Genomic DNA, 44,391 nt, shown 5'->3' on the forward strand with positions numbered 1-44,391 from the left:
TTGGACGTGCCCAAACAACTTCCTGAAACAACTTCTCTGCCCGTTTGTAATCAGACAGCCCAAGTAATACCTTGCCCAGCATGAATTGAGCCTTGATATTTTCCGGCTCCGCCTTGACCGCCAACTCGTATTCAATTAGCGCATTTGTATAATCGCCACGCTTTACAAAACGCTCGCCTAGTTCCAAATGTCCCTTATCGTCAGGAGCTTCGCCAATAGTTTCCGCGAAGACGCACCCGGTCGAAATAACCAGGGACGCTGCAACCAAATTAACCCATCTAATATGCATGCCAGCTAAATCTAGCATGCCCAGCGAAATTCATCATGATCTTCTGCAATCAGGACAATCCGCTCGGGCCGACAATTCACGTATTACTGACGTTTCCGGCGTCAGCGCATCAAACTGAATTAACGATGCTCCGCCAATTCCCCCCAGCCCGGCAATTAATCTAATAACCGCACTAGCCTGCATAGCCGCCGCAACTTCCACCGTCGGCGCAAAATCTGCACTCAACTTTTCCATCGGCACATCTTCCAGCCCAACTAGAGGCAACACACACCTCAAACACGCCGACCGCCCCGGCACCATCGTGTACACCTGACACGAAAAACCAAATAGTCCGCCATGCACCAACGCCTTTTCTAAGTGCATCGCCACATCAGAAGCAAGGATCTTGCTTTGCCAATCACTCAAACTATCAACTATAACGTCGTACTCACGAACAACACTTTCCGCATTGTGCGCATCAAAATCCACTGAATGTCCCACGACGTGCACGTCAGGATTAAGGTTGCCCAGTTCGTGCAGCGCCGAATCACACTTCCCCTTGCTGTCCACGAGCCCAATCCGTCCAACTCCCGCCTTCACCAAATGCCGGGACACTGACGAACCAGTTCCCTCAAGTCCAAGAATTAGTGCAGCTCCGTCTAACAACTTCAGCTGCGCTGCCTCGCTCATCGCGGGCAAAGCCAACTGACTTTTGTATCGTGCTAGTTGTTCAGGTTTTAAAGTCACCAGTTGTTCTCCTTTGGGCCAGTATACAGCGGCACCCGAGGAGACCAGCCGAAGGCGAAGTCGTATTTAAAGCAGGAGGTCTCTGGCTGGCGTTGAAGGGAAGGAGACGAGACTAAATGTCTCGTCGGATCTACCTTAGGTAATACCTTTGCCCCGCAGCCCGTGCAAGAAAGTCCATAAACACCAAAAACCCCCCTTGCGGGAGGTCTCTGGCTGGCGTTGGCGGGGGAAAGGTATTACCTTTGGCGCTTGGGCCTTTGGTGAACTTGTAACTTGGTCGTTAGCTGGTTAGCTGAACAAGTTGGCGTCACGGGCAGAAGCAACGAGCCAGTTGATGGCACCAGGTGTTGCTAAGCCACCGGTTACACCGGCTGCACCCTTAAGTACACGCTTGAGCGCATCTTGAGTACCAGCAGCCATGTGCATGAAGCCCCAGATCATTGTTGGTCCACCCCAGGCAATACCTAGGATTTCCAGACCGTTGGCAATGATGTTAAGCAAGGCTTCTAAGTTGGCCAAGTTGTTAACACGTACGGTACCTGCAGTGTTGACACCACGAATTTCAGTAGCATCTTGTCCTTGTGGACCGATTGTGCTGTTGCCGGCACCCTTTAGTTGTGGAGCGCCACCGACGGTGTTGCCGCCGGAGAATTCCGACTGGTAACCAGTACTTTGTGTGTCATGGCTTTGCGCGAATGCTGGTGAGGAGACGGAAAGTCCGACTACAAAAGCAGCAAGTACGCCAAGTCTTGCAATGGTGGTAAGGTTGGATCGCATGAAGAACCTCCTCAATAAAGTTCTAAAAGATGGTCTCGGTAGTAAGTGATTGTGTAGAGCGTCTGGAGAAAATTGTTGGGTTCCAAACGGTGAGGATAGATTAGCCGGATCTAAAACGGAAGTCAAGCGTGATTTTGTTGTGTGCAATACATTTGTCAAGATCAGGCTGGATTTAATCAACCGCCTAGCGGCAAATAACCCCGAAACCCTATAATAATCGCCGTTTTACTAGTACTGGGCCCTTCAGAAAAGTGCGTCGTACCATTTATATAGTAGCGGCTCTAGCTTCCCTGAGTGGGGTGATCTTAGGTGCGCCGGCATATTGCCTGACTGATCTTCGGGTGGCCCATCAGGCCAAGCAGGCTCCGGAATTCGTGTCCGATAACCTTAGTGCCTGGCCGTATCAACTGACCAACGATGCCCGGCTGATGGCTGAGCAGCTTGGGCTAATGCCTCTAATTAATGAGTACATCCAATTAAAGAATCAAATTCCAGCAACTGAGCGTTCGAAGAATGCGCAACTTCAGTCTTTGAGGCAGGATATTACCGACATTATTCTGACGACGATGTTGGAAGTGCAAAGCGTGACGTCCAAAATAAATTTAGAGATTTCCCAAGGAGATGACATACGCAACTACCTTAAGGATAAGCGCGATAGGGCTATGAAGTACAATGCAATTGCGAACATAGTTGCCGGCGCAGTTTCTAACGTAATAGGTGTATCTCTGCAGGTGCCGAATGGCTTGCCGGAAATGCCTGGTGAAATTGTTGAATTGACAGGCGGTGGCGGGCAAATGGCTTTCGGTACGCTGGCTCTTATGCAGCAAGACGGCGGCAAGCAACGATTGCAGGCTAGACCTAACATGTTGGCCAAACTTTTCGATCGGCCGATTGCACCAAATGCAGAATACCCACCTAATATATGGGCTTACGTCAACTCTCCGGTTGAAGGAAGCAAGCTGACCAAGCGTACGCAATTAATTGAAGGCTGGAAACAAGTTGGTCTTCTTCCTGACCCCAAAAAAGGCACTTACAACAATCAAGTTCTCATGCTTACCGGCACAGCTAGCGGACGATATCATCTAACTCTGGATCTAATTGAAGACAGAGCAATAATGCTGGCCGACTTGCGCGCTGTATTGTCGCAAATGGACAGTAATTTGCTCGAGCTTATGTTGTTCATGAAGAAAAGCTAGGTATTGCGTAGAACCCGGCGGATGCGTTGAGGGCTGAACATCAATAATTCATAGGCTGCCGCAGCATAGCCTGAGATATGGGTTTGTCCCAAATACTTCTCCAGCAATCTAATTGTTTCGGCGACATCATCCAAGCTGACACTCGTCGCTTCACGTTCACAGGCAATTGCCTTGGCGTGCAGCTTAATCAACGCGCATACAAGGATTAGGTGGTGATAGCCCGTGATTAGGGTTATTTGCGCAAAGCCGCCGCCAAAATAGAATTTGCCGAAAATACGTTGATATATGTAGCGGTAAAGCATGTCTTCAATTTCAGCATCATCCTCCGGCCACTTAATTGCCTGCAATTCACCAATTGTGAAAGTGCGCGGCTTCAGGCGAAGTATGGGTTGTTCAAACATATATTGATAGACGAAGCGGAAGGGATTGAAGTGAGCTTCCAGCCTTGTTGGTGGTTTATGTGGCAAATAGATCTTGTGCAAGGCAGACAATAAATGACGGTCCAGTTTTTTTAGAGGAGCGTCTTGTGCTTCGCTTGCCGGTTGTGGTTTCTCCAGTTTGGAGACCAGAAAATCTGAACCTTTGAGTAGCCTTTCGTTGAGAGGAAGTGACTTGTCTTTGAGAATTGATAGAAGTTCTTTTTCGTATCCTAAATACGTAGTCCACTCAAGTCTTTGTCCACCGACTAATTGAATATGCGACCAATCAGGTGCGTGCGCCGACATGACGCTTTCATATTCGGCGAGTTTCGTTCGCAAATAGTCTTGTTGGTCTTTAAGGGACGTACCAACATTGTACATTGCTGCCAGCGACACCATGCTAACCGTGGCATACGCCCCGCTTGGTGTTTGCGTAAATGTATAGGGAAAGAGTTGACACGTCTGTGGCTTGGCTTCAGCACCATGCTCGGCATGAATCATGCAGAGATGATCTTTGAGAAAAGGACAATAGCCTTCATCTGTCGCGACTATCACGTGAGTAAAGGGCAGTCCTTCTTTTTCATGGAGAGACAAAGACGAGAATAATTTCTTGCCGCGAAATTCTTCCTTGCTTGACCAGTCCATTTTCGAGATTCGCTCGTAGTCGGTTTCCGTCAGTGGAACAGACCACTCGCCGCAACACTTGCCGCATCCTGTGCAACTGTAATTTATACCTTCTGGAATATGTATTGGTGTTTGCTCTGCCATAAATACTTTCTAGGGGCAACAAATTGTGCCGAGGCTAACTTTGCGTGAGGCGCCCGTGCAGGACGGAACGTTGTTGGCAATGCCGAAGTGCGTTGTATAAGCAAGAATAGCAAATAAGAGAGCTTCTTTGAATTTGGTTGAGATGCCAAAGTCCTCGTGCTTATGCAATTCAATTTTATCGGGGAAGTATTTCAAAAGCATGCTTTTGAGAGTGGAATTCTCGGTGCCGCCGCCGCCGAGAATGAGTCGTTTGATGCGTACTTGCGGGGCGATGAAGTCTTGATACGACTGAGCTATGGATTTTGCCGTCAGCGCCGTCAGCGTTGCCAGTGCATCCTCAGGAGTTATCTTTTCTTTCTCGAGGCGGGATATAAGTGAATCAGTGTACGGTTTGCCAAAGTCCTCTCGACCAGTCGTTTTGGGTGGCAGCATTTTGAAGTACGGGTGCTGCATTAGTTCGTTCAAGAAAGCTTCGTTGACTTTGCCTTTTGCGGCAAAGGCGCCATTGTAGTCACACTCCGAGTCGAAGAAGACTTTTGCCGCCTGATCCATAATCATATTTCCAGGACCGGTATCAAACGCCATCGTTGCTTTGCCGGCTTCATTGATGATAGTGATGTTGGCAATGCCGCCAAGGTTTAAGATACCGCTGGCGATAGAGTCTTGTCCGAAGAGCACCTCGTCGGCAAAGGCAACTAGAGGTGCGCCTTGCCCACCGTAAGCCATATCCTTTACTCGGAAGTCGGATATAACAGGCAATCCGGTGCGGGCGGCAATCACTGAAGAATCACCCAATTGCATGGTGGCACGCGTCGGCACTCCCCAGAAATGTTTGTATTCGGGTGCATGCCAGATGGTTTGTCCGTGTGAACCTATTAGGTCTACATCTGCTGTTGAAAGCTTGGACTTCTTGAGCAACTGGTGAACCGCTTGCGCAAAGACTTCCGCAATTGCCACATTCAAACGGCATGTCTCATCGAGGGATGCTTGTCCTTTGGCTATGAGACTTTTGAGTCTTTTCTGAAATGCAGGCTCGAATTGATAGAGATCGCTTGCCAGCATTTCTGTCTTAAGGCGCGGCTTCGTTGCTGTGCAGCCATTGTCCGGACTGATGCGAAATAGGGCCGCGTCGATTCCGTCCATGGAAGTTCCGCTGTTCAATCCGATTACATTGAGGGCTTTTAGGCGCGATGGAGGCATTTGATACTCTGGAAAAACTGCAATTCAATCAATTATAGACAGTAGATAGACTGGCTGTTGAGGCTTGAAAGCCGCCCCAATTCGGGGCTAAATCCGCTTTATTAGACGCATGTTATGAAAAATATACAGAAATCCCCCTGAGGATATATGGAAATCCCCCAGGTGGGTGTTTGCAATTGTCAACAGGCATGAGAATTTGGTACTAGGCGTTTTTTATATTAGGGGCGGGGGTCATGACGGGTATTAACACGGGCGAATTAGAAAAGGAACTGACTACTAAGGAAAGGGAACTGGGTCGTAGTCATCCTGTTGTTGCCGATTTGGTTACGCAATTAGCCGATTTGTATTTTATAGACAATAAGGCTTCAGTTGCTGAACCTCTCTACTGGCGGGCGTTGGAAATCAGCTATCAGCAATATGGTGCGAAGCACGTAAAAATAGCCTCGATACTTCACAGCTTGGGAGAAGTATGCGAGGTACTAAGTCGTATGCCGGTTGCTGAGCAGCTCTATCGTGAATCCCTCGAGATGAAGAAAGACCTTTTAGGTGCTGATCATCCTGAAGTGAAAAATTCTCGTGCAAATCTTGAGCAGTTCATGAATCAACCAGAGGCGCCGGAACCGAAAAAGGCAGCAAAGCAGTACTTCTTATTCGGTAATGAGGAATTTCCAGTTACTGCCTAACTTGCATTAATTGCTTCGTCACATTTAGACAAGAAAGCCGACATTCCTTAGCGGTCTCATGTTTGTACTGGAAGTGGTGATACACTAAGGCGCAAACAGCCGTTAGCGATTGAAGGTTGAATGCATATATGATTGGACAACGCTCTCAAGAAGTAGTGGCGCAAGATTCGTTTATAGGTAAAGGTAAGCCAGCGCGCAGGGCTTACGGTTTTGATGAAGTGGCACTGGTTCCGGGTTCGGTAACAGTCGACCTCGACCTGTGTGACACGACTTTTGAATTGGGTGGGCACAGCTTTAAGGCACCTATCTTAGCTAGTGCGATGGACTCCGTCGTAGACGCTGGTGTTGCCGGTGTTTTAGGCAAAGCAGGTGGACTAGCAGTCATTAACTTGCAAGGATTGCAGACTCGTTATGAGAATGTCGATGATGCTTATAAGCAAGTGACTGGATGCGATGACTCGCAATTTATCGAGGTAATGCAAAAGCTTTATGCCAAGCCAATTGACGAAGCGCTAATCGCCAAACGCGTCAAGGAAATCAAAAAGCAGGGAGTAATTGCTGCAGCATCAGTAACTCCGAATATGGCCAAAAAATATGGGCCGGTTGCTGTTGAAGCTGGTCTCGATATATTAGTAGTTCAATCAACCGTGACTGGAATCGTGCATAAATCGAAAGATGCATCTGCACAGTTAGATCTAACTGAATTTTGCGCATCAATTGGTGTGCCTGTAATTGTGGGGAATTGCGTAGGTTATGAAACCGCCTTGCAGCTAATGGAGACTGGCGTTGCCGGAATTCTTGTTGGTGTCGGACCAGGTGCTGCTTGTACTTCACGCAGTGTTTTAGGAATTGGCGTGCCGATGGCGACAGCTATTGCTGATTGCTCGTATGCCAGAGACGAATATGCAAGAAGAACCGGCAAAACAGTAGCGATTATTGCCGATGGTGGCATGGTCGTGGGCGGCGACATCTGCAAAGCAATTGCGTGTGGCGCTGATGCAGTAATGATCGGCTCACCGTTTGCTCGTTCCAAGGAAGCTCCTGGACGTGGTTATCACTGGGGCATGGCTACACCTAGCCCGGTTCTCCCAAGAGGCACGCGCATCAAAGTTGGAAGTTCAGGCACTCTGGAGCAAATACTTTTCGGACCGGCTCATACTGATGACGGCTCGCAGAATCTAATGGGCGCATTAAAGACCAGCATGTCTACCTTGGGCGCTCAGACCATTAAAGAGATGCAGCAAGTAGAAGTCGTAATTGCGCCATCAATTCTTACCGAAGGTAAAGTGTTCCAAAAGGCCCAACGCCTAGGAATGGGACGCTGAGCAAGAGCGGCGATGAGCCGGTCGCCGCGAAGCGCCATCTGGCGCCGGAGGCAAGCGAAGGTGAAGTGAAACGAAACCGGAGCATAAATGTTAACTGGGCCGCTGAGTGGCAACTTGGTTTTTGGAGAACTAGGGTTAACCCTGTGGTTGGCGGACGTGGTGTGGGGTAATTTCGAGATCGTGGGGAGTGTAATTAAGTAGACATGTTGCGCTGCTTGGTATTGCAGCGAAAGGAGATATTTTTGACCATGCAAGTCAAAGACAAGTTCGTTTTCGGATCAACTTTAGTAGCTCTGGCGGTTGGAATATATGTGACAGGCTCAAGTGGCGATTCTGCTTTTGCCAAGGAATCTGAGCCGACTTCTGCCAAGTCCGCATATGGCGCGTTCTTCGGCGCTAACGCAGTTGCAGACATCGCTGAAAAGACAGCACCTTGTGTCGTCAACATTGAAGTTGATCAAGAGATTGCGGCAAGCCCGATGATCAACCTGCCCCAGGGATTCCAAATGCCCGGTATGGAGTTTTTCTTCAATGGTCAGCGTGTTAACCCTGGTCCGAACGGCAAGATGCAGGGTGGACCAAAGATGGAAGCCCACAACAGTGGCTCCGGTTTTGTCATTCGTCCCGATGGTTATATCCTGACTAACGCGCACGTTGTTCGTGATGCTAATACCATTAAGGTGACGATGAATGACAAGCGAACATTCATCGGCAAAGTAGTAGGCATGGATACATTTTCCGATGTGGCAGTTGTGAAAGTGGATGCCAAAGACTTACCTGCTGTAACTCTAGGGAAGTCTGACAATCTGCGCCCCGGCGAATTTGCAATCGCTATTGGTAATCCGGTTGGTTTAGATCACACCGTGACCTTGGGAATTATTTCTGGTGTCAATCGACAAAATATTGACGTAAACGGCAACATCAATTTTATTCAAACAGATGCTGCTATTAATCCGGGAAATTCCGGAGGACCGCTGCTCAATCTGGAGGGTGAAGTAATCGGTGTGAATACAGCGATGAAAGCCAATGCTCAAAATATTGGATTCTCCATTCCAATCAATGTGGCAGTTGGTGTTGCAAATGACTTGATTGCCCATAAGCCGATTGTTAGACCGTGGCTCGGTATTCAGATGAAAGAGATGGATGAGACTACAGCCAAGAGTCTCGGCATTACCGGCGAGACCAAGGGTGTTCTAATAGCCGGAGTTCTTGATGGTTCTCCTGCTCAAGCATCCGGCTTAGTCCGTGGGGATGTAATCCTCAAAATTGACGGTAAGGATATGCTTAAACCAGAGTTGGTGAGAGACTATGTGCGTGGGCATAAAGTTAGTGATACACTCAATTTCTTCGTCCTGCGCAATAACAATCCCATAGCTGTGGCAGTCAATATAGGGAAGTATCCTGACCAAATAGCTCAAGATACAAAGCCCAAGAAGTACGAACAAGATTCCGATAAAGTTGATTCTGATAAATCTAAGGAATAAGATGCATGCGTAAACAACCCCTCCACGATAGCGTCAACCTCGGCGCTTGGTTGGAGGGGTTGTTCTTTTTTGTGCTGGCGATAGTGCTTTTTAGTTGCTATCAATCCTTTTTCAACACCCCCAATCTAAGCCTCATTTTTGATTCGCAAGGCTATTTGGCCGTAGGCGATGCTTGCCGGAAATTGTTTTCTTGGGAATTTCTGTCGGCGGTTTTCAACTATGCAGGAAGTGGTTTTTCTGAGGCTTCTCGCCAGCAGATTTTGAATAAACTTGGCGGCGCATTTGATTTAGCGTTTTCCGGACCAATCGTGCCGTTTTTTTTGGCATTGGTGTACAACATCCTGGGCAAAGAAGCGACCACTCAAAACTGGCTTATTGGCGCAAATGCGTTTCTGGCAATATCGGCACTATTGGTTCCTCTAATTTGGATGTCTGCCAGGCAGTTCTGGGGAGCCGGACAAGCGCGGTTGGCCGCCATTATTGCCTTGACTTATCCTCCTCTGGCAATTAACTCATGGCGAATTCTTGGTGATATAACAACATGCGTTGCTGCAGCTTTGCTTATTGTGTTATTAGCCAAGCTCATCATGAATCGCAGCTTTGGAATTACTCCGTTTCTGTGGGGTTTGTTAACTGGAATAACAAATGTGCTACTGATGTTGGGCAAAGCTCCATTGATGCCATTGCCTTGGATTTTGTTGGCTGAAATCTTTGCCCTGGCACTTATTTTGAAAATTCGTGATGTCTTTAACATCCAATATTTGATAGGCATTTTACTTGGCTGTACGCTGGCGCTTGCTCCGTGGATGCTTGTAAAACAAATCATCACTGGACAGCCTTCAATTATTGTTGATAGAGGCGGCTCGTACAATTTGTGGGTCGGCTGCAGTTTGCCTGCTGACGGTTGGGATGTTTTGCCGTCTCGTTATGTCACTCATCCAAAGGAATTTACTAAGACAACCAATGAAGTTCGCTCCGAAATACTTGCAGCCTTTAAGGAAAAACCACTTAGCTTTGTAGATTTGATGGCACGCAAGCCTTCTCGATTGATGTGTGCGCCTTGGAATGATTTCCAAAATTGTTTCTTTGGTATCAATTGGGTTGTGCAGAAGTGGTGGCAACAAGTAATTCTATTGTTGGCGGCGACCGGTGCGCTTATGTCGTTGCGAGTAGCTGTTGTACGTCGGGATTTTAAGGAATTAGCACCGATTATCATCCTTTCTACTTTTGTGCTTTATTTCTTGGTTTACGCCCCAGTTATATCCATGAGCCGTTATTTCTACCCGGCAGTCCCAGCACTTTTGCTGCTTGCTTCGCAGGGAATGTGTTGGATTCTCAGTCACCTGCGTAAACCGGGTTTCCAAATGCTATTGGTTGTCACCCTTTTATTGCCCGTTATCTTCATGCTTCTGGATCCGTCTGTGGTTGTTAATTCGGTCTGGCTTGGTAAGCAGGTTGCACAATATGGTGTAGGCAATGTTGCTTTGTTTGGATCAACAATAATCGTGATTGGTCTGTCACTTTGGTTTTGGATGGCAACGCTTGCTGTTGGCAAATTAGCCAAGCTGGAGTCGTTGTCGGTAGTAATGGAAAGAAGAGAGCCGCGCTACTTGATCATTTGGTTGACGGCAAGACTAGCGCCGTTGATTGTATTGGTGGGAGTTCTTGTTTGCGCTTCGGCTTCATCCAGGAAAGAGTTATTTTGTCTTGAATGGTCAAAGCAACTTACCGGTAGAAAGTCCATTGAAAGCAAAATTTTTGTGCCTCGACAAGCGGTGCCTATTAGTTGGTATCTTGTCGTCGACGCTATTGGCACTGGTGAGAGTGCCAACGCAAACAGGCATCCTCAATTGAATGTTCAAGTCAACGGCAAGGATGTCGCTGGAGAAATAAGGCCGCTGTGGGCAGTGGACTGTTCGCAAAGAGACAATCTGGTCTATTTAAAAGCTTTTGCTTACGGACAAGGTAAAAATGTTGAAAACATTCGCCAGTGGTGGTGCCTGCCAATTCCGGCAAATCTAATCAGTGACAACGGCAACAATGTAATTAGCCTGATGTCCAGCGGTGACAGAGAGACACGGCCGATTGTATTTGGTGATTTCGTTACGCCACAAGGTGAGCCTGGTGGACATCGATTGTCGCTTAGGAATTTTTCTTGGTGCAAAGGTTTTTTTGCCGATTGTGTAGGCGAGATGCGTATGGGTTCAATTGTAAAACCTCGTGGGCTGACAAATATTTGGTTTCGTTCGCCCAAGATTCGTCCGCGTATTCGCTTGCTCGCTGTTGAAGAAAGTCCACTAAGTGTTCCAGTTACTCCAAGCACATTTTCGCTTGCCGGCGCCAGTATCGGTTCAAGTAAGGAATATGTAGTAGATGAGTCCGTGTCTCCAGCCATTTTGTCTGATTTGAACAGGCAGAGTCGCAATTTGCCGGGACCATCGGCGGCGTTAATTGAAGTCTCGGTTAACTACAAATCTACTAAAGGAAATGAAGCAAGTGTTTGTTTGGTGGAAAATCTTGAAGACGTAACAGGTGATACAAGCGCTATGCAATTCGCTCCTTGCGCTCCCACAGTACTAAAGCCTATTGCGCGGTGGCAGACTGTATCGTTTGAAGATGTTTTGCCGCTTTCCAGCAACCGTCGTGACCAGCCGGCAAAGCTGAGTAAGCTTCGCGTTTTGTTATCTGGAGTTCCCTGGTGGGATTTGCTCAGCTATGGTCGTTACAGGACGAAGAACATCGTAGATTTTGAAGATCTATCGATACGGCTGAAACCAATCAAGGTGATTAACCTCGATAGCCAGAAGTGGGATGAGTACCAGAGTCAGGTTCTTAATTAAGACGTAGCGCCGTTTTGCGGGGCAGGCAGTCTAACAAGCATCATAGCCTGGGTACTGTTTGGGCCATAGTGCACAAGCACAGGCGCGTCATCTTTGGTGATATCGGAAAGACTTGTGTCGAATACCGTTGAGTTATCCGTATTCTGCCCAATAGTGAATGAGATACGTTGTGTTTTCTTGTCTAATGATCCGTACACCTGTTCTGTTTCATTAGTCAGTTGATTCATGTAGTTGCCGCGTACGATGCCATCTTTGTTGATAGCTAGTTGGAACAACATGGAGGACTGAGTCTGTCCTTTTTGAGCTAATGAAAACACACCTAGCGGTTGCCACTGGCTATTGCCGCCTCCTGAAGAACCGGTATTAGGAGTTGTATCAACGTATTGTTGTCCGGCAGAAGCCAATTGTTCAGCTTGGTTGTAGTAGTCGACTTGTGTGCCGGCAGGATTGCCGTTGACATACACATTTGGACCTTCATAAGTAACGTTGCTTACTGAATTGCTGTTGTTGCCCGAATCGGCAAGAGCGGCAATACCGAGGAATGATGTAAGCGTCGTTAGACCCATGCATGTCCAAGCTGTTGCTGCGCCCCAACCGTAAGCACCCCAAGCTCCTGGATAGCCCCAGAATCCGCCGTAGCCATAAGGGTGTCCATAACCACCATAAGCGCCAAATGCGTTGTAGTGGTTGTAGTTATTTTGAGTGAATGTGTTCCCGGAGTTGCGGATACTGTTGTTGTGCCAGTCAGCATTTTGCGGATCAAACTTGTGGAAGTTGCCTTGACCATTTTTCCAGTTGCTGAATGCACCGCTTGCGTTCGGGTGATTGTTGCTGAAATTACCGGAATCTGGGCGATTAGCAAAGTTGCCGCGATTGAAATCGCCGCCTCTTGATTGAGCAATGTCTCCAAAGCCACCGCCAAAATTGCCGTTGCGGAAGCCATCGTCACCGCTTCGGAAGCCATTGTCGCCGCCGCGGAAACCTCCGTCACCGCCTCGGAAACCTCCGTCTCCACCAAAAGAACGTCCGCCACCACCAAAATCACCTCCACCAAATGAACGCCCACCGCCGCCAAAACCGCCACCACCAAAGGAGCGTCCGCCGCCGAAACCACCACCACCGAAGCCGCCTCCTCTGGCAAACGTCGGAGCGACAGTCGTCAAACTAATTGTTATAGCTAGAAATAGTGCAATTGACTTCATCGTTTTAATTCCTTTCTTGTTGGCGACTTATTGAATAACGCGTCCGACGCGTTCAACTATTAACGGTTCAGTATTCGGAACCGCTTTGCCGTCGAACACTCGGTCAATAGAGCGCCATGAAAATTTGTTGTCGCTATCTACGGCGATTATGTTTGTAGCTCCGGTTTGAGCGCCGACTTGTTCCATGCCGGTGGAACGAATTTGCCATTCTTTGCCTTGCTTATTCCAGACACCATTACCGAAGCCGCCGCTGGAATCAAAGTTCCAAGAAACGATGCTTTGCTTGCTTGGATCAAAGCCTATTATTTGAACATCTACTTTTGGTCTGAGTCCTGGACGTTCAATTACAAATTTGCAGAGAATGAAATTCTTATTGGCCACCCAATCTGCGGTCATGGTTACTTTGGCGTTACCGGCTGATGCCGACCATGTGCCGATTAACCAGCTCAGAGAAGCCAGACGATCAACTTTCTGTGGTGCATTTTGAGTGATAATCTCTGTTTCTGTAGCAGAGGCAATAAGCCATTCGTTGTTTTTCTTTTGCAGAAGCATCGTGAAGCGAGCGCATGCTTCCGGACCATTGGTGCTTTCCTTGCAGGTAGTACCTTCCAGAAAGGCCGTGTTTATGGCAACGCGCTTAATGCTTTGTACGGTGGCGGTTGTTCTTATTTTTCCTTGGCTAGCCAATCCGGCGGCAAAGCGTTGTTGAAGAGCTGCGCGACCAGTTGTTTGCACGCCATCTTCATCGATGTAGGTGCCATCCAATGTGAACAAGGTCGACATTCTGGTTGCATCTCCCGCACTAGCTGCTGCTGCTAGTGATTGGACAACAGCATGAAGCGGTGCGTCATAGACAGCGCTAAGCACCGTTTTGGCTGTGTTTACAGCAGAGGTCGTGGTCGGAGCTGATTGGGCTGCATTGCAAAAGAGCAAAGAGCTTAGACATAAAGTAACGGCAATAGATGTCGTCTTAGAGATTTTCATTTTAATCCTCATGACACATTGGGGCGTGATTCGAGTCTTAAATCTTAGCCTGTAGTGCCTTTTCGCGCTCTCCTTTGTGAAGATAGTAATCGGCGAAAGAGCCTAGAAGCACCCACCAACCCTTGACAGCCGCTGAGTGGCGGGATAAGCTCGTAAATACGCATTAGTAAAAGTTAAGAAAGGTCGTTTGAGATGTCACCGCCTCGGGCAGGTGACGATCGAGCACCTTTATCTTTTGTCGCTGTTTGTTTAATAAAGAGGTCATTTGTATGTCCGCCAGAAAATCATTAGGCAATACCTTGGTTTTAGTGATTGCCGCTTTAGGAGTACTTGTTTTTCTGGTAGCGTTTTTCATACTGAATTTTCAGCAGCTTATCGGCACCCATAAGCAAGCGCAAACAGCAATTGACGCGGCAGCCCTGCAAGCAGCAAAAGATCTTGGACGAGTCGTTATAACAGCCAAGGACGGTTGTCACTTCGGCGTTGTTGGTCTGGTTGACGGCGCTCCAAAAAATAACGATGTGAATAATCGTAGTCAAATTGGTATCAATACGGTTCTTGCGACAATTCGACTGGACGCTTTGATTGCCAGAGAACTCGGCAATAAGACGATGGCTGTATTAGCCGCTCATGATCTTGAGCTTGCCAAAAAAGACAGCGTTACGTTGAAAAACAAAATTCAGAGTGCTCTGTCCGCAGGTAGCGCTGAAGATGTTAACGGTAAGACTTTCAATATAAGGGAAAACGCTGAGGTTGCTTACGATGCCAATGCCGTTAGGTTGGGCAAGGGCCAGAGAATGGGTGATCTTGATCTGCGACTTGGCTATGTCAACTCTCCACAAGTTTCTTCAAATGTGCCGGTGCCGAACCCAAGCCAGTTGGCGCAGATAAATGGCACAAACACAATAGCGAGAAACAATACCACTTACTATCAATCATACGTACCTATCAATACCGATATATTCGGTAATCAACTGACATTCGGTTTTGTGGCCAGTGCTGACGAGCCGTCGCTGCTTCACGAAAATGAGTTCAGCGATAACTTGGGTCAAGCGCAGCTTGCTTTTCTTGCGCCATCAGCAGTACAAGTGTGGGCCAAAGAAGAAGTAAAACCTATAGCCGGTGATAACACGGCCAAGACAGAACAAATGCAAGTAAGTGCGACAGCTGTTGCTGGTGGTCGTCGTTTGCCGCACGCCAGTGGAAGTTTGCAAGTTGCTTTTCCTGGTGGACCGCCGCCGAAGGGACAAGGACCAGATACTACTAGTGTTCAATCAATCATGAACCATTCAATGATTGAGTTGAAAAATTACCAGAATGCTATCGAAACGCAAGGACCGACAATCGATGCAGCCGATTTAGGAACGGACAGCAAATACACAAGCTGGAATTCTTCCAGCAAGGGGAATTGGTTGACCGCTAAAGGTGGGTCAGTACCCGCCAGCGGCAGTGCATCATTGGAAGCCTCGAAATTTAGAGGACGCGAGAATGACGATCCAAGTGTAGTCTTGTCGTTTTTAGTGTATGACTGGTTGCACAACATGTATCTGAGACCAAACATCAATGGCGTTGTGACAGCCTTGTCGTCGGAATTATTTCCGACAGGCAACACCGCTAAATTGGACAAGAATAGCAATTTCGGCATGCAAGCAGCTTATGCTTCGGTTGAAGCCAGATACCCGGTCACATTTGGGTTGTTCCATGTTACTTCCAACGGTGAAGGTGATCCGCGAGACCTAACTAGATTCACCGAAGATCCTAATGCTTATAGGAGACAGTTTGCCAATGTGTTCGGCTATGTGGCTGCAGATATGACTTTGCCTGATGCCTCAATGGTCGTTGCTATGAATGACCAGGGGCAAGTAGTAACAACCAATGGAGAACCAGGCGAGATTCTATTCCACTTTTGGAATGCCATTTCCGAGATGAATGAGCTGAGCGGCGAAACTGTAAAAGCCGGCAAGGAAGTTTTTGATCTTAAGTACGAGAAAGTAAAAGCAATCGAAGCGAAACTGCAAAAAATGAGTGAGCAAATGGAAAAGGACCGCTCGCTTGCATCACAGATGGCGCCGGAGTTTTGCAAGTTGGAAGAAGAACGCGATCAAAATATGTTTGTTTTGGGTAGAGCCATGGCTGCCATGTTGAATGGCAGTTCGGGAGTGAATGTTTCTTTGGGCATGCTCAATGACAGAAAAGCGATTACTGCCTTGGGTGTGAAAAAGATTGATCCGTTGAATTATGAGCTTGCCGGCGGCAACTTTTGTCCGCCGAGTAAGGCCGCCACCAAAGAAGAAATTATGGGTACTAGCGTGGTCGGCACCGGTCAAGCTGCTGCCGCTCCGGTGCGTGATTGGTGTACACCGCCAGGTACGGAAGGCACTGCGCCGATTTTGTTTTTTGTGCGCTCTAAAACTGCTGAAAAGGCTGGTGCTCAAGTTGGCGACAGTCTTTTGCAGCCGGCATTTGCTGCAGGCAGCGTTCCGCAGCACAGCCTCAATTTGTTTGTATTCAGTGTTAATGGAGATGCTACTCAGGGTGGCGATGGTGGTTCTATTAATAAGATGAACCCGAACGTAGCCCCCTTTGGCGTCAATGTTTTAAATGGGCAGATGCTCTATCAGAATTTATCATCGCTAATAGTCAAATCACCGGGCTCTTCTCTTCAAGAAGTTTGGAATTGTATAGCCCGCGACAATACGGCCAATTACACTTCCGACGGAGCCTACTTTGCCAACCAAATTGCCGAGGGTAACAATAGCTCTCCTGCCGGGCAAGGCTATCCACCATTGGCAGCAGAGTGGACCTTGAGATGTCCGGCTCCCACAGAAACCACTAGTTGTGTGACAAAGCCGTTTATAAATCTCCATTCTTTTGCGACGTTTGATGCAAGCGCAGGGGCTGACATTCAACGAGTGAGTATGGCGACAGACGCAGCCGGCAATGTCAGCTATTCATTTGATGGTCAGCCGATGCATTTTTATACAGGCAATGAATGGATGGACAAGGTTCTCTATACAAACTCATTTGCTCCACCTGGGACATCCAGTGCTGCAAAAACTGATCCAGCTATGAAAGGTGGACTCTATCGAGGAATGGTTAGACGTAATACCGTCCAGATGAGTGCCAACACCGTCGATGTAGTATCCAACTACACAGCGGCCGATTGGGAAAAATACCGCTCTGAACATTTGATGATTACAAATACTAATCAATATGCATCGTACGCACATAAAGGGCGAACGGAAAAAGGTGACTATTTATATTCGGTATACAGCCAGGTCGTCTTTTATACGTTAGATCAAAACAGTTGTCCGCAGCTGTTTCGCTGGAGCAGTTAGAGCTAAAGAGAGGAGGAGCTGAGATGAAAGCTAGAAAGTCGCTAGGTAACACACTAGCCATATTGGCTGTCATTGTAGGCGTCATTGTCTTATTGGTTGCGTTTTTCATGATGAATTATGGACAGATGATTGGTACTCATAAGGAGGCTCAAACTGCTATTGATGCCACCGCCCTGCAAGTGGCCAAAGACATTTCGAGAGTCGTAATAGGTCCTGCCGATGGTGCGCAGATGGGTTATGTGGCATTAGTCGACCAGGTGCCCAAGAATAATGATCTCAATCAACCGCCAATTGCCGGTATCAATACCCTTATGGCTACGGCACGCCTTGATGCTCTTATTGCCGACAAAATGGAAAATACAACGATGCAGGTGCTTGCTATTCACGATTGGGAACGAGTGAAAAGAGATTCTAGGCTCCTGCGTTCAAAAATAATTGCAGCTGTAAAAAATGGTGAAACAGTCAAAGACAAGAATGGCGAAGCCATTAACATTCAAGCAAATGCTGTAATTGCCTATGACTCTAACGCCGTTAAGATGAGTCACGGTAAACGTGCAAGTGGTATTACCATTTTGCTTGGTAATTACAAAGACCGTTCCGGTATGACCAATATTCCTGTACCTGAGCCGGAAAGCATGGCGCAAGTAGATGCCTCTAACTCGATGAAAGTAGGCAATAGAGTTTGCTATAGGCCTTATGTTCCTGTACAGACGAAGGTTGGTAAAAACAACTTGACCTATATGTTTTCGGCGGTAGCTAGTGAACCGACACTTGTACACGATTCAGATTTTGCTGAAGACGGTGGTAGTAATGACTATTTGATACCGACACTTGTGCAGGTGTCTACTAATGAAACGGTTAACCGAGTTGCCGCTTCGGAACCATCTGCCAGTCAAGCAATTCATGCTGTATCTACAGCAATAGCTGGTTCTGTTCGTCAATCGTTTCCATCGGGAGCAATGCAAGTATCAATGCCTGGCGGACAACCGCCAAAAGGTTACGTTGATACAAGCTCTGTAAAGACCATAATGAATCATTCGCAGATTGTTGTTAAGTCAATTCCACAAGGCAAAAATGCAGACAAGGCTAATGCTGATACTATAGGCGGTGTCTCACCCTACGAAGGATGGAACGCCGCAAGTGTCGGCACGTATTTTAAGGCCACGGCTGATTTTCCTGGTTCAGGTGTTCTTGAGCCTACAAATTTCCGTGGACGCTCAAATGATGATCCTAGTGTGATTCTGAGTTTTTATGTGTACGACTGGTTGCATAACATGTATCTGCGACCCAATATCGAATCAACTGTAAATACGTTAAGCGCTAGCCTCTGGGATAGCGGTAAAGCGGCGGTCAGCTATCATGGTGATTTTTGTTTGCCGGCTATGGCCGACAGTGGAGAGCTCTTACCGGTTACTTTTGGAATTTTCAATGTCAGTACAACGGGCAAAGGCGATCCTCGCGATTTGAACCAGTTCAATCAAGATCCTGAAGCGTACAGGCGACAATTTGCCAATGTTTTTGGCTATGTGGCAGCTGATATGACACTGCCCAACCAATCACTGGTTGTGGCAATGGATAAGAATGCTCGTGTGGTTACAACCAACGGACAACCAGCCGAAATTCTGCTTGATTTGTGGCAAGCAATTGTCACCATGAATGACGTTTCGGCAAAAACATATCAGCTAGCTTATGAAACCCTCATTGATAAAGTTGGCGAAATTGATAAGCTGGAAAAGTCAGGACAGAAGAGCTCGCAGGAATATCAAAAAGCTCTCTCGCAAGCAAGGCGTGCATTTACAGCAATGACTAATGCAGGTTTTGCTGCTAATCTTTCCATTTCCATGATGAATGATAGGAAGGCTATCACCTCCTTGGGTGTAACAAAAAATTCCGCCAAGGACTACAGCATTGTCGGTGGACATTTCTATCCGCTTGATAGGGTTCCGACGAAAGCTGAAATTCTCGGTGATCAGCCGATAAGCAATGGTCAGTCTGCTGATTCCGGCACGTCCGATTGGTTAACACCTCTCAATTCCGAAGGCGGTTCTGCCTTGAAAATTGTGGTCGAAGGAAAGATAGTGGTCTCACATCGCATAGAGCATGGCACTGAACTATTGCAGCCTGCCATGGCTGCAACAACAGTACCGCAGTCAAGCAAAAACATTTTTGTATTTACCGTGAATGGCGATTCAAGCAAATTTGCCGATCAGGGACAAATCAGTATGACTAAGCCTTTGATTAATCCGGCTGATGTGATGCTGAAAAAAGATCAGATTATGTATCAGAACCTGTCCTCTCTTGTCACTACCACTGATGGTTCCAATCTGAAACTGGTTTGGAATTGTGTTGCCAGAGACAACGGCTCAAACTTTACCGGATCATATTTCTCTGACAAGCAGCCTCCGGCAGATCCAAGTACAAAAGCAATGCCGGCAACAATTTCTGATTGGTCGCTGCGCTGCCCCGCGCCTACAAGTAAGCCTCCTGGAGAAACACCACCTGGTGAGACACCACCAGGCGAAACTCCTCCGGAAACACCGACCTGCAAAGAAAAGCCTATTGTCGCCATTCATTCACAGGCCGATTTTGACAATAAAAAAGGTGCTACCGATATGGATTTCGTGACGGTGAAAGCTGATTCGGCAGGAAATTTGACTTATTACTTTAAGGGTCAGCCAATGCATTTTCTAACAGGGGATGCTTGGCTGTCTGCGGTGAAAAGATCACAGCCTGGAGCCTCGCGAAATGTGATTGGCAGCACCGGACCGCTTATCTATAATCGCACCCAGGGCGCCGAAGTTGTTGCGCGATTCAATGATTCTCAGTGGCGCAACTGGATAGTAAATCACGATTTGATAACCAACTCTTCGCAGAAAGCGAGATATACCGGGCCCACTGTTTTGGGTGACTGGAAATATTCAGCTTATTCTCAGGTGGTATTTGAATTGTTGGATGAGTATTCCTGCCCGCAGTTGTATCGCTGGAGCAGTTAAGAGTTTTGATGTTGCAATAGTGTGCCACCGACTAATGCCTGCAGTCCGGTGCGGATCTTTCCTTCGTCATCGCGAGCGGCAGCATCAGCGAGGCGAGAAAGTTCTGCCTCCAGCACATGAGCTTCAGGCGGCTGTGGCTTGCCAACGAAAATTTTCTTGTAACTGGTTTTTGTTAGCCCTTCTTCGGCGGTCAAAAGCTCTTCGTAGAGCTTCTCGCCAGGTCTTAGCCCAGTCACTTCAATTTTGATGTCTTCGTCTGGACGCAGGCCGGACAGCTTAATTAGATCATGGGCCAGATCCAACATTTTTACCGGTTTGCCCATATCCAGGACAAAAATTTCTCCGCCTGCACCGAGAGCGCCTGCTTGAATAATAAGTTGAACAGCTTCAGGTATAAGCATGAAGTAGCGGGTGATTTCCAGGTGCGTGACAGTGAGAGGACCACCTTGAGCAATCTGTTGTCTCCAAATAGGCAGAACGGAACCACGGCTATCAAGCACATTGCCAAAACGGACCGCTACATATTTGGTCTGAGAACGACGACTGAGATCTTGAACAATAAGTTCAGCGGCGCGTTTTGATGCTCCCATGAGCGAAGTGGGATTTACGGCTTTGTCTGATGATACCAGTACAAAAGTTGCCACCGTGTATTTGTCCGAAAGCTCAGCAAGGGTGCGCGTGCCGAGAATATTGTTGGTTACTGCTTCGCTTGAATTGTTTTCCATCAATGGAACGTGTTTGTGTGCGGCAGCATGAAAAACAACTTGCGGTTTGTGTTTTTCAAAAATGTTGGTCATGCGCGTGCGGTCGCGAATATCGGCAATTACTGGTATCAGTTTGACAGGCTCGGGTCTTGTTTTGAGTTCCTGCTCGATGTTGAAGACACTGTTTTCGCCTTTGCCCAAGAGCAAAAGTTCTTTTGGTTGGAACTTCATTATCTGGCGGCATAGTTCTGAGCCGATAGAACCGCCGGCTCCTGTGACGAGAACAGTTCGTCCTTCAATGTAGCCGGCGATTGATGCGTTGTCTAAATCGACGGGTTCTCTGCCCAAAAGATCTTCCAAAGAAACTTCGCGCAACTGATTTATGGAAACTCGTCCATCAATGAGTTCGAATAATCCAGGCAGAATGCGCGTTTCAACTTCAGCGTTACGACAGATATCAACAATGCGGCGAATTTCAGTAGCTGGTGCCGATGGCATGGCAATGATTACTTGATCGATGAAAAGCTCTTCGACAAGAGTTGGTAATTCTTGCGTGCTGCCGAAAATGGTGAGATTGCCTATGCGCAACTTTGCCTTTTGTGGATCATCGTCAACGAAACCTACCAGATCAACACCGACGTCTCTTCTTTGGGATAGCTCGCGCGCAACCATTTGTCCGGCGTCACCGGCACCAACAAGCAGTGCTCTTTTTTGCACCGGTTGTCTCCAGTGGCGACGCTGGCGATGTTCTGTTTCCAGACGACGTAATACTCTTGGGCCGACAAACAAGAGAAATGCCAGTCCGGCTTCAATGAAAATGATGCTGTACGAAAGTTGATTGCCATCAACTGCGGCGAGATTCAAGGCGCGCACGATCATGACTAAAGTTGTGGCGCAAATAATGGACAGACCAAGTTCGGTAACTTCTGTTAGACCGGTATAACGCCAAAGACGGCGATAAACCCCAAAGCACCAATTGGTTGCCAAGTGCAGACATAGGAATATTGGAGCCAGGATTAAGAGCTGGTGAAGGTAAAGGTTGCTTGGGCTGCCGTCAAAGCGAATCAGGTAGGCTCCGGCAAGCGCCACAATGGACAAAACCGCGTCAAGGACTACCTGAAAGACTCGCTTCCAGCGGACCGCAGGCTCTAGCTGCAGGGCATCGTCAGCCTGTGCTGAGACGGGTAATTCGGGTTTATCCGGCGTCAAAGTCAAAACCTATTACTTTAATTGGAATTTCCAAGAGCCGACCCATCTTAACATGGGTCAAGTTGCCCAGGAGTCCTAGGTTTTTGAATTCTTTGTAACGCTCCGGTTCCGCCTACGCGTTAGCGCCCGACGACACATTTAGTGTCGTCTCCTTGCCTCCACCTTCGCTTGCCTCCGGCAACCGGTGAGCGCTCCGCAGCGACCTGCTCATCGCAGCTCTTGCTTCGCTTCTCGTCAAAAATATAAATTAGAGCTTGGCGCCGGTGCCCAGCCATTCCTCGACTTTCTCTTTGGGAACGCCCAAAGCAAGGGCTGTACCCTGGACCGCCATTTCGTGGGTCATGTCAAGAATTCGCAATTCTTTGTAGCGGTTACGGGCTAGTGCACGCATGGGATTTGTTTCCACACTTTGCGTGATCATCATGACCAGAACTGATGTCACTACCAGACCGATTATCAAACTAACAAGGCAAGGTAGTAGCCGTAAAACATCAAATACGGAGCCGGTTTTTTCCAAGTACAAATGCATTAATACGAGGAAGGCGACTCCACCAATAATCAAAAACCAAGGGGAAATTCCAAAATGTTCCAGCGGATCCATTTTGGTTTCTCTTGCAAAAATTCTGTAGGTATAACGAGAGTTGCCGCCCATCGGATTTGTCTTTTTGCCGGGCATCAGCATTAAATAGCCGCCGAGCAACGCGCAAGTGAGAAATGCCGGGCCCACAAATACGGGCAATCCAATCGGTCCAAGTGTTTGCGCCAAACTCATCCATCCGGAAATCATTGTGATCATAACAATGACGGCCATCAATGCGTTGCCTACGCGCAATTCAATTTGCGAACCAAAAATCCAAATGAAATATGCGCTGCCTATCATATGGAGTATGTTTATTTGGCAGAAAGTCGGCAGAACACAATAGTTAATTTGCGCAATGATGTTGTCCTGCTGGAAATATTTTTCGCAATTAAAAGCATTATCTTTAAGCCAATGCTCACCTGACGCTTGTGACAGATAAAATCCAAAAATGCACATCAGAACGAGCATTAATGTTATCCACGGCGTCGGCGGCGTGATGACTACTATTTGATCTTCTCTTTGACTGATGTTGCTCATATGCGGCTTATATACCCAATTAAATTACATGAGAACAAGTGACTTATAACGTGCGTTAAAACGCCGGCGCGGTAAAGTGGAAATTAGAAGGCAATTTAGGAACCCCTGGTGAAATTTTTTGTCTCGACTTATGGACTTTATGTCAAAGTGGCAAGCTATCTGCAGCCATTGATCTTGCTTGCGTTCAGGCTCACCTGGGGCTGGCAGTTTTTCAAAACCGGCAAAGGTAAATTACTACATCATCAGGACATTGTTGGTTTTTTTACTACTTTAGGAATTCCATTTCCTGATATGAATGCCTGGCTTGTCGGCGGACTGGAATGTGTCGGTGGCCTATTGCTGATGATTGGATTGGCATCGAGGCTTGTTGCTTTTCCATTGGCAATAAATATGATCGTTGCCTATCTTGCAGTTGCCGAAGATCGCGTGAACCTTTTTCGTTTGTTTTCCGATCCGGATCCGTTTCTGCAAGCTGATCCGTTTTTCTTTTTGTTGACGTCAGTGATTATTTTGGCATTTGGACCAGGACCGATATCGGTTGATTATTTGCTTGGACGTGCGTTTAAAAAAGTCCGCCCGAAGAATAAATCAGTCTGACAAGACTACCGGAGTATAAGCTTCACTGGTCTCTACATGTGGAACCGGATAATCAGATGATGTGACGTCATTCGTGCTGGAAATTTCATCGATAGGCGCATGAATTGAACCAAGACTTGTGCCGTCATCAATAAATGTTGCCAACAAATTGTGTATAGGTTGCGGTTTCGATGCAGTCAACTCATAAGGCATCGGCTCGTAAGGTGTCGGTAATAGTGCCGACGGACGAGTAGTAGCTGGTGGCTCGGTTGGTGCAGTCGGCGGGGGCGGCTCGCCCTCGAGTTCTTCGAGTCGCTGTCTCATCAAGTTGATAGCAGCGGTAAGTGGTGGCTTACCGACAGCCATACGCAATCCCCAGAAAAGACGGAAGTCGAATCCGGCTAGTCCTGGTGTGTTGTGAGAGCCGAAGTTCCAAATTGGTTCAGCGCGTACAAAAGCTTGTAATCCGGGCACTTGCGGGAACATACGTCTTGCCAATTCAAAGTCGCAAATCCAAGATTGGTTATTAACCGGAATCGAAGCGTTTGCTCCAAACATTTGGCGCCAGTTTTGAACATAGGTGGCAGTGCCGGAGAAAGACCAGCCGCCTCGTTGATACAAACCACCAAAGGTGAAGAATGGATCGATTTCGCGGGTTGCCGGTTTGAAATATCCTCTGCCTCTTAACTGCAATAGTGCGTTGGCAAATAAGACCAAGCGCGGAGTGAGGATGTATGAAAAGGTTGACGCCGGCAATAAGTCGAACACGGGTGTGCCGTTTTGTTGTAGGAGTTCACGAGCTTGAACTTCAAGTTGCAAATTACCGCGCTTAGTTACCGGGATGTCTTGTTGTACACCATATGCCAGTGAGAATATTGTCGTATTAAGCCGCACATTGTGCATAAGCGAGTCGCGGATCATAAAGAAGTTGCCGAAGAGTCGTGTCTTAGGCGTTACGGTCCAACCGACAGTTACGTTGGGCAGCACACGGAAAACGACGTCAGTGGCATTGATAAAACTGAGTTGCCTGAAGTAATCATTTTGTGTAAACGGGTTAAGTGAAGCAAAAACAGGCGGGGGTGGAAAAAATTTCCTGATAAAGGTTCGCTTGCTGGGAAACTGAAATGGGTTGGTTTCTAAACGAAACGTGGTTTCACAAGAAGCGTTGAAATAAAGTCTTGCCGGTAGTCTCTGCAACATTTGCAATTGCAGGTTTTCGCCAAAAGATAGTCTTTCTTCAGCTGCCGGCAGTGGTACCACGTCGGTTGGAATAATACTGCCAGGTATAGCCCGAACATCAGTTCGAACTGCCGGTAAATCGGTAACACCAGGACCCCCACCACCAAAAGCAGGCTGAGCAACAGCGGCACAGTTGAGGGTTGGAAGGATGCCTATAGACAATCCCATCAGCGCTATAGCTGATTTCCCGGCGAAAGATTGTCGAACTTGAAACATGTTGTATATAGCTGCTTTCTTGCAGTTGTATATAGATTCAAAAGCGCAAAGTATATATCACGCACATGCATTTGGTGGCGCCGAAATTGTCTTAGCTTTCTAGTAAGGTCTCGGTCACCAAGTGCAAGACTCAAACATTATATAGAATAAAACTAATAATTGGCCACTTTCTTTGATAACAATTTTGATCGGCTTGAGATCGCTAGACGCCCTAAATTACTACGTTGACCAATTTGTTTGGCACGACAATTATCTTGCGAACGGCAGAGCCATTGAGCTTAGCCTTTACTTTGTCGTCCGCCAAAGCAAGCTCCTCAATTTTTTCTTTAGATATGCCGCGGGCAACCGAAACTTTGTTAACGATCTTGCCGTTAACCTGCAGCACGAGCTCTATCTCATCGGAAATCGTTAAGGCGTCAATGAATTTCGGCCAGGGATGGATATGAATTGAATCATCCTTGCCGTTAGCTGCTCCAATCTGATGCCAGAGTTCTTCTGAAATGTGTGGTGCCATTGGCGCCATGCACAAAAGCAAGTTTCTAACGGCAAACGATACGAGGTTAATTTCGTCGTCGCTCAACTTCATTGCGTCTTTGTTGGAACTGCCCTCGCCGACATAGGCATAGAGACCGTTGACTAATTCCATGCAGCGGGCAATGGCTGTATTGAAACTGAAGCGCTCTTGTGACAAATCTTCAGTCACAGCTTTTATTGTTCGATGCGTCAACTGCAACAGTGATTTGCCTTTTGCATCTAACTTGGCTGGGTCAACTGACTCCGCCTTTGGGTTGATTTCGCTACGTTCAATTAAGCCTTGCACCAAGCGCCAGATGCGACTGAGAAAACGGAATTGTCCAACTGCTCCTTCTTCCGACCACTCGAGCTCTTGCTCGGGTGGAGCGGCAAATAAGGTGAACAAACGAGCAGCGTCTGCACCGTAGCGTTTGAAGAAGTCAGTGGTGCCGACAACATTGCCACGTGATTTCGACATCTTCTCAATTCGTCCTGAGACTGGCGAATACATCGTCACCATGCCTTGCGAAAGAAGATTGGAAAATGGCTCATCACAATCAACCAATTTCAAATCACGCAATGCTTTAGTGAAAAATCTAGAGTAGAGCAAGTGCAAAATGGCATGCTCAATGCCGCCGACATATTGATCGACAGGCATCCAGTAATTAACTAACTCTTTGGCAAAAGCTTCTTTATCGTCTTTGGCATTTGCGTAGCGCAAGTAATACCAACTGGAATCAATGAATGTATCCATTGTGTCGGTTTCTCGACGCGCTGGTTTTTTACATTGAGGACAAGGCACGTTGAGCCAAGATTCTGTCTTGCTTAATGGCGAACCGCCTTCACCGGTGAATGTAATACCTTCAATAGGTAATTCAACAGGCAATTGATCATCTGGAACAGGTACTATGCCGCAAGCCTCGCAATGGATAAGCGGAATCGGAGCGCCCCAATAACGTTGACGGCTTATCAACCAATCACGCAAACGATAATTTGTTTTACCTTCGCCGCTGCCGTTTTCCTGTGCCCATTTGATAATCTTCGGCACAGCATCGGTATTTTTTAAGCCGGTAAAAATACCGGAATTGATCATCACGCCATCGTCGACATAGGCAGCCTTGAGATGCGACTCAGTTGCGTCTTTGGCAGAGATTACTTGTGTAATGGGAAGTGAGAAGGTTTGAGCAAACGCAAAATCGCGTTCATCGTGCGCCGGTACGCCCATCACAGCGCCTGTGCCGTAGCTCATTAATACATAGTCGGAAACCCAGACCGGTACTATGTCGCCGTTAAACGGATTTACGACATGGCTGCCTGTAGGAACGCCGGTTTTGGATTTTTCCGTCGCCATACGCTCAAGCTCAGTTTTGTGACTGGCTTGTTCGACGTACTCTTTAACCTTTGCTTGGTTTTCCGGTGTAGTTAATTCTTTTACAAGAGGATTCTCCGGAGCCAAAACTAAATAACTAACACCAAATACAGTGTCAGGGCGCGTTGTGAATACGCTGATGCGGACATTGGGTTTATTCTCAACCGTGAAATTGAGAATGGCGCCTTCTGATTTGCCGATCCAATTACGTTGCATGACTTTGACGCGCTCGGGCCAACCAGTCAATTTATCGAGATCGTTTAGCAACGGCTCTGTGTAAGCGGTAATCTTGAGAAACCACTGGTCCATTTGCTTTTGTACAACAGGGGTCTCTAAGTGACGCCAGCATGCGCCATTTTCCACTTGCTCATTGGCCAAAACTGTTGCGCAATCCGGACACCAATTTACAGGTGCGCTTTTTCTGTAGGCAAGACCAGCTTTGTAGAATTGGAGAAATATCCACTGAGTCCAGCGGTAGTAGTCGGGAGTTGAAGTCGTTACTTCACGATCCCAGTCGTAGCTCGTGCCCAATTTCTTCAATTGAGAATCACGCATAAACTTGATGTTTTGTTCTGTCCAGGCGCCTGGGTGCAACTTGCGTTTAATTGCAGCATTCTCTGCAGGCAATCCAAAAGCATCCCAGCCCATTGGATTCAATACGTTGTATCCCTGCATGCGCTTGATGCGGCTTATGACATCAGAGATTGTGTAAACCCGCATGTGTCCCATGTGCAAATCGCCCGATGGGTAGGGAAACATGACCAACGAATAAAACTTCGGACGCTTGTCGCCGTCAATTGCCTTATAGATCCCAAAGCCTTCCCACTTCTCTTGCCACTTCTCGTCTATTTCTTGCGGGTTATATTGCTGCGACATGACTTTTCCTATTGTTGACCCGAAAATTTTAACCCGCTTAATGAAGGCAGGCAAGGCAAAGCGGGCGTCATGATAAGATTCTTGTTCTATGAATAAGACAGAAGACATTGCCAAGCAAGCAATTCCTCAGGACATCCTTGAGGAAGCAGCTGAACTCGCCCGTGGCGCGGAGATTTTGCCGGATGGGGTAAATGCCCTGGCAGCCAAAATTTGGCAGGCTCGCAAAGAAGGTAGACCGCTTCGTGTGAAGTTAGGAATCGACCCAACATCAACGGATTTGCATGTGGGACATGCTGTTTGTTTTCGTAAGTTAAGTCGTTTTCAAAAATTCGGTCATCAGATTGTTGTGATTATTGGCGGATTTACCGCACAAATTGGCGATCCGACTGGACGCAATTCAACGCGCCCGCCTTTGACTGCAGATGACGTAGCCGTCAATGCTAAGACTTATCTAGATCAGATGGGTTCAATCATCGATCTTAATAAGGCAGAAGTCACAAACAATGGCGACTGGTTGGCTCCCCTAAATTTGAATGACCTCATCAAGTTAGCGAGCAAAGTAACTGTCAATCAAATGTTGGCAAAAGAAGCATTCGGCAGTCGTATTGAACAACAATTGCCGGTGCATTTGCACGAATTGTTTTATCCAATATTGCAAGGCTATGATTCTGTCGCAATTAAATCCGACATTGAATTAGGTGGTACTGATCAACGATTCAATATTCTTGCCGGACGTGAACTACAAGGACATTATGGACAATCACAGCAGCTAGCGATGTTGCTTCCATTATTGGAAGGCACTGACGGCGTGCAGAAAATGTCCAAGTCGTACAACAATTACATCGGGCTCAAAGAAATTCCTGATGATATGTTCGGCAAATGCATGCGCATACCGGACAATTTGATCATCAAATACTTTGAGATGACTACCGATTGGACTGGTGCTGAAATAGATAAGCTCAAGGCAGAATTGGCTGCCGGAGCCAATCCTAAGGATGCCAAAGAAAAGTTGGCTTGGCAAATAGTCTGCCAGTACCACAACAAGGATATTGCAGACAAGGCGCTTTTGGAATGGACTCGCGTGCACAGTGAAAGGCAAGTGCCTGAAGAAATACCTTCGCATGTTGTCACCGCTGATTGCCAGCTATTTCGAATTATGGTTGAATCCAAATTGACCTCCGGTACCGGTGAAGCGAAGCGCCTAATACAAGAAGGTGCGGTGCGCCTTGATGGCGAGCAAGTCCGCGAGCCCAATGCTCAAGTGACAATCAGCAAGCCGGAAGGGGTTGTGTTGCAGGTCGGTCGCCGTAAGTTTGTTCGTCTGGTTAACAAATAGCTCGATTCCAACGGGCGCATGCAATGCGCCCCTACGACGCACGGAAATAATTTCTTCATAATTGGCATGTATGGCGGCTTTGGGAACAAAGTCCAATAGGGTGTAGTCAAGAATTACAGTGGGACGGATTGGCTGGACTTCTAAGTAATGCATTAGGCAGCGCTCTGAGGTAGCTCGGCTGACTATCGGCATGGGTCATAAGAGGGTTGTGGGCATATTTTTGCCCATTCAGTTCTTTGCGCCCTTCTAGAGGAAACTACAATGGCAAGCGGCTTTGTATATCGTTGCTGGACCAATAACAATCGTGGGTCCAGCGGCAATTTTTTGGTTTTTGTGTCGACAACAATTGCGCTTATGGTGATGTTTATGGTCACTAAAGCGAGCGCCTTTGTTGCCACAGTGACAGCAGTTGAAGCAGGTAATCATAGATTTCTAGTTGAAGAAGAAGCTATGTCTCAGTCTGAATTGAAAAAGGTAATTAAGCCAAAATCAAAAGTGGCAAAAATCAAGACTAAACACAAAAGACATTTGGCACGAGCAAAATCTAAGAAAAGATGGAGACCATTTGCGATCGCTCATCATGGCGGACACAGCTTGGGCAGCCTGATGAGCACAGCCACTGCCGAAAGCGCCGGCATTGCTTCCTGGTATGGACCACGCTTTCACGGAAGAAGGACGGCATCCGGCACGCGTTATGACATGAACGAAATGACCGCCGCTCACAAGAGCCTTCCTTTCGGCACAAAGCTGCTTGTCACCAACAAAGCAACTAACAGAAGTGCTGTCGTTACCATTACTGACAGAGGTCCGTATGCGGGCAAGCGTGTCTTGGACTTATCCAAGGAAGCCGCACGCCAATTGCATATGATTCGCTCAGGTATCGGCGAGGTTGAGTGGAAGGTCCTCTAAGAATTTACTTATAATAGTGAAAATCATTGTTACAACTGACAACGCGTAGCCTGTTGGGGACTAAACTGTTCCTGTTCCCGACGGGAGATTTGCTCAATGAGTTCAACAACCATGCAACCGCAAGCAGATGCCGCTCAAAGGCAGCCGAAACTGCGCAGGCAATTTGTCAGCTTTTCCTTTTATCAAATAGATCCGCAGTGGCGGAAATTGCCTAAGCAAGAACGCGAGCAAGGCAAAAAAGAAATTGAGCAAGTAATTAAGCGTTTTGTCGATGAGAAGAAGTGCCAGATTCTTACCTATTCAACAGTTGGTATGCGTGGCGATGCAGACTTCTTGCTCTGGATAATTTCATTTGAGCTGGAGCCTATTCAAGAATTGACCACGGCTATCGCGGCAACCTCAATGGGCGCATATCTTACGCGTCCGCATTCGTTTTTGGCTATGACAAAGCGTTCTATGTATTTGGACAGAATTAACCCTGAGCATCAGGAAGACAGAGCTCATGTCATTCCAGGCAAGTTCAAGTACTTCTTCGTTTACCCGTTTTTGAAGAAGCGTGAATGGTATCTTTTGCCGATGGAAGAGCGCCAGTTGATGATGGATGAGCACATCCGAATTGGCAATAAGTACCCATCAGTGAAATTGAACACTACTTATTCTTTCGGCATCGATGATCAAGAATTTGTGGTGGCTTTTGAAACTGATGTCCCAGCTGATTTTTTGGATCTGGTGCAAGAGTTGCGTGAATCCAAAGGCAGTCTATACACCTTGCGCGATACGCCAATTATTACTTGTATCGCCATGAGCACCAAGGAAATGCTCGACAGCCTAGGTGGCTAAGGCACATGGAAGATTTAATCTTCGCTCGAATGCAAATGGGGGTCTCGCTGGTCTTCCATATTGTCTTCGCTTGCATTGGTGTTGCCATGCCCTTGTTGATGGTGATCGCCGAATGGCTGTGGCTTAAAACCGGTGACGATGTTTATTTGGACTTAGCTAAACGCTGGGCTAAGGGCACCGCAATTTTGTTTGCGGTGGGAGCTGTGTCGGGAACGGTAATATCTTTTGAGCTTGGTCTTTTGTGGCCGAAGTTTATGGAATTTGCCGGTGCTGTAATCGGTATGCCTTTCGCTCTTGAAGGATTTGCCTTCTTTACGGAAGCCATTTTCTTAGGCATCTATCTCTATGGATGGGAGAAAGTAAGTAAGGTGCAACACTTGCTTGCTGGTGTAGTTGTGGCTTTAAGCGGTGCTGCCTCAGCAACTTTTGTTGTGATTGCCAATGCTTGGATGAATACCCCAGCAGGATTTCGCCTGGAAAACGGCAAGCCCGTGGATATCGATCCTGTTGCAGCAATGTTTACGCCGGCTGCTTTACCTCAAATCTTGCATATGGATATTGCGGCTTACGCGGCAACCGGTTTCCTTGTTGCCGGTATTCACGCTTTTATGCTTCTTAAAGATAAAACCAATCGCTTTCATCGAGCCGCATTTGCTATTGCTCTTTCAATAGGCGTGGTTATGGGTATATTGGAGCCGTTAAGTGGGGACTTCCTTGCTAAAACAGTAGCGCATTTTCAGCCGGTAAAACTAGCTGCGTTTGAAGCGCATTTTCAAACTGAGGCAGGAGCGCCATTGCAAATTGGCGGAATTCCGGATTTGGAAGCGCGTGAGAACAAGTACGCAATATCTATACCGTATTTGCTAAGCATTCTTGCATTTAGTGATCCCAAGGCTGTTGTTAAAGGTTTGAATGACTACCCAAGAGATCTTTGGCCGAATATCTACATCATTCGCAATGCCTTTCAAATAATGCTTGGCTGCGGCATGGTAATGATGCTGGTTTCGCTATGGGCTGCATTTATATACTGGCGTAAAAGAGTATTGCCGGATTCCACGACATTTTTGAAGACAATGGTTTTTTCGGCACCGCTGGGATTCCTTGCTGTGGAATGTGGTTGGTTGGTCACAGAAGTGGGGCGTCAACCCTGGGTAATACAAAGCGTTCTTAAAACAGCCGATGTAGTGACACCTATGCCGGGGCTTATCGTGCCCTTTGCATTTTTTAGTTTGCTCTATGTTTTTTTGTTTGTGATCGTAGTTTGGCTTATTCGCCGTCAGGTAATTGAAAGTTCGCCGTAAGGTGCATGCATGCTGCCTATAGAAGTTCTTTTAGCAATCATTATGGTTATCTCGCTGAACTTCTATGTTCTTTTAGGTGGTGCTGATTACGGTGGTGGCGTGTGGGATCTTCTTTCATTTGGTCCACGCAGAGATAAGCAAAGAGAATTGATCGCGGAAGCAATCGGACCAATTTGGGAAGCGAACCACGTTTGGTTGATATTAGTAATTGTCATTCTGTTTACAGGCTTTCCTCTGGCTTTCGGGCAGATAAGCACTTACTTGAATATTCCCTTGACCTTAATGCTTGTTGGAATTGTCTTGCGTGGGTCTGCTTTTACATTCAGAAGCTATGACACCAAAGATGACTCGGTGCAGCGGCGCTGGGGGCGTATGTTTGCCATTGCCAGCACTATTACGCCCATCCTAATAGGTATTCTTGTCGGCGCAATATCCTCAGATAAATTCCCTTTGTTGACCTCGGATTTTGTTTCCAGTTTTGTCTGGACGTGGTTGCGACCGTTTCCTGTTTGTGTGGGGTTTTTTGCTCTAATTTTGTTTGCATTTCTAGCTTCTGTTTATTTGACCCTAGAGGCTGAGGATGCAGATGTAAAAGAAGACTTTCGCAAGCGTGCACTGGTATCAAGCATCCTTGTATTTCTAATGGCTGTGTTGGTATTTCTTTTAGCTGGTGATGATGCTCCTCACATAAGGCATGTGTTAACAAACAGCATCTGGACTATTCCACTACATCTGGCGACCGGATTTTTTGCAATCGGAGCGATTATCACGCTCTGGATGCGCAAGTATGATTTGGCGAGACTTTTTACGGTCCTTCAGGTCTCATTAATATTGTGGGGCTGGGCGCTCGCACAATTCCCGTTTCTGGTGAGACCTGCCATAACCATATACGCCGCCGCTGCACCTAAGATCACGTTGGAACTTTTGCTGGGAGCCTTAATTGCAGGCGCATTGCTTCTTTTCCCGTCCTTTTATTATCTCTTTGTTGTATTTAAGACAAAGAAAGCGGATTAATTGAAAAACCGGAACAATCGGTCATAGCCTCCATCATTGCCTACTTTAAACAATCGGCAACGGCACAATATAACTCGACTAGTCGAAATAGAGCAGCTCGAAGTTTTTTGGATCTGCAGCTTGCTGCAGGAATTTACCGTTGGTGCTGTCTTTTGAATAGGCCCTGTGCAGCAATTCTGTTGACAGTTGATCAAAACCTCGACGTTTAGCTATTCTGGCAAGCGCTGCAAAATTCTCTGCTTTGCGCTGGTCTTTGGGTACGTCATCAAGAACTTCTTCAATCCACTCAAGCTGTTTGATGCTTTTGCGTAGAGGCATAGCAAATTCCATCAGGCGTTCTTGTTTTTCTTGTTGTGTTTCTTGAGTGCCTTTTCGATAGTGCTCTTCTGCTTCGTCTAATTTACCCTGGCGCTCTTCTGTAACGGCAAGGTGAAATAAATGCTCTGCTGCTATTCCTTCAAAGCACTTTGAGTTATTGTCAAATATAACCAGCTTTTCTAATGCCTTTTCTGCGTCAGCAATTTGGTAGTTTCTTTCCATGCACCTGCTTGCACGGAATAAGTCATTACTGTACTTCGCCTTTGCTGCTTGAGCCTCAGGTCCGTTTCGTTGTGCCAATTCGAGCTCTTCGTCAGAAGTGAGAGGGCTGAAGTCAACGCCTTTACTAATTTCGATGGATAGACGGCAGACGCTATCCAGCGGATTGCGCGGTTCTTCGGCAGGCGTCAAATTGAGCAGCCTGTCCAGCTCTTTGCCAATATCTTTCTCGGACATGGCTCCATGATAGGGACGCATTAAATCAATGTCTGTGGTGGGAATCCCATGGCTGTGTTAATTCATAGCGGGATTTTTAGGCTGATTGTGGGAAGTCCACCATTGAGCCGGACTGCATTTACCCCTAGACTGACCGCAGGTAAAAGGCACAAAAGGAAACCCATAATGGCACCTCTGAACCCGTTAATTCCCAATTCCAGCGAACTGGAATCCACCCTCAAGCTTGAACAGAACGATATCAGGACACAGGCTGCGACGCGGCTTCTAGAAGACGTGCGCGGATCAGTTGTGAAAGTGATGGCGGGGACAGATACCAAATTTTGTTGCGATGGATTTTTCATCAATGATGGTACGGAAATTGTCACAAGCAATAATCTCTTTCAGTCGGAAGACGCGATTAAGAATATTCAGATAGTTACAAATACTGGTGAAACAATTGCTGCGGAAATTGAGAAACGCCAAGATGGTCACGACGAAGTAGTACTCAAATTGCCTGGTGTTAAGCCGGGCAGTCATAAGGGTTTGAAACTAGGCTCAAGTGATGAACTTGTTGAACGTGAAAGTGTTTATGTCTATGGACATAAAGAATGGAATGCTCCGCCTGTATTAGCAGCTGGACGCGTGCAATCGCATTATTTTGTTGAGGGCGAAGATGTACCGAGACAGCAATTTATCGACTGTGTAATGCCACCAGAAGTGGGCATGTCCGGCAGTCCGCTTATTAACGAAGATGGCGAAGTCGTCGGTATGTATCGTACGCAGAGAGAAACCAAGCCAAGCGCATCCCAAAATGTCTTGGTCAAATTTGATGATGTCTATGAAATCCAGAGTGTTCTGGATGGTAAAAGAGAGACTGCGTCTGCTGATGCCGCAGAGACTGTTGAAAAACCAACCGAAGCGCAACTGAAAGCCATTACCGACAAGGTTGGTAAGTTGACCAAGCCAACAGTTATTGAAATTGGTGCGGATTGGTGTCCGGCTTGCCAGAAAATGCAATCAACACTCGATAAAACTGAGAAGAAATATGGCGAAAGTTTGCAAGTCGTAAGAGTCAATTTTGACAAGGACAAGGACTTCGCGCGGGCTTTCAACGTAAGGGCTTTGCCGACGGTAATTTATATAGGCGTTGGGCCGGATGGTGAGATATTGAGCCAGGAAGACAGCGTTGGTTTTTCGGAGTCAGCCTTCCAGCAGCATATCGACAAGTTACTTAAGGACAAGAAGCCTGAGACTAGTCCCTAGCCCTAACTCCAGCCTTAATTAGATCGTCTGGACAGGCGAGCCGCCTGGACCGTATCATGTCATCTTTGGAACCGGGCTCCGTTGCCCAGAACGTAAGGCCAGTCAGCCATGCAGGGATTTGAACCCGCAAAATTAAGCCGGCAAGTTATTACAAGCTGCTTTGTAGTGGCGGCTCTTGCCTTTCTGGTTGTTAATCTGGTCGTAGGCAAGACAGTAGGCGCCTCTGACGGACGCATTTGCCGGGAAATGTTCAGTGAGAAGGAATATCACCAGCCGGGCTATGGTAGTTGGGCTTGGTGGTTGACCAAAGAATATGTCGATGCGAAGAATCCTGCTGATGTTGTTGTCTTAGGAAGCTCGCAGATTAACACTGCTGTTCTGGCAACTGACGCGCATGAATCACAACAAGTAATTGACACGCTGACACACAGAGAAATCACTTCACTAGAGCACAGGCTCAACAAAACTGTCGGTGATGGCAATCTAAGAGTATTCAACGCGGCAATAGCAGGTGCAGTGGCTTCCGACTATTACATGGTGGCTAAAGCGTTGTTTGGTGGTTATTCCAAACCGAAGTTAGTGATTATTGGAGTTTCGCCACGTGACTTTATTGATAATGAATTGCCTGTCGCTAGTGCCACAGCTCCGTTTAATTACTTCAGTCGATTTGTTGATACCGGTAGGATGACTCAGCTAGCTTATCCGGATCCGATTGCCAGATTGAATGCGCAATTAGGTATGACTTTTGATAAATTGCCATTGCGTCAAGTTCATTCTATTCTCGATACTTATTTGCTTGGACAGAAGAAGGAAGAACCCAAGAAACATTCCGGCAATGCTTTGTTGGCTGCTGTGTCTAATGCTGCGCAGGTCGTAAAACCTGGTGAGTGGATGATTCCGGCAAACATGCCGCCTATTTATGTCGATAATTCCTATGAATACGTAAAACGCTATAAAGACCCCAACCCGCCGAATTACCCTATTCAGTTGGCATTCTTCGATGAATTACTTTCGTGGCTGGCAAAAGAAAATGTCAAAGTTTTAGTAGTGGGCATGCCGACGCGTCCGGAAAATCGTCAACTTTTGTCGCCGGCATTCTGGAGCACTTATAGACTGACGCTCAACACCCTTTGCCAAAGAAACGGTGCCTATTTTGTAGACGTGTCACATTGCAATGATTTTGAAAAATGCGACTTTGTCGATACAGTTCACATGAATGCATCCGGCGGAGCAAAAATCCTAGATGTGTTTGCCGAAGGAATTGCAAAACGTCAGGACTTGCTTGCAGCTATCAAACAAGACGCCAGTATCGCTTCAAGACCCTGATTTAACAGGCTTATTAATGACGACGCCGTCTGCAGTAATTTGTTTGACTGTGCCATCTTCAAAAATCTGTAAGAGCGAATCCTGATTTTCAGTAAGCTTGATGGCGAATTGCTTTGTTGTCGGCTGTTCTAGATAGACATCTTTGTTGTCTGTGTTTTGTTTGTATAATACCCAAGTGTGCTGTGTGCCCCAGAAAGAGTCCGCAGGCATTGGTTCTTTAGAGTCTTTGCACAACCATAATCCGTCTTGATCGCGGAATGTCTTCTGACCGCTTTCGGTTTGCTTATAGCGATAAAGAGTGCCGTCTTCTAAGGTAACACCGAGCATAAAGTAGTTGTCGCCGCCGCCGAGTCCTTTTTCGATTTGACCACCGTAGTATGGACTTGTGTTGTCTTGTGCTTCTTTCTCTTTTACCGCAAGCTCTATGTCGAAGAAGATTGGCACCGGTTTTTCTTTGACACCAAATCCATAGTAATCAGCAATAGCAGCAAATTCATTGAGCGATTTCTTGTTGACTGGAGTGCGCGCGCAGCATTGTGCTTGAAAGTAGAATTTCTCTGATGGGTATTCATCCATGCGCACTTCTGTCTGGCGCTTGAAACGACGGCACCGATAATAATTTGGTTCTTCTTCGCCTTTATTGTTTGTATAGTCTTCGCGACAAAGAGTAATTTGACGAGCGAGGTAGTCCCAGGGTTCGCCCAACTTGACCTTGATAGCATGCTCGAAGCGTTCTTGACGCTCTTCGCGAGATAATTGCAGTATGGCGGCATTGTCTATTGGCTTGGCTAATTCCACATCTGACTCGTGGACTCTGTGCAGTTTTTGTCTCTTTTCCACTTGGAGGTTAAATGTCTCGTAGGCTTCTTTGTGGAAGTTGTCGGAAACAGAATCTTCCGCCTTTGAGGGAAGCGGCTGTTCGTTGTTGTCTCGGTGAGCTACAAGCCCGAATAAGGCTTTCATAGGATTTGCCATAGTTCAAATTCTATAGGCAGATAGGCGAAATTGGTTTGGGGAAAACCCCCATGTGGGCGCTTACTAGAACGGATATTCGGGTTAATTGGCGAGGTTGGATACTGGTTTTAAGTCAGGGGCGATAGAAACAGAGCCAAGCGCCTATCGTTGAAGCGGTGCTTAATCCAATTATTAGCCACGTTATTGCATTTCCGACTCGAGGCGTTAGGCGTGAAAAACCCGCCAGCAGCAAGGCAAAGACAGGAATCACCGAAGGGAATAGATAACGCCCGTGTGGACCGGAGACATTGGTTATAGTAACGTATAGCATTGAACCCAAGTGCAAGAGAATGCATACGGCAAAGAGAATCCAAATGGCAGTCTCGGTACGATCCTTTTTCGGTAGTGTCGGCTTTGGCAGCCAACCGTAAATAGAAGCTGCTGTGATGCCCATGTAAATGAAGTAAATCGGTCTCCACAAGTAGCGATTCATGTATCCAAAGAGACCCCAGAAATCAAACCAGACATAACGCCACCAAGCGTAACTGGTGATCAATGGCCAAGGATGAACAATGACACCATCTTTGCGAGGCAATATTGTCGACCATGTTTGATACATAGTCTTGGAACCAAAGACATCGCCACCGAATTCGTAGAAGTTGCGCACAAACCACCAGAGGCTGATGCCGGTCATGCTTCCGAATGCAAATGACAGGCAAGCTGCAGAAGTTGAAAGTGATGCCGAATGGAGCCAGAGTGCTGCAGCCATACCGCCGAAAATTGCCGGAATTAGAACAAGTCCTGTTTGTTTAGCCAAGGCTACCCAACCAAGCAGAAGTCCGATGAGTAATGATTTCTTTGTCGTTAGACCTCGTTTGATTGCGACGACCAAGAGGTAGAAGATGATGCTTGTGAGAGTTATTGTTGTGCTATCCGGATTGATGTAACTATTTACGAATACCAATTGCGGATGTACGACGATCAACAAAGGCAACGCCATTCTGTACAGCGGTTTGTCGGCGAATAATTCTTTGCCGATTTGAATTGCAGCCCAAAGCGTGCCTACTCCAATAAATATGCTGCCGACTCTAGCCGTTGTGTCCAGCATCGAAACGGGAAAGAATTTTGCTATGAGTAGATGTGGTGCGTAACCAAACTGGGCTAACGATCCATAGACAGCCGGCGTGCCGGCGGCAAATACTTCTTCGTGTGTAGGTAGCCGCATGTTATCGAATAGGAAGCGGACCACCCAAAGATGATTGGCTTCATCGGGCGCTTCAGTTAACGGAAGCGTCAAAAGCCAAGCAAATCTAAAGGCAAAATAAAGAACGTAGAGCCACCAAGTTTTTGTCACGTTGTCCTCTATTTATGAATGCTCTAGCGCCGATAATACCCGTCCGGCAAAACTCTTGGCTTTGCATTCTCTCATCTCACAATTTGTAATGCGATAGATATGCTGCCAGCTTGGTGATAGAATCTTCTCAGCTACCCTGACAAGAAGCGTGGCACTGCTGCGAATCAAAGTCAGGTTGCCGAAGGCGAACACTCGAAGTGAGGCAAGAGCGCTGGTGAAGCGGTCGCTGCCGAACGAAGCAGGATAAGCCGGATGGCAGGCGAAGGCAGAGGCGTTAAGCCGAAGCCGGAGCTTAAAAAGGATACGGGCTATTAGCTCAGGTGGCTAGAGCGCACCCCTGATAAGGGTGAGGTCCCTGGTTCGAGTCCAGGATGGCCCAGATTTTTCCTCCGGGGAAAATCAGCCGAGCAAGAGCTGCGGTGAGCAGGTCGCTAGCGAGGCGTCTATTGCCGGATGGCAGGCGAAGGTTGAGGCGAAGCCGAAACCGGAGCATATATAAGGGGGATTGGCTCAGTTGGTAGAGCGTCTCGTTTGCACCGAGAAGGTCAGCGGTTCGAATCCGCTATCCTCCAAATTTTAGAAAATTAAATACAACTTAGTCGTTTGCGGTCATAGGCATTAGACGCGCAAAGCGGATCATATTGCAATTGGCAGGACCCTTAATTGGTTTGTCGCCTTCGCCCCAGTAAGTGCCGGCCCAATAACCTGTGACTTTGTCGTCATCAGAAAGCATTAGGCGAATGACTCCCATGCCGACACCGTTGCGGTGCTTCTGTCCGGCTTTTGGTGGCAAGTATTCAGGGGTGAAGTGGTACGTTGTTGAGCTGTCTATGACAGGTAGTTCGACATAACGGTAGCCGTTATTTTCTTGAATATTTCCTGGTCGATTCATGACCATCATTACGTGTCCTGTGTTTTCACCGCCTACTTCTTTCCAGGCGGCGATGTCGCCGGGTCGAAGATCTTTCCAATTGTCGATGCGCAGCCAGCCGCCTTCGGGTGCGCCGCTATCAAGGCTGTTGAAAAACGTGGCCCAGATTTTTGCTTGTGGATAACTCCAGTCGGGTTCGCGTGAGCGCACTTCCTGGTAGTGGCGTGGTGCTACTGCATGCACGATGTAGCTGATGAAACCGGAGCAGTCGGTATGTGCTTCAAGTGTGCCGTCGGATTCTTTTTCGATTTGCTGAGATGCAGGTACTTCGTGGTGAACGTATTTCACATCGGTTGCGTTGTCGAATATGGATTCTGCCAATTTCAATGCTTGTTCGCTTAGCGGCGAGGCGGGTCCATTGGGATTTGTTTGTGGGGGTGTCGCCTGTGTATTTTGTGCGGGCGCATGCAATGCGCCCCTACTAGGACCGGGTACAGTCGTGACAGGTTGTGACACCATTTTAGATGATGAGACGTGGCCGTTGGGGTTTGATTGCGGTGGTGCAGTCGTGATAGGTTGTGATGTCGTTTTCGACGATGAGCCGGGGCGATGATCATACAGCCAGTGAATTGCGTGTATTTCTGCTTGTTTGTAGCCGGGTGTTTCTTCTGGGTGCGGGCTAATGGACAAGACGCTGCCCTTGCCATACTGGGCGAGGATGATTGCCGGTGAATTGATCATCACTCCAGGCTGTCCGCCATCTCCCACCACTTCGCTGCGAAAATAGGCAAGAGTGGTAAATGTGTTTTCCGACTTCTGAGCGGCTGGAGCAAAGATAGGACCGTTTTCGTAGATGAGTTTGATGCGGTTTTGATTTATACCAAAAATTTCCATGCCGGCTTTGGTAAGTTCGATGTCGATTAACGGGCCATTATCAGGATCTACGCGATACCAATGATCACCGTCGGCTGTTTCAAGAGGAAAAAAGCCGAGATCGGTAGTGTCGTCAGATGAGGCAAGGTAGCCACCGGCGCAGACGCCTAAATAAATACCTCCTTGTGACACAAAACGGCGAATGTTTTGCCGGGCTATTGCGCCCATGCTGCGAGATTCAGAAATTGCGCTGCCGCCGGGGATAACCAGTGCATCAAAATTGTCCAGCGCGCCATTGCGAATGTCGTCGTTGTATATTCGCTCCCAATAGATTGAGTCATCGGCGGTATTGCGAAATTCTTTGAGGAATTCATCGGGCTCGGTGCCGCCTCCAACAAAAATTGCCACTTTTATTCTTTCACTTTGACTGAATGCCGGAGTGAAGAGCATGAGGAGAACTAAACATGCACTTAGCGCGATCAGGTGTGTTGTGAGTGTTCTCATTGTGGTCTCTAGTTAGGTCGCGATGAATTACGGTGGTCGTACATCCAGCGCAGCGCGCGAACAATCATGAATTTCAGACCAGGTGTTTTTTCCGGGTGCGGGCTCATCGCCATAACAATTCCTTTGCCGTAGCGAGAAAGAATCATTGCCGGCGCTCCGAGCATTACGCCGCGCTGTCCACCATCGGCAACTACTTCGCTGCGGAAAAATCCTAGAGGTGTGAATGAGTCATCTACTTTTTCGTCAGGCGGTGCAAAGATTGGGCCGTTCTCATAGACGATTCTGATATTGCGATCTTTCAAGCCGAAGACATCCATGCCGGCAGAAGTCAGCTCAACATTTACGGGTGTTCCGTCATCAACTCTGTACCAATGTTTTTGATCCAATGTTGTAAGCGGCAATAAACCCAAGTAATTTTCTTGCGCTTCAGAAGATAGATAAGCTCCCGCACATACTCCCATGTAAATGCCGCCGTCACGCACAAAGCGACGCACTTCGGCGCGCGCTTGCGGACCAAGACTTATTGCTTCTTTTGCGGCGCTGCCGCCCGGCATGATGAGTGCATCAAAACCTTGAAGGCTGCCGGCGGCAATATCTTCACCGTAAATAGTTTGAAATTGGACATCATCGCTATTGCTTAACACCGTCTCAAAATTCTTTTTGGCTGGAGCCGAGGCGCCACGGTCTTCAAAGAGTGCGACTTTGATTTTTCCGGCAGCAGCGCAGCTGTTGGGCTGATGGAAAATAAAGCCTACGCAAGCAAGGACAATACATATATGTATGGCCGGCCAGATTGCGTGACGTGCAATTTGGTTGCCTTTCACTAGGTTCAAAAGACTCGAAACGCCCATGCTATGTCTAGATCTACATCTGGTCCTTCCCACACCCTCATCCTTATATAACCCCAAATATCGAACTCCTATATAAGAAGGCAAGGCGAAATAGAAAACTCTTATAAACATCGTGGCAAACGGGGAGGCCGATCTGTTATTATTGATAGTTCGTCACGGGGCAATCCCAAGACGCGGCTGACCGGAAAGCCGAACAATTTTCGGTCTGTACTCTGAAAACTGCATATTGAGAAATTGAATGTCTGTATAAGAAGACTAATGTTTTGACATTGTCTTGCTCGATGCCCACGCCGGGTGTCGTGCAATGACGTTGGTCAAGCTACTAAGTGCGCATGGTGGATACCTTGGCACCAGCAGCCGAAGAAGGACGCAATAAACTGCGAAATGCCGCGGGGAGCCGTTATGGGCTTAGATCCGCGGGTGTCCGAATGGGGCAACCCCGTTAGAGTTAATGTCTAACGACGGTCGACTGAATAAATAGGTCGAAACGAGGCAAGTCCGGGAACTGAAACATCTTAGTACCGGGAAGAAAATAAAACAAAACAGTGATTCCCTCAGTAGCGGCGAGTGAACGGGGAACAGCCCAAACCTCTGTGACGCAAGTCATGGTGGGGTAGCGGGACTCTATACGAGATGGGATGAGAATAGTTGAAGTGGTCTGAAAAGGCCCTCCAAAGACGGTGACAGGCCGGTAAGCGAAAGTCTCTGAACCTCAGGAGTATCCCAAGTAATGCGGAGCACGTGAAACTCTGTATGAATCCGCCGGGACCATCCGGTAAGGCTAAATACTGACTGGTGACCGATAGTGAACAAGTACTGCGAAGGAAAGGTGAAAAGAACCCCGGTGAGGGGAGTGAAATAGAACATGAAACCGTGTGCATACAAGCAATGGGAGCACTATTAGATAGTGTGACCGTGTGCCTGTTGAAGAATGAGCCGGCGAGTTACCTTGTGTAGTTGGTTAAGCGGTTAATACGCGAAGCCACAGCGAAAGCGAGTCTGATAAGGGCGTTGATAATTACATGAGGTAGACCCGAACCCGGGTGATCTAGGCATGGCCAGGATGAAGTGTGTGTAACAATGCATGAAGGTCCGAACCGACTGATGTTGAAAAATCAGCGGATGAGCTGTGTTTAGGGGTGAAATGCCAATCGAACCCGGAGCTAGCTGGTTCTCCCCGAAAGGTGTTTAGGCACCGCGTTGGAATTAAGCTTATGGGGGGTAGAGCACTAGTTCGGTGCGGGCGGAGAAAATCCGTACCAAATCGAGTTAAACTCCGAATACCCATAATGTATGTCCAGCAGTTAGACGGCGAGAGATAAGTTCCGTCGTCAAGAGGAAAACAGTCCAGACCACCGACTAAGGTCCCAAAATTCATATTAAGTGATTAAGGAGGTGGAGTTGCATAGACAACCAGGAGGTTTGCTTAGAAGCAGCCATCCTTGAAAGAGTGCGTAATAGCTCACTGGTCAAGCGACTCTGCGCCGAAAATGTACGGGGCTAAAATATGATACCGAAATCGTGGAATTGATTTATCAATTGGTAGGGGAGCGTTCTGTTGTAGGGTGAAGTGTGACCGAAAGGACGCATGGACGAAGCAGAAGTGAGACTGTCGGCTTAAGTAGCGAAAACATTGGTGAGAATCCAATGCACCGAAAGACTAAGGGTTCCCACGGCAGGTTCGTCCACGTGGGGTTAGTCGGGAGCTAAGGCGAGGCCGAAAGGCGTAGTCGATGCACAGCGGGTTAATATTCCCGCACCACCGAAACCGTTGAAGTCGTCAGGACGCAGGAGGTTATGCACGGAGTACCCATTGGACATGGTACTTCCAACAGCGTAGGTAGCTCAGGTAGGCAAATCCGCTTGGGCGTTAAAAACTGAGGCTAAGTAGGGAAGGGGTTCAGGCCCTGTTACTGTGCAAATACCATGCTGCCGAGAAAAGTGGCGATGGAGGCCAAGGTGCCCGTACCCGAAACCGACACAGGTAGTCAGGTAGAGAATACTAAGGTGCGCGAGACAACTCTCTCTAAGGAACTCGGCAAAATAACCTCGTAACTTCGGAAGAAGAGGTGCCATGGTAGGGTGTAGGACTTCGCGTCTGAAGCTCGAGATGGTCGCAGCGAGTAGGTTCAAGCGACTGTTTAACAAAAACACAGGTCTCTGCAAAACCGTAAGGTGAAGTATAGGGGCTGACTCCTG

At 47.4% G+C, this 44,391-nt stretch carries 31 protein-coding genes, 2 tRNA genes and 1 rRNA gene (1 of these 34 running past the window's edge); 18 read left to right on the forward strand and 16 right to left on the reverse strand.

Annotated elements, in window-relative coordinates:
* From K2Y22_09565 to K2Y22_09575, 3 genes are all read right to left on the reverse strand, one after another.
* A protein-coding gene (locus tag K2Y22_09565; protein MBX9878693.1) for a tetratricopeptide repeat protein crosses the window boundary here: on the reverse strand, positions 1-289 show its start. 773 nt of this gene lie to the left of the window's left edge; only the first 289 of its 1,062 coding nucleotides appear in the window; it begins with the start codon at positions 287-289; its stop codon lies beyond the left edge, outside the window.
* A 33-nt stretch (positions 290-322) separates the two neighbouring features.
* Positions 323-1,015, reverse strand: a complete 693-nt coding sequence (locus K2Y22_09570) for a ThiF family adenylyltransferase (GenBank protein MBX9878694.1) — start codon at positions 1,013-1,015, stop codon at positions 323-325.
* A 288-nt stretch (positions 1,016-1,303) separates the two neighbouring features.
* A complete protein-coding gene (locus K2Y22_09575) occupies positions 1,304-1,792 on the reverse strand; it encodes a hypothetical protein (protein MBX9878695.1) in 489 nt (162 codons plus the stop codon).
* A 374-nt stretch (positions 1,793-2,166) separates the two neighbouring features.
* Here K2Y22_09575 and K2Y22_09580 point away from each other — a divergent pair, with 374 nt between their 5' ends.
* Entirely contained in the window at positions 2,167-2,988 is an 822-nt protein-coding gene (locus K2Y22_09580) for a hypothetical protein (protein MBX9878696.1), read from the forward strand.
* On the opposite strand, the gene K2Y22_09585 is transcribed toward K2Y22_09580, so the two are convergent.
* Together K2Y22_09585 and K2Y22_09590 are read right to left on the reverse strand one after the other, a co-directional pair.
* Positions 2,985-4,175, reverse strand: coding sequence for a YkgJ family cysteine cluster protein (locus tag K2Y22_09585; protein MBX9878697.1), 1,191 nt, complete (start codon positions 4,173-4,175; stop codon positions 2,985-2,987). The two genes, K2Y22_09580 and K2Y22_09585, sit on opposite strands and share 4 nt — an antisense overlap.
* A gap of 9 nt (positions 4,176-4,184) precedes the next feature.
* Entirely contained in the window at positions 4,185-5,375 is a 1,191-nt protein-coding gene (locus K2Y22_09590) for an anhydro-N-acetylmuramic acid kinase (GenBank protein MBX9878698.1), read from the reverse strand.
* A 233-nt stretch (positions 5,376-5,608) separates the two neighbouring features.
* Between K2Y22_09590 and K2Y22_09595 the strand changes: the two genes are divergently transcribed.
* The 4 genes from K2Y22_09595 to K2Y22_09610 all read left to right on the forward strand — a co-directional run bounded on the left by K2Y22_09595 (position 5,609) and on the right by K2Y22_09610 (position 11,707).
* On the forward strand, positions 5,609-6,058 hold the full coding sequence (locus tag K2Y22_09595) for a tetratricopeptide repeat protein (GenBank protein ID MBX9878699.1): 450 nt from the start codon (positions 5,609-5,611) through the stop codon (positions 6,056-6,058).
* A gap of 128 nt (positions 6,059-6,186) precedes the next feature.
* Positions 6,187-7,383 carry a GuaB3 family IMP dehydrogenase-related protein gene (locus K2Y22_09600; GenBank protein ID MBX9878700.1) on the forward strand — a complete coding sequence of 399 codons (1,197 nt, stop codon included), beginning with the start codon at positions 6,187-6,189 and terminating at the stop codon, positions 7,381-7,383.
* A gap of 248 nt (positions 7,384-7,631) precedes the next feature.
* Entirely contained in the window at positions 7,632-8,867 is a 1,236-nt protein-coding gene (locus K2Y22_09605) for a trypsin-like peptidase domain-containing protein (protein ID MBX9878701.1), read from the forward strand.
* A 5-nt stretch (positions 8,868-8,872) separates the two neighbouring features.
* On the forward strand, positions 8,873-11,707 hold the full coding sequence (locus K2Y22_09610; protein ID MBX9878702.1) for a hypothetical protein: 2,835 nt from the start codon (positions 8,873-8,875) through the stop codon (positions 11,705-11,707).
* On the opposite strand, the gene K2Y22_09615 is transcribed toward K2Y22_09610, so the two are convergent.
* Both K2Y22_09615 and K2Y22_09620 read right to left on the reverse strand, forming a co-directional pair.
* On the reverse strand, positions 11,704-12,909 hold the full coding sequence (locus K2Y22_09615; protein ID MBX9878703.1) for a hypothetical protein: 1,206 nt from the start codon (positions 12,907-12,909) through the stop codon (positions 11,704-11,706). The genes K2Y22_09610 and K2Y22_09615 overlap by 4 nt on opposite strands.
* Before the next feature lie 27 nt (positions 12,910-12,936).
* A complete protein-coding gene (locus K2Y22_09620) occupies positions 12,937-13,893 on the reverse strand; it encodes an SgcJ/EcaC family oxidoreductase (protein ID MBX9878704.1) in 957 nt (318 codons plus the stop codon).
* Between the two features lie 269 nt (positions 13,894-14,162).
* Between K2Y22_09620 and K2Y22_09625 the strand changes: the two genes are divergently transcribed.
* Together K2Y22_09625 and K2Y22_09630 are read left to right on the forward strand one after the other, a co-directional pair.
* Entirely contained in the window at positions 14,163-17,231 is a 3,069-nt protein-coding gene (locus K2Y22_09625; protein ID MBX9878705.1) for a hypothetical protein, read from the forward strand.
* Positions 17,232-17,254: 23 nt separating this feature from the next.
* Positions 17,255-20,224: a hypothetical protein gene (locus K2Y22_09630; GenBank protein ID MBX9878706.1), complete on the forward strand. Its 2,970-nt coding sequence runs from the start codon at positions 17,255-17,257 to the stop codon at positions 20,222-20,224.
* Here K2Y22_09630 and K2Y22_09635 read toward each other — a convergent pair.
* Both K2Y22_09635 and K2Y22_09640 read right to left on the reverse strand, forming a co-directional pair.
* On the reverse strand, positions 20,221-22,137 hold the full coding sequence (locus K2Y22_09635) for a polysaccharide biosynthesis protein (protein ID MBX9878707.1): 1,917 nt from the start codon (positions 22,135-22,137) through the stop codon (positions 20,221-20,223). The two genes, K2Y22_09630 and K2Y22_09635, sit on opposite strands and share 4 nt — an antisense overlap.
* A gap of 247 nt (positions 22,138-22,384) precedes the next feature.
* Positions 22,385-23,254 (reverse strand): rhomboid family intramembrane serine protease, encoded by an 870-nt coding sequence (locus K2Y22_09640; protein MBX9878708.1) that lies wholly within the window; start codon positions 23,252-23,254, stop codon positions 22,385-22,387.
* Positions 23,255-23,362: 108 nt separating this feature from the next.
* Between K2Y22_09640 and K2Y22_09645 the strand changes: the two genes are divergently transcribed.
* Entirely contained in the window at positions 23,363-23,851 is a 489-nt protein-coding gene (locus K2Y22_09645; protein ID MBX9878709.1) for a DoxX family protein, read from the forward strand.
* Here the strand turns inward: K2Y22_09645 and K2Y22_09650 are convergent.
* Both K2Y22_09650 and leuS read right to left on the reverse strand, forming a co-directional pair.
* Positions 23,843-25,285 carry a hypothetical protein gene (locus tag K2Y22_09650; GenBank protein ID MBX9878710.1) on the reverse strand — a complete coding sequence of 481 codons (1,443 nt, stop codon included), beginning with the start codon at positions 25,283-25,285 and terminating at the stop codon, positions 23,843-23,845. The two genes, K2Y22_09645 and K2Y22_09650, sit on opposite strands and share 9 nt — an antisense overlap.
* 211 nt (positions 25,286-25,496) lie before the next feature.
* On the reverse strand, positions 25,497-28,043 hold the full coding sequence (leuS, locus tag K2Y22_09655) for a leucine--tRNA ligase (GenBank protein ID MBX9878711.1): 2,547 nt from the start codon (positions 28,041-28,043) through the stop codon (positions 25,497-25,499).
* A gap of 88 nt (positions 28,044-28,131) precedes the next feature.
* Between leuS and tyrS the strand changes: the two genes are divergently transcribed.
* The 5 genes from tyrS to K2Y22_09680 all read left to right on the forward strand — a co-directional run bounded on the left by tyrS (position 28,132) and on the right by K2Y22_09680 (position 33,443).
* Positions 28,132-29,379: a tyrosine--tRNA ligase gene (gene tyrS / locus K2Y22_09660; protein ID MBX9878712.1), complete on the forward strand. Its 1,248-nt coding sequence runs from the start codon at positions 28,132-28,134 to the stop codon at positions 29,377-29,379.
* Positions 29,380-29,640: 261 nt separating this feature from the next.
* Positions 29,641-30,288: a septal ring lytic transglycosylase RlpA family protein gene (locus K2Y22_09665; protein ID MBX9878713.1), complete on the forward strand. Its 648-nt coding sequence runs from the start codon at positions 29,641-29,643 to the stop codon at positions 30,286-30,288.
* Between the two features lie 96 nt (positions 30,289-30,384).
* The gene (locus K2Y22_09670) at positions 30,385-31,128 is read left to right on the forward strand and encodes a chlorite dismutase family protein (protein ID MBX9878714.1); all 744 of its coding nucleotides are present in this window, start codon (positions 30,385-30,387) and stop codon (positions 31,126-31,128) included.
* Positions 31,129-31,133: 5 nt separating this feature from the next.
* Positions 31,134-32,429 carry a cytochrome ubiquinol oxidase subunit I gene (locus tag K2Y22_09675; GenBank protein MBX9878715.1) on the forward strand — a complete coding sequence of 432 codons (1,296 nt, stop codon included), beginning with the start codon at positions 31,134-31,136 and terminating at the stop codon, positions 32,427-32,429.
* Between the two features lie 9 nt (positions 32,430-32,438).
* Positions 32,439-33,443, forward strand: a complete 1,005-nt coding sequence (locus tag K2Y22_09680) for a cytochrome d ubiquinol oxidase subunit II (GenBank protein ID MBX9878716.1) — start codon at positions 32,439-32,441, stop codon at positions 33,441-33,443.
* A gap of 78 nt (positions 33,444-33,521) precedes the next feature.
* Here the strand turns inward: K2Y22_09680 and K2Y22_09685 are convergent, their stop codons facing one another.
* A complete protein-coding gene (locus K2Y22_09685; GenBank protein ID MBX9878717.1) occupies positions 33,522-34,217 on the reverse strand; it encodes a hypothetical protein in 696 nt (231 codons plus the stop codon).
* Between the two features lie 165 nt (positions 34,218-34,382).
* Here K2Y22_09685 and K2Y22_09690 point away from each other — a divergent pair, with 165 nt between their 5' ends.
* Positions 34,383-35,459 carry a trypsin-like peptidase domain-containing protein gene (locus K2Y22_09690; protein MBX9878718.1) on the forward strand — a complete coding sequence of 359 codons (1,077 nt, stop codon included), beginning with the start codon at positions 34,383-34,385 and terminating at the stop codon, positions 35,457-35,459.
* A gap of 108 nt (positions 35,460-35,567) precedes the next feature.
* Positions 35,568-36,785 (forward strand): DUF1574 domain-containing protein, encoded by a 1,218-nt coding sequence (locus K2Y22_09695; GenBank protein MBX9878719.1) that lies wholly within the window; start codon positions 35,568-35,570, stop codon positions 36,783-36,785.
* Here the strand turns inward: K2Y22_09695 and K2Y22_09700 are convergent.
* Both K2Y22_09700 and K2Y22_09705 read right to left on the reverse strand, forming a co-directional pair.
* Positions 36,774-37,748, reverse strand: coding sequence for a hypothetical protein (locus tag K2Y22_09700; protein MBX9878720.1), 975 nt, complete (start codon positions 37,746-37,748; stop codon positions 36,774-36,776). The genes K2Y22_09695 and K2Y22_09700 overlap by 12 nt on opposite strands.
* A 124-nt stretch (positions 37,749-37,872) precedes the next feature.
* Entirely contained in the window at positions 37,873-39,093 is a 1,221-nt protein-coding gene (locus K2Y22_09705; GenBank protein ID MBX9878721.1) for a hypothetical protein, read from the reverse strand.
* A 305-nt stretch (positions 39,094-39,398) separates the two neighbouring features.
* On the opposite strand from K2Y22_09705, the gene K2Y22_09710 reads away from it, so the two are divergent.
* Both K2Y22_09710 and K2Y22_09715 read left to right on the forward strand, forming a co-directional pair.
* Positions 39,399-39,472 (forward strand) — tRNA-Ile (locus K2Y22_09710).
* A 120-nt stretch (positions 39,473-39,592) separates the two neighbouring features.
* A tRNA-Ala gene (locus K2Y22_09715) sits at positions 39,593-39,665 on the forward strand.
* Positions 39,666-39,688: 23 nt separating this feature from the next.
* On the opposite strand, the gene K2Y22_09720 is transcribed toward K2Y22_09715, so the two are convergent.
* Positions 39,689-41,341 (reverse strand): hypothetical protein, encoded by a 1,653-nt coding sequence (locus tag K2Y22_09720; GenBank protein MBX9878722.1) that lies wholly within the window; start codon positions 41,339-41,341, stop codon positions 39,689-39,691.
* 8 nt (positions 41,342-41,349) lie between these two features.
* On the reverse strand, positions 41,350-42,192 hold the full coding sequence (locus K2Y22_09725) for a hypothetical protein (protein MBX9878723.1): 843 nt from the start codon (positions 42,190-42,192) through the stop codon (positions 41,350-41,352).
* Positions 42,193-42,504: 312 nt separating this feature from the next.
* On the opposite strand from K2Y22_09725, the gene K2Y22_09730 reads away from it, so the two are divergent.
* Positions 42,505-44,391, forward strand: a 23S ribosomal RNA gene (locus K2Y22_09730); the annotation flags it as partial.

The sequence above is a fragment of the Candidatus Obscuribacterales bacterium genome (assembly GCA_019744775.1).
In the GTDB taxonomy this organism is placed as follows: Bacteria; Cyanobacteriota; Vampirovibrionia; order Obscuribacterales; family Obscuribacteraceae; genus SBAT01.

Excerpts from the sequence above, each read along its gene's own strand:
- K2Y22_09725 (MBX9878723.1), bottom strand. The coding sequence starts at position 42,192 with ATGGGCGTTTCGAGTCTTTTGAACCTAGTGAAAGGCAACCAAATTGCA.
- K2Y22_09590 (MBX9878698.1), bottom strand. The coding sequence starts at position 5,375 with ATGCCTCCATCGCGCCTAAAAGCCCTCAATGTAATCGGATTGAACAGC.
- K2Y22_09670 (MBX9878714.1), top strand. The coding sequence starts at position 30,385 with ATGAGTTCAACAACCATGCAACCGCAAGCAGATGCCGCTCAAAGGCAG.
- K2Y22_09615 (MBX9878703.1), bottom strand. The coding sequence starts at position 12,909 with ATGAAGTCAATTGCACTATTTCTAGCTATAACAATTAGTTTGACGACT.
- K2Y22_09585 (MBX9878697.1), bottom strand. The coding sequence starts at position 4,175 with ATGGCAGAGCAAACACCAATACATATTCCAGAAGGTATAAATTACAGT.
- K2Y22_09605 (MBX9878701.1), top strand. The coding sequence starts at position 7,632 with ATGCAAGTCAAAGACAAGTTCGTTTTCGGATCAACTTTAGTAGCTCTG.
- K2Y22_09720 (MBX9878722.1), bottom strand. The coding sequence starts at position 41,341 with ATGAGAACACTCACAACACACCTGATCGCGCTAAGTGCATGTTTAGTT.
- K2Y22_09595 (MBX9878699.1), top strand. The coding sequence starts at position 5,609 with ATGACGGGTATTAACACGGGCGAATTAGAAAAGGAACTGACTACTAAG.
- K2Y22_09610 (MBX9878702.1), top strand. The coding sequence starts at position 8,873 with ATGCGTAAACAACCCCTCCACGATAGCGTCAACCTCGGCGCTTGGTTG.
- K2Y22_09630 (MBX9878706.1), top strand. The coding sequence starts at position 17,255 with ATGAAAGCTAGAAAGTCGCTAGGTAACACACTAGCCATATTGGCTGTC.
- K2Y22_09685 (MBX9878717.1), bottom strand. The coding sequence starts at position 34,217 with ATGTCCGAGAAAGATATTGGCAAAGAGCTGGACAGGCTGCTCAATTTG.
- K2Y22_09600 (MBX9878700.1), top strand. The coding sequence starts at position 6,187 with ATGATTGGACAACGCTCTCAAGAAGTAGTGGCGCAAGATTCGTTTATA.
- K2Y22_09625 (MBX9878705.1), top strand. The coding sequence starts at position 14,163 with ATGTCCGCCAGAAAATCATTAGGCAATACCTTGGTTTTAGTGATTGCC.
- leuS (MBX9878711.1), bottom strand. The coding sequence starts at position 28,043 with ATGTCGCAGCAATATAACCCGCAAGAAATAGACGAGAAGTGGCAAGAG.
- K2Y22_09680 (MBX9878716.1), top strand. The coding sequence starts at position 32,439 with ATGCTGCCTATAGAAGTTCTTTTAGCAATCATTATGGTTATCTCGCTG.
- K2Y22_09675 (MBX9878715.1), top strand. The coding sequence starts at position 31,134 with ATGGAAGATTTAATCTTCGCTCGAATGCAAATGGGGGTCTCGCTGGTC.
- tyrS (MBX9878712.1), top strand. The coding sequence starts at position 28,132 with ATGAATAAGACAGAAGACATTGCCAAGCAAGCAATTCCTCAGGACATC.
- K2Y22_09620 (MBX9878704.1), bottom strand. The coding sequence starts at position 13,893 with ATGAAAATCTCTAAGACGACATCTATTGCCGTTACTTTATGTCTAAGC.
- K2Y22_09575 (MBX9878695.1), bottom strand. The coding sequence starts at position 1,792 with ATGCGATCCAACCTTACCACCATTGCAAGACTTGGCGTACTTGCTGCT.
- K2Y22_09640 (MBX9878708.1), bottom strand. The coding sequence starts at position 23,254 with ATGAGCAACATCAGTCAAAGAGAAGATCAAATAGTAGTCATCACGCCG.
- K2Y22_09650 (MBX9878710.1), bottom strand. The coding sequence starts at position 25,285 with ATGTTTCAAGTTCGACAATCTTTCGCCGGGAAATCAGCTATAGCGCTG.
- K2Y22_09665 (MBX9878713.1), top strand. The coding sequence starts at position 29,641 with ATGGCAAGCGGCTTTGTATATCGTTGCTGGACCAATAACAATCGTGGG.
- K2Y22_09695 (MBX9878719.1), top strand. The coding sequence starts at position 35,568 with ATGCAGGGATTTGAACCCGCAAAATTAAGCCGGCAAGTTATTACAAGC.
- K2Y22_09690 (MBX9878718.1), top strand. The coding sequence starts at position 34,383 with ATGGCACCTCTGAACCCGTTAATTCCCAATTCCAGCGAACTGGAATCC.
- K2Y22_09700 (MBX9878720.1), bottom strand. The coding sequence starts at position 37,748 with ATGAAAGCCTTATTCGGGCTTGTAGCTCACCGAGACAACAACGAACAG.